57 protein-coding genes (2 of these 57 cut by a window edge) are annotated in these 57,671 nt (G+C 35.4%); 33 read left to right on the forward strand and 24 right to left on the reverse strand.

Translation table 11 applies throughout. The features are described from left to right. From BXY58_RS13005 to BXY58_RS13050, 11 genes are all read left to right on the forward strand, one after another. On the forward strand, positions 1-563 hold the 3' portion of the coding sequence (locus tag BXY58_RS13005) for an ATPase (RefSeq protein WP_120214297.1). It extends 25 nt beyond the left edge of the window; the window shows 563 of its 588 coding nt (coding positions 26-588); its start codon lies beyond the left edge, outside the window; it ends in the stop codon at positions 561-563. After that, entirely contained in the window at positions 547-693 is a 147-nt protein-coding gene (locus tag BXY58_RS16970; protein WP_170144235.1) for a hypothetical protein, read from the forward strand. Before BXY58_RS13005 ends, BXY58_RS16970 begins: the two co-directional genes overlap by 17 nt. 10 nt (positions 694-703) lie before the next feature. Then, positions 704-1,339, forward strand: coding sequence for a TlpA family protein disulfide reductase (locus BXY58_RS13010; RefSeq protein ID WP_120214298.1), 636 nt, complete (start codon positions 704-706; stop codon positions 1,337-1,339). Between the two features lie 12 nt (positions 1,340-1,351). Further along, positions 1,352-2,320, forward strand: a complete 969-nt coding sequence (locus tag BXY58_RS13015) for a FecCD family ABC transporter permease (protein ID WP_120214299.1) — start codon at positions 1,352-1,354, stop codon at positions 2,318-2,320. A gap of 81 nt (positions 2,321-2,401) precedes the next feature. Beyond that, positions 2,402-2,779, forward strand: a complete 378-nt coding sequence (locus BXY58_RS13020; protein WP_120214300.1) for a GxxExxY protein — start codon at positions 2,402-2,404, stop codon at positions 2,777-2,779. 76 nt (positions 2,780-2,855) lie between these two features. Beyond that, on the forward strand, positions 2,856-3,803 hold the full coding sequence (locus tag BXY58_RS13025) for an ABC transporter ATP-binding protein (RefSeq protein ID WP_120214301.1): 948 nt from the start codon (positions 2,856-2,858) through the stop codon (positions 3,801-3,803). A gap of 145 nt (positions 3,804-3,948) precedes the next feature. Beyond that, positions 3,949-4,401: a MarR family winged helix-turn-helix transcriptional regulator gene (locus BXY58_RS13030; RefSeq protein ID WP_120214302.1), complete on the forward strand. Its 453-nt coding sequence runs from the start codon at positions 3,949-3,951 to the stop codon at positions 4,399-4,401. Positions 4,402-4,520: 119 nt separating this feature from the next. Continuing rightward, positions 4,521-6,893, forward strand: a complete 2,373-nt coding sequence (locus BXY58_RS13035; protein WP_120214303.1) for a 3-hydroxyacyl-CoA dehydrogenase/enoyl-CoA hydratase family protein — start codon at positions 4,521-4,523, stop codon at positions 6,891-6,893. A 26-nt stretch (positions 6,894-6,919) separates the two neighbouring features. Then, on the forward strand, positions 6,920-8,095 hold the full coding sequence (locus BXY58_RS13040; protein WP_120214304.1) for an acetyl-CoA C-acyltransferase: 1,176 nt from the start codon (positions 6,920-6,922) through the stop codon (positions 8,093-8,095). 39 nt (positions 8,096-8,134) lie between these two features. Then, a complete protein-coding gene (locus tag BXY58_RS13045; protein ID WP_120214305.1) occupies positions 8,135-8,491 on the forward strand; it encodes a four helix bundle protein in 357 nt (118 codons plus the stop codon). A gap of 47 nt (positions 8,492-8,538) precedes the next feature. Continuing rightward, the gene (locus BXY58_RS13050) at positions 8,539-10,326 is read left to right on the forward strand and encodes an acyl-CoA dehydrogenase family protein (RefSeq protein ID WP_120214306.1); all 1,788 of its coding nucleotides are present in this window, start codon (positions 8,539-8,541) and stop codon (positions 10,324-10,326) included. Between the two features lie 68 nt (positions 10,327-10,394). On the opposite strand, the gene BXY58_RS13055 is transcribed toward BXY58_RS13050, so the two are convergent. Genes BXY58_RS13055 through BXY58_RS13065 form a run of 3 tightly spaced genes read right to left on the reverse strand, consistent with a single transcriptional unit; the run spans position 10,395 to position 12,635 of the window. Continuing rightward, positions 10,395-11,600 carry an energy transducer TonB gene (locus BXY58_RS13055; protein WP_120214307.1) on the reverse strand — a complete coding sequence of 402 codons (1,206 nt, stop codon included), beginning with the start codon at positions 11,598-11,600 and terminating at the stop codon, positions 10,395-10,397. 33 nt (positions 11,601-11,633) lie between these two features. Further along, positions 11,634-12,272, reverse strand: a complete 639-nt coding sequence (locus tag BXY58_RS13060; protein ID WP_120214308.1) for a hypothetical protein — start codon at positions 12,270-12,272, stop codon at positions 11,634-11,636. A 9-nt stretch (positions 12,273-12,281) separates the two neighbouring features. Further along, on the reverse strand, positions 12,282-12,635 hold the full coding sequence (locus tag BXY58_RS13065) for a hypothetical protein (protein WP_120214309.1): 354 nt from the start codon (positions 12,633-12,635) through the stop codon (positions 12,282-12,284). Positions 12,636-12,763: 128 nt separating this feature from the next. Here BXY58_RS13065 and BXY58_RS13070 point away from each other — a divergent pair, with 128 nt between their 5' ends. Then, positions 12,764-14,686 carry a sensor histidine kinase gene (locus tag BXY58_RS13070; protein ID WP_170144236.1) on the forward strand — a complete coding sequence of 641 codons (1,923 nt, stop codon included), beginning with the start codon at positions 12,764-12,766 and terminating at the stop codon, positions 14,684-14,686. Continuing rightward, positions 14,664-15,308, forward strand: coding sequence for a response regulator transcription factor (locus BXY58_RS13075; RefSeq protein ID WP_120214311.1), 645 nt, complete (start codon positions 14,664-14,666; stop codon positions 15,306-15,308). The genes BXY58_RS13070 and BXY58_RS13075 overlap by 23 nt, the downstream gene beginning before the upstream one ends. A gap of 174 nt (positions 15,309-15,482) precedes the next feature. Here the strand turns inward: BXY58_RS13075 and BXY58_RS13080 are convergent, their stop codons facing one another. The 4 genes from BXY58_RS13080 to BXY58_RS13095 all read right to left on the reverse strand — a co-directional run bounded on the left by BXY58_RS13080 (position 15,483) and on the right by BXY58_RS13095 (position 18,616). Continuing rightward, positions 15,483-16,352, reverse strand: a complete 870-nt coding sequence (locus tag BXY58_RS13080) for a DUF5677 domain-containing protein (protein ID WP_120214312.1) — start codon at positions 16,350-16,352, stop codon at positions 15,483-15,485. A gap of 53 nt (positions 16,353-16,405) precedes the next feature. After that, positions 16,406-16,882 (reverse strand): DUF2947 family protein, encoded by a 477-nt coding sequence (locus BXY58_RS13085; RefSeq protein WP_170144237.1) that lies wholly within the window; start codon positions 16,880-16,882, stop codon positions 16,406-16,408. A 53-nt stretch (positions 16,883-16,935) separates the two neighbouring features. Beyond that, the gene (locus BXY58_RS13090) at positions 16,936-18,147 is read right to left on the reverse strand and encodes a DUF763 domain-containing protein (RefSeq protein WP_120214314.1); all 1,212 of its coding nucleotides are present in this window, start codon (positions 18,145-18,147) and stop codon (positions 16,936-16,938) included. Positions 18,148-18,265: 118 nt separating this feature from the next. Continuing rightward, a complete protein-coding gene (locus BXY58_RS13095; RefSeq protein ID WP_120214315.1) occupies positions 18,266-18,616 on the reverse strand; it encodes an arsenate reductase family protein in 351 nt (116 codons plus the stop codon). A gap of 134 nt (positions 18,617-18,750) precedes the next feature. On the opposite strand from BXY58_RS13095, the gene BXY58_RS13100 reads away from it, so the two are divergent. From BXY58_RS13100 to trpA, 12 genes are all read left to right on the forward strand, one after another. Further along, positions 18,751-19,218 carry an acyl-CoA thioesterase gene (locus tag BXY58_RS13100; RefSeq protein ID WP_089769095.1) on the forward strand — a complete coding sequence of 156 codons (468 nt, stop codon included), beginning with the start codon at positions 18,751-18,753 and terminating at the stop codon, positions 19,216-19,218. A gap of 137 nt (positions 19,219-19,355) precedes the next feature. Continuing rightward, positions 19,356-20,906: a T9SS-dependent choice-of-anchor J family protein gene (locus tag BXY58_RS13105; RefSeq protein WP_120214316.1), complete on the forward strand. Its 1,551-nt coding sequence runs from the start codon at positions 19,356-19,358 to the stop codon at positions 20,904-20,906. A gap of 236 nt (positions 20,907-21,142) precedes the next feature. After that, the gene (locus tag BXY58_RS13110) at positions 21,143-22,561 is read left to right on the forward strand and encodes an anthranilate synthase component I family protein (protein WP_185140476.1); all 1,419 of its coding nucleotides are present in this window, start codon (positions 21,143-21,145) and stop codon (positions 22,559-22,561) included. Next, positions 22,558-23,124 carry an anthranilate synthase component II gene (locus BXY58_RS13115; protein WP_120214317.1) on the forward strand — a complete coding sequence of 189 codons (567 nt, stop codon included), beginning with the start codon at positions 22,558-22,560 and terminating at the stop codon, positions 23,122-23,124. The genes BXY58_RS13110 and BXY58_RS13115 overlap by 4 nt, the downstream gene beginning before the upstream one ends. A 21-nt stretch (positions 23,125-23,145) precedes the next feature. Continuing rightward, on the forward strand, positions 23,146-23,871 hold the full coding sequence (locus BXY58_RS13120) for an endonuclease/exonuclease/phosphatase family protein (protein WP_262891360.1): 726 nt from the start codon (positions 23,146-23,148) through the stop codon (positions 23,869-23,871). After that, complete coding sequence (trpD, locus tag BXY58_RS13125; RefSeq protein WP_120214319.1) at positions 23,868-24,854, forward strand: anthranilate phosphoribosyltransferase; 987 nt, start codon at positions 23,868-23,870, stop codon at positions 24,852-24,854. Before BXY58_RS13120 ends, trpD begins: the two co-directional genes overlap by 4 nt. A gap of 99 nt (positions 24,855-24,953) precedes the next feature. Further along, positions 24,954-25,733 (forward strand): indole-3-glycerol phosphate synthase TrpC, encoded by a 780-nt coding sequence (gene trpC, locus BXY58_RS13130; RefSeq protein WP_120214320.1) that lies wholly within the window; start codon positions 24,954-24,956, stop codon positions 25,731-25,733. 121 nt (positions 25,734-25,854) lie between these two features. Continuing rightward, complete coding sequence (locus BXY58_RS13135) at positions 25,855-26,514, forward strand: phosphoribosylanthranilate isomerase (RefSeq protein ID WP_120214382.1); 660 nt, start codon at positions 25,855-25,857, stop codon at positions 26,512-26,514. Continuing rightward, positions 26,495-26,962, forward strand: a complete 468-nt coding sequence (locus BXY58_RS13140; RefSeq protein ID WP_120214321.1) for an OsmC family protein — start codon at positions 26,495-26,497, stop codon at positions 26,960-26,962. Before BXY58_RS13135 ends, BXY58_RS13140 begins: the two co-directional genes overlap by 20 nt. An 8-nt stretch (positions 26,963-26,970) precedes the next feature. Beyond that, complete coding sequence (locus tag BXY58_RS13145; protein WP_120214322.1) at positions 26,971-27,504, forward strand: GNAT family N-acetyltransferase; 534 nt, start codon at positions 26,971-26,973, stop codon at positions 27,502-27,504. 24 nt (positions 27,505-27,528) lie between these two features. Then, positions 27,529-28,707, forward strand: a complete 1,179-nt coding sequence (trpB, locus tag BXY58_RS13150) for a tryptophan synthase subunit beta (RefSeq protein ID WP_120214323.1) — start codon at positions 27,529-27,531, stop codon at positions 28,705-28,707. 86 nt (positions 28,708-28,793) lie between these two features. After that, positions 28,794-29,528 (forward strand): tryptophan synthase subunit alpha, encoded by a 735-nt coding sequence (trpA, locus tag BXY58_RS13155; protein WP_120214324.1) that lies wholly within the window; start codon positions 28,794-28,796, stop codon positions 29,526-29,528. Positions 29,529-29,570: 42 nt separating this feature from the next. Here trpA and BXY58_RS13160 read toward each other — a convergent pair whose 3' ends face one another. Next, positions 29,571-30,464, reverse strand: a complete 894-nt coding sequence (locus tag BXY58_RS13160) for an SDR family oxidoreductase (protein WP_120214325.1) — start codon at positions 30,462-30,464, stop codon at positions 29,571-29,573. A 138-nt stretch (positions 30,465-30,602) separates the two neighbouring features. Here BXY58_RS13160 and BXY58_RS13165 point away from each other — a divergent pair, with 138 nt between their 5' ends. Then, positions 30,603-31,190 (forward strand): Crp/Fnr family transcriptional regulator, encoded by a 588-nt coding sequence (locus tag BXY58_RS13165; protein ID WP_120214326.1) that lies wholly within the window; start codon positions 30,603-30,605, stop codon positions 31,188-31,190. Positions 31,191-31,324: 134 nt separating this feature from the next. Here BXY58_RS13165 and BXY58_RS13170 read toward each other — a convergent pair whose 3' ends face one another. The 15 genes from BXY58_RS13170 to BXY58_RS13240 all read right to left on the reverse strand — a co-directional run bounded on the left by BXY58_RS13170 (position 31,325) and on the right by BXY58_RS13240 (position 50,091). Next, a complete protein-coding gene (locus tag BXY58_RS13170; protein ID WP_120214327.1) occupies positions 31,325-31,669 on the reverse strand; it encodes a phage holin family protein in 345 nt (114 codons plus the stop codon). Between the two features lie 46 nt (positions 31,670-31,715). After that, positions 31,716-32,339: a peptide deformylase gene (locus tag BXY58_RS13175; protein WP_120214328.1), complete on the reverse strand. Its 624-nt coding sequence runs from the start codon at positions 32,337-32,339 to the stop codon at positions 31,716-31,718. A gap of 460 nt (positions 32,340-32,799) precedes the next feature. Beyond that, on the reverse strand, positions 32,800-35,898 hold the full coding sequence (locus BXY58_RS13180; protein WP_120214329.1) for an efflux RND transporter permease subunit: 3,099 nt from the start codon (positions 35,896-35,898) through the stop codon (positions 32,800-32,802). A gap of 299 nt (positions 35,899-36,197) precedes the next feature. Next, positions 36,198-37,280: an efflux RND transporter periplasmic adaptor subunit gene (locus BXY58_RS13185; RefSeq protein ID WP_120214383.1), complete on the reverse strand. Its 1,083-nt coding sequence runs from the start codon at positions 37,278-37,280 to the stop codon at positions 36,198-36,200. 17 nt (positions 37,281-37,297) lie between these two features. Next, positions 37,298-38,545 carry a TolC family protein gene (locus BXY58_RS13190; protein ID WP_185140477.1) on the reverse strand — a complete coding sequence of 416 codons (1,248 nt, stop codon included), beginning with the start codon at positions 38,543-38,545 and terminating at the stop codon, positions 37,298-37,300. A gap of 343 nt (positions 38,546-38,888) precedes the next feature. After that, a complete protein-coding gene (locus tag BXY58_RS13195; protein ID WP_120214330.1) occupies positions 38,889-40,253 on the reverse strand; it encodes a sensor histidine kinase in 1,365 nt (454 codons plus the stop codon). 85 nt (positions 40,254-40,338) lie between these two features. Continuing rightward, positions 40,339-41,016, reverse strand: coding sequence for a response regulator transcription factor (locus BXY58_RS13200; RefSeq protein WP_120214331.1), 678 nt, complete (start codon positions 41,014-41,016; stop codon positions 40,339-40,341). A 59-nt stretch (positions 41,017-41,075) separates the two neighbouring features. Beyond that, positions 41,076-41,948, reverse strand: coding sequence for a ChaN family lipoprotein (locus BXY58_RS13205; protein ID WP_120214332.1), 873 nt, complete (start codon positions 41,946-41,948; stop codon positions 41,076-41,078). 79 nt (positions 41,949-42,027) lie between these two features. Next, positions 42,028-43,050 (reverse strand): hemin-degrading factor, encoded by a 1,023-nt coding sequence (locus tag BXY58_RS13210; protein ID WP_120214333.1) that lies wholly within the window; start codon positions 43,048-43,050, stop codon positions 42,028-42,030. Positions 43,051-43,198: 148 nt separating this feature from the next. Next, on the reverse strand, positions 43,199-43,843 hold the full coding sequence (locus BXY58_RS13215) for a class I SAM-dependent methyltransferase (protein ID WP_120214334.1): 645 nt from the start codon (positions 43,841-43,843) through the stop codon (positions 43,199-43,201). Between the two features lie 230 nt (positions 43,844-44,073). Next, on the reverse strand, positions 44,074-44,850 hold the full coding sequence (locus BXY58_RS13220; RefSeq protein WP_120214335.1) for a heme ABC transporter ATP-binding protein: 777 nt from the start codon (positions 44,848-44,850) through the stop codon (positions 44,074-44,076). After that, positions 44,847-45,887, reverse strand: a complete 1,041-nt coding sequence (locus BXY58_RS13225; protein WP_120214385.1) for a FecCD family ABC transporter permease — start codon at positions 45,885-45,887, stop codon at positions 44,847-44,849. Before BXY58_RS13225 ends, BXY58_RS13220 begins: the two co-directional genes overlap by 4 nt. Before the next feature lie 92 nt (positions 45,888-45,979). Continuing rightward, a complete protein-coding gene (locus BXY58_RS13230) occupies positions 45,980-46,852 on the reverse strand; it encodes a heme/hemin ABC transporter substrate-binding protein (protein WP_483400854.1) in 873 nt (290 codons plus the stop codon). 27 nt (positions 46,853-46,879) lie between these two features. Then, on the reverse strand, positions 46,880-47,983 hold the full coding sequence (locus tag BXY58_RS13235; protein WP_120214337.1) for an HmuY family protein: 1,104 nt from the start codon (positions 47,981-47,983) through the stop codon (positions 46,880-46,882). Positions 47,984-47,985: 2 nt separating this feature from the next. Then, a complete protein-coding gene (locus tag BXY58_RS13240) occupies positions 47,986-50,091 on the reverse strand; it encodes a TonB-dependent receptor plug domain-containing protein (protein WP_120214386.1) in 2,106 nt (701 codons plus the stop codon). 104 nt (positions 50,092-50,195) lie between these two features. On the opposite strand from BXY58_RS13240, the gene BXY58_RS13245 reads away from it, so the two are divergent. From BXY58_RS13245 to lipB, 3 genes are all read left to right on the forward strand, one after another. Continuing rightward, entirely contained in the window at positions 50,196-50,987 is a 792-nt protein-coding gene (locus BXY58_RS13245) for a T9SS type A sorting domain-containing protein (protein ID WP_120214338.1), read from the forward strand. 188 nt (positions 50,988-51,175) lie between these two features. Further along, the gene (locus BXY58_RS13250) at positions 51,176-52,462 is read left to right on the forward strand and encodes a T9SS type A sorting domain-containing protein (RefSeq protein WP_120214339.1); all 1,287 of its coding nucleotides are present in this window, start codon (positions 51,176-51,178) and stop codon (positions 52,460-52,462) included. A 195-nt stretch (positions 52,463-52,657) separates the two neighbouring features. Further along, a complete protein-coding gene (lipB, locus tag BXY58_RS13255) occupies positions 52,658-53,368 on the forward strand; it encodes a lipoyl(octanoyl) transferase LipB (RefSeq protein ID WP_120214340.1) in 711 nt (236 codons plus the stop codon). Between the two features lie 75 nt (positions 53,369-53,443). Here the strand turns inward: lipB and BXY58_RS13260 are convergent, their stop codons facing one another. Continuing rightward, a complete protein-coding gene (locus BXY58_RS13260; RefSeq protein ID WP_120214341.1) occupies positions 53,444-54,799 on the reverse strand; it encodes a deoxyguanosinetriphosphate triphosphohydrolase in 1,356 nt (451 codons plus the stop codon). 71 nt (positions 54,800-54,870) lie between these two features. Here BXY58_RS13260 and BXY58_RS13265 point away from each other — a divergent pair, with 71 nt between their 5' ends. From BXY58_RS13265 to BXY58_RS13280, 4 genes are all read left to right on the forward strand, one after another. Beyond that, the gene (locus BXY58_RS13265; protein WP_120214342.1) at positions 54,871-55,605 is read left to right on the forward strand and encodes a DNA-formamidopyrimidine glycosylase family protein; all 735 of its coding nucleotides are present in this window, start codon (positions 54,871-54,873) and stop codon (positions 55,603-55,605) included. Between the two features lie 92 nt (positions 55,606-55,697). After that, positions 55,698-56,615, forward strand: coding sequence for a T9SS type A sorting domain-containing protein (locus tag BXY58_RS13270; RefSeq protein ID WP_120214343.1), 918 nt, complete (start codon positions 55,698-55,700; stop codon positions 56,613-56,615). 60 nt (positions 56,616-56,675) lie between these two features. Beyond that, positions 56,676-57,344 carry a DUF2461 domain-containing protein gene (locus tag BXY58_RS13275; RefSeq protein WP_120214344.1) on the forward strand — a complete coding sequence of 223 codons (669 nt, stop codon included), beginning with the start codon at positions 56,676-56,678 and terminating at the stop codon, positions 57,342-57,344. Positions 57,345-57,367: 23 nt separating this feature from the next. After that, positions 57,368-57,671: the 5' portion of a GyrI-like domain-containing protein gene (locus tag BXY58_RS13280; RefSeq protein WP_170144239.1), read on the forward strand. Its footprint extends 143 nt past the window's final position; the window shows 304 of its 447 coding nt (coding positions 1-304); it begins with the start codon at positions 57,368-57,370; the stop codon falls past the right edge of the window.

Here is a 57,671-nt window from a genome sequence, read left to right on the forward strand (position 1 = left end):
TTTCGGGTTGTAATGGTGCTGGAAAAACTACTGCATCTTTTACAATTCTGCCCGAAATATTAGATTGTAAAGAATTTGTAAATGCTGATGAAATTGCAAAAGGTCTTTCGCCTTTTCAACCAGAAAAAGTAGCTCTTGAATCTGGCAGAATTATGCTTAATCGTATTGATGAGTTATTTTCACAAAATGAAAACTTTGCTTTTGAAACAACCTTGGCAACCAAAATCTACAAACAGAAAATTATAAAGGCAAAGGAACAAGGTTATAACACAACACTTCTTTTCTTTTGGTTAAAAAATCCTGAACTAGCGATTGAACGTGTGAAAATTAGAGTTAAGGAGGGTGGACATTATATTCCTGAAGATGTAATTAAGAGAAGATATTACAATGGAATTTTCAATTTATTCAATATTTATCTTTCAATTGTAAACCAGACTTTGATTTTTGACAATTCTGAAGGAAAACACATTCTCATTGCTGAAAAGAATTCAGAGACAGAAATCAATATTTATAATCAAGAAAAATTTAACGAGTTAAAGAGCTATTATGACAACAGAAAATAAAATAGAGAGACGTGAAAAAATACTAAAAGGTCTTGAAAAAGCTTATGAAAAAATGTTGGAATTCAAGAGAAAAAACAATAGCGAAATTGTTATAATTAGAGAAAATAAGATTGTTAAAATCAAACCATAAAATTAATTTAATGAGAAAATTCCTGATATATTCAGTTTTGTCACTCAGCTTTTTAGCTTGTAAAAAGAACGACGAAAAAGTTGCAGAGGCAGAAGCAAAAGAAGATTCAATAAAAGTTGAACCTACAAAAACCGAAGCGGATGTTGCACAACTGAAAGAGTTTTCTCCAGAAACAATCTCAACAACTTTAAAATCGAATCATTCGGATACGCTTTATGTGACCAATTTTTTTGCAACGTGGTGTGGGCCGTGTATGTACGAGATTCCTTTTTTCAGAAAAAAGATGGAAGAATTGGCTAATCAACCTGTGAAATTCACTTTTGTAAGTCTGGATAACAAAACCGATTGGGCGACAGATGTCAGCGATTTTGCGGATGAATACAACATTAGAGAAAATGTTGTTCTTTTAGACGGAACACTTTTGAATCAAGAATTTTTCAAGCAAAATTTCCAGTCTTGGGATGGAGGAGCTATTCCATTCACCTTGATTAGAAAAGGTGATAAATCTGACGAAACGGTTGGTTCTATGAGCGAGGAAATGCTCAATCAGAAAATCGAAAAACTATTGACCCACAATTCTACTACAAAAGTTGTTGAGAATAAAGAAAAAGCTGGAATTGCCGGTCCGAAGAAATCTTTGAAATAACAATTATTCTTGATGAAACGTTTTCCTATTCTGGTAACATCTATAATCGTATTAGCGATTATTACGTTTTTCATCAACCTTAATATTGGTTTTGCAAAACTGAATTTTTCAGACTTTATAAATTCAGAATCTGAGAATTTTCAGATTGCAGGATTCAGGATTAATCGTGCTTTGGCAATGCTTTTGGCTGGAATTGCGATCCCAACTAGCGGGTTTCTCTTGCAGGAATATTTCAAAAATCCTTTGGCTGGTCCTGATGTTTTGGGAATCACGTCGGTTTCCAGTTTGTTTGTCGCGTTTTACATTTTCTTTTCACAAAACATTGTTATTCCTGATTTTTTACAGAACAGTTTTATCAGTTTATCATCTATCATTGGAAGTATTGTTTTGATGATGATTTTACTTTTATTTTCGAATCGATTTCGGGATAAAAGTTTCATCATTATTTTTGGATTTTTGATTTCGGCTTTGGCTGGCGCTGTTGTTTCGTTTCTTCAGTTTTATGTGGAAAGTCAAAGTCTGAAAAATTATATTTTATGGACTTTTGGAGCAAATAATCAGGCTAGTTTAATTCAAATTTCAATTCTTACGGTTTTAATAATTATTGGATTAATTTTTACTTTCAAATCTATAAAACCGTTAATAGGCAATGCTCTAGGAAATGCTTACGCACAGAGTTTCGGAATCAATCAATCCAAGCTAAAAATCAGTATTATTGTAGCTTCTTCCCTACTTTCTGCTTCGGTTACGGCTTTTTTAGGACCGATTTTATTTATTGGCGTGGTGGTGCCACATGTTTGCAGAATGATTTGGAATCCCGCGCAACTCTGGCATCAATGGATTTTGAATATGATTCTGGGTATTTTCATTATGCAGGTTTTCTCAATTATATCAGAATTGAGTCAGTTTCCGATTAATATCATCACGACATTCTTTGGAATTCCTGTGATATTATTGATGTTGATGAAAAGTAATAAATAGTTTTTATCGCAAAGTCGCAAAAAATTGATTTTTAAAACTGATGAAAGACGCAAAGTTTTTTATCTTCGATAAAAAAATACAATGGATGAAAATGAATTGGCAAAAATTGTCGTTGATTTAGGATTTAAAATTTACAAAAAACTTGGTGCAGGTTTATTTGAAAACGTTTATGAGGAATGTCTTTTTCATGATATTAAAAAATTTGGATTAAAAGTCGAAAAGCAAAAATCATTACCTATAATTTATGATGATTTGATAATTGAGAATGCTTTTAAAATTGATTTATTAGTAGAAGATAAATTAATTTTAGAAATAAAAACTGTCGATTATCTGAATGATATTCACAAAGCGCAAATTCTAACTTACCTAAAAATGACGAATTGTAAATTAGGATTATTATTAAATTTCAGAACAGATTATTATAAAAACGGAATAAAAAGAGTTGTAAACAATCTTTAGAATTTATCGAAGATAAGCCCTGGCGACTTTTAAACAGAATAATAGTAAAAAAACTTTTGTGCCTTTGCGATAAAAAATGAAACATTTCCTAGAATTAAAAAACACAACAATCGGCTATTCAAACCCTTTGGTTTCGGAGATTAATTCGTCATTGGAATTAGGCGAAGTTTTTCTGTTAATGGGAAACAACGGAATTGGAAAAACCACCTTAATCAAATCTATTCTTGGACAAAATAAACTATTGAAAGGCGAAATTTCTATCAATGGGAAATCAATTCAAAAACTGAATTCAAATGAAATAGCTTCTCAAATTGCCATTGTTTTTTCTAAAGCTGAAATTCCTGATAATTATACGGTTACAGATTTAATTTCGTTAGGGAAATACATTCATTATCCTTATTATTTTAAATTGAATGAAACAGATAAACAAGAAATTTCCGAAATTATCAACAAACTCAATCTATCAAAATATCAGAATAAAAAACTAACCGAATTATCTGACGGCAATCTTCAAAAAGCCTTTATAGGAAGAGCCTTAGCTCAGAATTCTCCTTTCATTATTTTGGATGAACCGACAACTCATTTGGATGAAGAAAACAAATTAATGATTCTTTCTCTTCTCAGAAATCTTGCTAAATCAGAAAATAAGTTAATTCTTTTCTCTTCACACGATTGGCGATTGGCAAAAGAATTTTCTGATAAAATATGGTGGATTAAAGATAAAAAACTCATCAGCGGAATCTCTGAAGAAGTGATTCTCAACAATCCTGAATTGATTACACCAAAGATTCTGAATTTTAATCAAACCTTCCATTCTCCTGAAATTGATGCGCCGAAATTGGAAAAAGAAATGATGTTCTCTTATCTCCAAAAAAACTTCTCTCAAGATTTACGAAAATTTAAATTGACGTTTAAAAATGATTTTTGGGAACTGAATTTGGATAATTTTTATGACAATTGTCATAATTTTCAAGAAATTAAACATTCTCTCCAAACTCTTATTAAAACAGGCAATTCTAACTAAATAGATTTTATTTTAATTTTATTTAATAAGATTCGCATAATAATTAAGATATTGCAAATCAGCTATTTAATCATCTTATTGTAAAAATACTATGCATGCATAGTATTTTTTTTATATTTGTATAAAGCGCTTCAATATGCTAATTATGGAAAAGAAAAATTCTGAAAAAGTCGAAAGTATAGACTTGATGTTAAAGTCGGCTTGGCTGGCTGTTTCGAAGATGTATTCGGATCAGGCTTCCCTGTACAATTCTACAGCAGTTCAAGCTCTTACTTTGTTAAAAATTGACCCAAAAGAAGGAACAAGAAGCACAAACCTTGGTCCTAAAATGGCAATAGAACCTACTTCTCTTACAAGAATCATCAAACTTCTTGAAGACAATGGTTATATCTACAAAGAAAAAACTACAACGGATAAGCGGGAAGTTATTATCAAACTAACTGATAAAGGGCTTAATTCCAGAAACTTGTCAAAAGAAGTTGTTCTCAATTTCAACAAAAAGGTTTTGGAAAGAATTGCGCCTGAGAAATTTGAAGTTTTTAAGGAAGTGATGACAGACATTCTGAAAATAGCAAACGAACTGAATCATAAGAAATAACTATCAAGAAAGATAAACTCTCGCTCGTTATGCAAATCGAACAGATTAATCTGCATAATCATTGAAATCTGCGAGAGAACTCTTATGTAAAATATTAAATCATAAAATATTATCTAATAATGAACAGAAAAATAAAACACGTTACGGTTCTCGGTTCCGGCGTGATGGGTTCCGGAATTGCCTGTCATTTAGCGGGTAACGGCATTCAGGTTTTGATGTTGGATATGCCTCCGAAAGACTCGGAAAATGCCGACAAAAAAACAAGAAATAGCGTTGCACAAGGTCATCTTGACAACGCTTTGAAAAGTAATCCTTCACCAATCTATGACAAATCTTTTGCCTCCAGAATTACGGTTGGAAACTTCGAAGATGATTTGGAAAAAATCAAAAATTCGGATTGGGTCATTGAGGTGATTGTCGAGAGACTGGATATCAAACAATCGATGTTTGAAAAAGTTGACAAACTTCGTAAAGAAGGAACTTTGGTAACTTCTAACACATCGGGAATCCCGATTCATCTGATGTCGGAAGGTAGGTCAGAAGATTTCCAGAAACATTTCTGTGGAACGCACTTCTTCAATCCACCGAGATATCTGAAATTATTTGAAGTGATTCCAGGTCCGAAAACGGATAAATCTGTGATTGATTTCTTTATGTCTTACGGTGAAAAGTTCCTTGGAAAAACAACGGTTCTTTGTAAAGATACACCAGGTTTTATCGGAAACAGAGTCGGAGTCTACTCGATGGCGAAAATTATGGAATTGACGGAAGAAATCGGTTTAACGATTGAAGAAGCCGATTCTTTGACCGGAGATTTACTGAATCGTCCAAAAACCGGGACTTTCAAATTGGGAGATTTGGTTGGATTAGACACGGCTTTCAACGTAACCAAAGGACTTCAGGCGAATCTTAAAGATGATGAAATGGTTCAGGCACTTAAAGACTCGAAAACTCTGAATTTCCTGATTGAAAATAAATTTCTTGGTGATAAAGCTAAAAAAGGATTCTATTATAAAGAAAAAGATGCTGGCGGCAATGTGAACCGTTTCGTTCTTAACTATCAAACGTTGGGCTACGAACCGACAAAACAGCCTAAACTTCCTATCGTTACAACAGCGAAAGAAGCCGGAAGTTTGAAAAACCGTTTGCCGATTTTGTTGAAAGACCAATCCAAAGCCGGAGAATTGATTAGAAAACATTTTGCTTCATTGTTCGCTTACGTTTCTCAACGCGTTCCTGAAATTACGGATGTTTTCTACTCTATCGATGATGCAATGAAAACCGGTTATGCCTGGAAATACGGACCGTTCGAAAACTGGGATTTTGTTGGTGTTCAGAAAGGAATTGATTTGGTGGAAAGCGAAGGTTACAAAGTCGCTGATTGGGTTAAGGAAATGCTGGCTTCCGGAAACGAATCTTTCTACAAGTTAGAAAATGGAAAACAGTTATTCTACAATCAGAATACAAAATCGTACGAACCAATTCCTGGTCAGGATGTTTTCATTATACTTAATAATATCAGAAAAGAAAAAACAGTTTGGTCCAATTCCGAATCTGCATTAATTGACCTTGGTGACGGTATTTTGAACTTCGAGTTCCGTTCAAAAATGAATTCTCTTGGAGGTGGCGTTTTGGAAGGTCTTAATAAATCCATAGACATTGCCGAGAAAGATTACAGAGGTTTGGTTGTTGGAAATCAGGCTGACAATTTCTCAGTCGGTGCTAATCTCGCAATGGTAATGATGATGGCTGTTGAACAAGATTGGTACGAACTGAATATGGCCATCGCAATGTTCCAACAAACTTCTATGAAGCTAAGATATTCATCAATTCCTGTTATCGCTGCACCTTTCGGAATGACGCTTGGCGGTGGATGTGAATTCTCTATGCACGCGGACAAAATTGTTGCTGCAGCAGAAACTTACATCGGTTTGGTGGAAGTTGGCGTTGGTCTGATTCCAGGAGGTGGCGGAACAAAAGAATTTGCATTGAGAGCATTGAAAGGAACACTTCCTGATGATGTTAAGACCAATCATTTGAGAAATTACTTTATGAATATTGCAACCGCAAAAGTGGCAACTTCTGCCTGGGAAGCTAAACAAATGGGAATTCTGACAGATAAAGATATCATCGTTGTCAACAAAGACAGACAGATTGCTGAAGCCAAACGTCAGGCGATTGTTTTGGATGAATTAGGTTACACCCCGCCAGTTCCTGAGAAAGTTAAAGTTCTAGGTAACGAAGCAATGGGAATGTTCTACGTTGGAACTGACCAAATGGTTGCAGGTGGTTACGCATCGGAACACGATAGAAAAATCGCGAATAAAATCGGCTATGTAATGACCGGCGGTAATCTTTCTGAGCAGACAGAAGTTTCTGAACAATATCTTTTGGATTTGGAAAGAGAAGCATTTTTATCACTTTGCGGAGAGAGAAAAACGCTTGAGAGAATAGGTGGAATGTTGAAAACAGGAAAACCGGTGAGAAACTAATCTGTCATTATTAAAATTAAACAAATATGGAAGCATATATAGTAACAGGATACAGAACAGCAGTTGGTAAAGCACCGAAAGGTTCTTTGCGTTTTACCCGTCCGGATGATATGGCGGCAACTGTGATAGAACGTCTGATGAAAGATGTTCCCAATCTTGACCCGGCTCGCATCGACGATTTGATTGTCGGTTGTGCAATGCCGGAAGCAGAACAAGGACTGAATGTCGCGAGACTGATTTCATTAATGGGATTGGACACCGACAAAGTGCCAGGTGTAACAGTGAACAGATATTGCGCATCGGGCTCAGAATCTATAGCAATTGCGGCAGCAAAAATCAAAGCCGGAATGGCAGAATGCATCATCGCTGGTGGTGCAGAAAGTATGTCTTATATCCCGATGGGCGGTTACAAACCAATTCCGGACACGGATTTAGCAAAATCAAATCCCGATTACTATTGGGGAATGGGATTAACGGCGGAAGCAGTTGCCAAAGAATTCAAGGTGGGTCGTGAGGAACAAGACCAATTTGCTTACAATTCACATCAGAAAGCAATTAAAGCGATACAGGAAGGAAAATTTGATAACCAGATTGTTCCGATTGATGTGAAATATAATTTTCTGGATGAAAAGGAAAAAATCCAGACCAAAGAATATGCATTCAAACAAGATGAGGGTCCGAGAGCTGATACTTCAATCGAGGCCTTGGCGAAACTTCGTCCTGTTTTTGCTGCCAATGGTTCCGTAACAGCAGGTAACTCTTCTCAGACTTCTGACGGCGCTGCTTTCACAATGGTAATGTCCGAAAGAATGGTAAAAGAATTAAATCTGACGCCAGTTGCAAGACTTCTCTCCTATTCGACTGTCGGGGTTCCGCCAAGGATTATGGGAATTGGTCCAATGTATGCCATTCCAAAAGCGTTGGAACAAGCTGGTCTTAAACAATCGGATATCGATTTATTTGAACTGAACGAAGCTTTTGCTTCGCAATCAGTCGCCATTTTAAGAGAATTAAACATCAATCCTGACATCGTCAACGTGAACGGAGGCGCAATTGCACTCGGACATCCACTAGGCTGTACAGGAACTAAACTGACTGTTCAACTTCTTGATGAAATGAAACGCAGAAACAGCAAATATGGTGTAGTGACAATGTGCGTTGGAACAGGTCAGGGTGCGGCGAGTGTATTTGAGTTGTTATAGACACGGAGAATAAAGAATAAAGAGAAAAGACTTTTCATAATGAAGCATAATTTTAAGAATCTAAATATTTGGAAATTATCTATAGAATTAGCTGATGAAATTTATGCAATCACTGAAAGTTTTCCTAAAAATGAAGAATTCGGTTTGAAATCACAAATCAGAAGGTGTACAGTCTCTGTTGCTTCTAATATTGCAGAAGGTTCAAGCAGAACTTCACAAAAGGACTTCAATCGATTTTTAGAAATCAGTTTAGGTTCTCTTTATGAATTACAAACTCAAATAATTATTTCCTCAAAGAGAAATTATATTGAACAATCGAAATTTGAATTAATTGAAAATAAAATCACCGAATTACAGAGAATGATTTCTGGCTTTCAAAAAACACTGAGTTTGTAAGTCTTTATTCTTTTCTCTTTATTCTTTAATCTAAAAAAATAAATAATATGTCAACAGATACTAAAACATTAGACGGCGGCGAGTTTCTAGTAAAAGAAATCACTGCAAACGAAATATTTTCTATCGAAGAATTGTCCGAAGAACAAAAGATGCTTCGTGATTCTGCAAAAGAATTCATAGATAAAGAAGTCGTTCCGAATAAGGAAAGATTCGAGAAAAAAGATTATGCTTACACGGAAGAAGTAATGCGTAAAATCGGTGAAATGGGATTCTTGGGAATCGCTGTTCCTGAAGCTTACGGCGGTTTGGGAATGGGATTCGTAACGACAATGCTGGCTTGCGATTACATCTCTGGAACGACTGGTTCATTAGCAACTGCTTATGGTGCGCACACAGGAATTGGAACGCTTCCTATCTTACTTTACGGAACTGAAGAACAAAAGCAAAAATATCTTCCGGATTTGGCTGCTGGAACTAAATTCGGAGCGTATTGTTTAACCGAGCCGGATGCAGGTTCTGATGCCAACAGCGGAAAAACAAGAGCAAAACTTTCGGAAGACGGAAAACATTACATCATCAACGGACAAAAAATGTGGATTTCCAATGCAGGATTTGCTGATACCTTCACTTTGTTTGCGAAAATCGATGACGACAAAAACATCACTGGATTTGTAATCAACCGTTCTGAATTGGAAAATCCGGAAAGTCTGACTTTCGGAGAGGAAGAACACAAATTGGGAATCCGTGCGTCTTCTACGCGTCAGGTTTTCTTCAATGATATGAAAATTCCTGTTGAAAATCTTTTAGGAGAAAGAAATAATGGTTTCAAAATCGCACTTAATGCACTTAACGTTGGTCGTATCAAATTGGCTGCAGCTTGTCTGGATGCACAAAGAAGAATTCTTAATTATTCATTGACTTATTCTACAGAGAGAAAACAATTTGGTGTTTCTATCAATACATTTGGAGCGATTCGTAAGAAGTTGGCGGAAATGGCAACTGGCGCTTTCGTGAGTGAAGCTGGTTCTTACAGAGCTGCGAAAAATGTAGAAGACAAAATCGAAGAATTGGTTGCCGGCGGAATGAACCACGAGCAGGCAGAACTGAAAGGTGTGGAAGAATTTGCAGTTGAATGTTCTATCCTGAAAGTTTTTGTATCAGATTTGGCGCAACATACAGCCGATGAAGGTATCCAAATCTTTGGCGGAATGGGATTCTCCGAAGATACACCAATGGAAGCGGCCTGGAGAGATTCAAGGATTTCCAGAATCTACGAAGGAACCAACGAAATCAACAGACTTTTGGCTGTTGGGATGTTAATCAAACGGGCAATGCAAGGCAAAATCGATTTGTTAACACCTGCGAAAAACGTCGCTAAAGAATTGATGAGCATTCCGTCTTTTGACATTCCTGATTATTCGGAATATATGTCTGAGGAAAAAGAAGTGATTAAGAACTTGAAGAAAGTATTCTTAATGGTTTCCGGTTCTGCGCTTCAAAAATATATGATGGACATCGAGAAACAACAGCATTTGTTATTAAACGCTTCCGAAATTCTGAACCAAATCTATATGGCAGAATCCGCCATCCTGAGAGCTGAGAAACATTTCTCAACAGATTCTGTGGAAGCGGCAATGGCAAGGCTGAACCTTTACAAAGCGGTTGAAATCATCACAACCAACGCCAAAGAAGGTATAGTTTCTTTCTCAGAAGGCGACGAACAAAGAATGATGTTAGCAGGACTGAGACGTTTCACAAAATATGTAAATACTCCTAATCCAATTGCTTTAACAGAACAAATTGCCACTCATTTTATTGAGAAAGGTTTTTATTAAATAGTCAATCTAATTATAACCAAAAGCGCATCAGAAATTTCTGATGCGCTTTTTTTATTCATTATATTTTATTGTGGAATTGGCTTCTCTATGAAATTGCCGTGTCCGTCATTTTCCTTATAACTATTTATTTTTCCATCAATGAAGTATGCGTGACTACGTTTATTCCCATTTTCATAATAGGTTATCACTTCTTTTGGTTTTTCGTTTTCATCATAAAATTGATGAATAATTAATTTTCCTGTTTTAGTGTTAGTTGCTTTTACCTCCGTAACTTTGCCACTATTAAAAATTGTTTCAATTTTGTAATCACCTTCATATCTTATCGTAGTTCCATTTTGCTGGTTTGGTTTATTATTAGTAACGACTTCACTTTCTAAATCTATTGCAAAAGGTATTCTAAATCTATATTTAACAATGTTTCCATTCAATTTTGCGGGAGTCCACTTCTCTTTCACTAAACTTACCGCCCTTGAAGCAGCATCATTTAATTGTAAGTTATTTCCGGATGCCTGAATATTAGATATAGTTCCATCTTTTTCTACAAGAAAAGTAACTTCTGTTTTTGCTTTCCCGCTTCCTGCAATATCGGAAGTGTCAAAATTCGCAGCTGCTTTTTGGCGAAATGCATTAATGCCTCCCGGAAAATTGGGAATTTCATCGACTGTCTCATAGATTTCTGCTTTTTGACTATTGTTAATAGAAGGATTATTATAATTATTATAGTTTTTGGAATTTGAATTGCTTTGTGATATATTATTACTATTTTGAGCATTTTCCAAGTTGTTGTTTCCATTGTGATTGTTACTTCCTTTATTGTTACAGTTTGTTGGAATATTTGGAGTGCCATTATCACATTCTGCATAACACATATCTCTGCTACTTGAATTCCCACAACTGAATGCTGTTTCTCCGAAACAAACATTGTTGATTTTTATAATCCAATGCTCTCGGCTGTTTTTTGTAAACCGTTCAGTTCCCGAATTTGATATTTCAGAATTTGACTGAATTGTAATTCGATTGTTGGGTCCATTTTCTTCAAATGCATCCCCTGATAAATCCCAACTATAATTAAAATGAACGTTTTTGTTATATGTGCTTTTAAACTTAATCCACCATTGATAATCTCCTTTATTACTATATTTTGAACTACCTACTTTATAATAAATTCCTCTAAAGCAATCCATTTGTGTCCATTCACCAATCCATTTTTCTTGTCCAAAACATAAATTAATGAAGAATAAAAGAAGCATAAATAAAATCTTTGTTTTCATAGTGTTATATTTTTTATATTGATAGCATCAGAATTACAGCGATATTTGTCCAGTTTTAATATTTCCTTTTCTATAGGCTGTTTGCAAAAGTTCTATATATTTGGTTCCATTTGCTGTTTGGTTAAATCGAAAACTAACCCACCCTTTAACCTTGTATTCTATTTGATTGTTGTTTTTATATCGGGTAAAGTTATATCCTGCGTAGTATGTTTTATTTATTATAATCCCAACAGGACTTCCAAAGAAACCCGATACATTGGTTGCCTGTAAGTCTAACTGTAAAAAATTTGTACCTGGCTGATTACTTACTTCGACTCCTTCTTCCAGCAATGTATTTCCTGCTGCATTTTTCTGAAATGAAAAGAATTCGTTGGGATTAGTATTCGTATTGATGAAGCTAACATTTATAATTGTGGTAGAAAAAGCATTTGGATCTTTTGAACTCATAAGCTTAAATTCCTGATAGTTTCCCCAAAAATTGGGTAACTTTATTGCATTTATATTAGAACCTCCGTATAGGAGCATTGAACTTTCACTTACACTAAAATTTCGCAAATATATTTGATCTGCTTCCTCCACTTGTATGATACTTTCCTTTTCTTCTATATTATCGCTAGAACACGAAAAGCAAATAAAAATCGCTAATCCAAAAAATAACATTTTTGTTTTCATATTTTTATTTTAATAAATTGTTGTAAGCACTAAAGTTATTTTATTAAGATTAAGAAATTCCTCGAATAATTCGGGATTACTTATGTTTTCCAAAGCTTCTTGATAAGACACTTCTTTCTTTTCTTTTTGACCTTTGGAAATATATTCAAGATATAGAGATAGAGTACAAAAGTTTAAAACTTCTTCTTTTTTCATTTTAGGGTTAAGAATTGAGAAGATAGAATGTTCTCCCAATTCGTAAACAAAAAAGGTTTTTTCAGTATTTTTGATTTCGGTTCTAAGTAAAACTTTGTTTTCTCTATTAAGTTGTTGGGCATTTAATGATATTAAGTTGACTACCATTAAAATAAATAGGATTTTCATAGCAATGTATATTTTATTATCTCAAAGCTATGTCCAAAAAACTTCAACACATTTATACATCTCCCTAATCTTTTCCTAGGATTTTTCCTAGTCAATCACGAAAAATTTATTTGTAAATTTGAGTGATGATGAAAAATCTACTTATTGCAATGTTCTTGTTTATTGGAATTTGGATTGCTTCCCAAATGAAAGCCGATACAATGTTTGTAAATGGAGGTAACTGGATTCCTCTCTTTTCTAAGTCCTCATACTATATTGACAGCAGCAACTCAAAAAATGTTTTCCAGATTAGTCAAATCAATAATAATTTTAGAAAAGTAGACCATCCTTCCAATCTTATTCTGAAAAAGCAGACCAAAACAGTTTGGGTACATACTTACATAAAAAATACTGGTAACAGAAAAGATTATTGGCTGGGAATATATTCTCAACTGGATATTCTTAATGTATATAGAAAAACAGAACAAGGTGTTGTACTTTTAAAAAAATATAATATTTCTTACGCTAATAAGCAGGATATTCCGGAGATTCGGTTTCATTATGTTCCCTTCGTACTTAATAAGAGCGAAATTGCAGAAATCTATATGGAGATACGGAATCCTCGTTACTATCAAAATATTTATTCGGATTTTACCACTCCTATTGAAAACCTCTTTTGGGAGAATGGATTTTATTGGGAAATAGGTTTTGTCATTGGTGTTAGCTTTATAATTGCGGTTTTAAGTTTAGTGGTGGGCATTATTCTGAGGCGGAGATTTTACTTCTTGTATTCTTTATATCTTGCTTTGATTGCTATAATTGTAATTAGGGAAGAATTTTTTATTAATATTATTAAAGTCCCTTTCTTATACTATTCAATTCTGAAAACCAATTCTCTCTTTTTGCTTGTCATTGCAATGGGGCTGAGTATGAAGATTATGACAGGATTTTTGGACTTTAGAAAAAAAAATGGCGGGCAGTTCAGAGTACTCAATACAATTTTTGATTTTTATGTTACATTTGGGATTCTTGCCAGTCTTTGGTTTTATATAGATTACGCCAATACAACCTTTGACAATCCTATCTATAATGGTATCTGGAATATTTCAATTGGGCTCTCTGCTCTGGCGGTTCTGATACAGATAACAATATTAATCTGGCTGGGATTACAAAATAAGAGACCATCGCTAGGTATTCTGGCAGCACTATTATTCGGCTTTATCAATCCTGTAACTTATTTTTTCAATTATTCCCGAATTTTGACAATATATGAAATCAGCCATCCCAATTACTTTTATTATGTTTTGTTGCTGGAGATTTTCATAATGGGAATTGCCATAGCATACAGCTATCGCAAAATCAAATCACAATATATATCAACCCTGGAAGATAAGCTGAAACTGGAAGAAGAAAACGGCAAAATAAAACAAATGGAGGAAGAGAAAATAAAGCAAAGCATCCTGGAATCTCACGAGCAGCTTCTGAAAAACCTTTCCAAAGACCTGCACGACGATATAGGACAAAAATTGAGCATCATCAATTTCTCTGTGGAGAATCTAAGATTTGCAGTGTTCTCCAAAGAATCAATTAACGAGATAAGAAGTTCTATTTTGGAAATATCGGATTCTGTAAGAGACCTTAGTCACTGGCTAAATGATTTCAGTATTGGTAAAAATACCATTGATGAAATAATACTGAATGAGGTGGAACGTATCAGAAAAACAAACATTATAAAAATTAATTTTGAAAAAATAAATAATTCCTCAAAAAACTATGGAACCAGTACAGAAGAAAACATTATACTTTACAGATGTTTCCAGGAGAGTATTAATAACATCCTAAAACATTCTGATGCTTCTCAAATAAATATAATAATAGATTACACAAATATAATATCCATCAGCATTGAAGACAATGGAAATGGTTTTGATGTCAACAGCCAATTCGGAAACGGCATCAAGAATATAAAAGAAAGAGCAACCCTCATTGGATTTTCTTGTACAATACAATCTAATCCGGAAAAAGGAACCAAAATCTCAATTTACAAAAATGATAAACCTAGTAATCACTGATGACCATAAAATTCTGAGACAAGGCATTATAAAACTTCTAAAAAACCTCGGCGATTACAACATTCTTGCTGAACTTAATGATGGTGAAGAACTGCTTCGGAATTTCGGGACTCTCAAAGAAAAAGCAGACCTCTTTATATTAGACCATTCTCTTCCTAAAAAAAGCGGAATAGAAATCCTCACAGAGCTACAATCTATACTGAACGAAGAAAAATTTCTTATTCTTACACAAAATGATTCTGTAAATATCAAATCTCAATTTTATAAATTGGGAGCCAGAGGCTTCTTATCTAAAACCTGCACAGGAGAAGAACTAAAAGAAGCTATTGAACAAATCATCAACACCGGATATTTTAATCTTCAGGAGAATATCAAAATGTTGAGAAAAAATGACCCTGACTTCAGTCCAATTTTCTTCCTTAGTAAAAAAGAACTGGAACTGATAAAATGGATTTGCTGTGAGGAAGAATATACATATGAACAAATTGCATCCAAAATGAATATCAGTATAAAAACAGTAGACTATTATCGGAATAACCTGTTCGAAAAATTCAATATCAGCTCAAAAACAGGATTGGTTTTATTATCTCATAAACATAAACTTACACCTCCTTTTTTGTAGAAAATGTCAATAATTTAATACAAAACCTATTTTCTGTCCATTATCCAATTGCATTGACAGAAAAAATTGCCGCTCATTTTATTGAGAAAGGTTCTTATTAAATAAGCAATTTGATTGAAATAATAAACCCTCTGAATTTTTCGGAGGGTTTTTATTTTATTAATTTATTAAAAATTAGAACTTGCGGAATTCATCATACTTTAGAACCAAAAAATCGTGATAATTAGATAAAATGTCAATATCATTTCGAACATCTTCTTTTACATTAACTTCTAACTCTTTATAAGCGAATTCTTTACTAATAATCAAATTGAATATTATTACAGCATAAAGTAAATTTGGCTTAGGCGAGTTCCATTCATAATTTAGTGTGAAAAATTCACCGTCTTGAGAAATATGATGTTGAACCAAATCTTGCCAATTTCCGTGAATGGAATGACTAGATAAGCCATAAAAAATATTATAAGTTTGACTTAAATTATCAGTTACGTTTATCTTATCTAATCTCTTTTTTAAATTTTTCCAACTCGAACTTCTATTAAGTTCTTCAATTTCAAAATCTGATATATCAAAAGAATTAGAAATCGATTTTTTCATACTTTTTTCAATTGGAAGTTCTTCTCCATTTCTATTTCTTATATTTTCTTCAATATTATTATAAAATTCTTTTTCTGTAATCAATGAATTTTTCACATAATTCTTAAAAATATTCGTTTCTCCATTTTTAAGAAAATACAAAATATTAATTTGTGTCTCATATACACATCGACATAAAATAAAACATATTTCTAGCTTGTTTTCACATACATTTTGAAGCAGTGAAGTATTTAGTTTAGTTAATCTAATAATATTTCCTCCAAGTATTGCTTCATCTCTATTTAGTTTTTTTGGAATGCCTTTAAAATCAAAATATCTGAGATGAATAATTTTGTGTAAGAGAGCAATTGAGTTTTTATGGAGTTCAACATTTGCACTCATAAATTCACCTTCACTTATGAAATTGGATATTTCTTCTTTTGTAAACTTTAATTTTATTTTATGCATTTCTATCACTTATTTATCTAAGTACATTCATTTTAAATTTCCGTCAAATGACATTATTCCTTAAAAGTCCAAACATTAGCAACTTCAAAATGTCTGTAGAATAATATCCAATTTGTTTTTTCTGAAATTATAATTACATTGTCTGAACTTGCATATAAAAAATCAGTCCAATATTTTAAAAATATTTCTTTCGTTGTTTTCAAAACAGTTTTACGTTGCCAAGAAACCAGAATATCTTCATTCCAAGGTCTCAGAATTACCTCCAATTGATTTCGAAATTTTTCAACTTTTTCCTGATTTTCTGAACTCGCACTCATCCAATCAGTTTCAGAATATTTATCATCTAAATAATTTTCGTTTTCAAAAAAAGCAATAATTTTATTTAATCTTTTAGATTCATCTTCGGATAATGCTAAAATTAATTCTTTTTCAGACTCAGAAATATCAGGATTATGAGTTTTATCAAATCTCCATCCCAATTCAAAATTTTCTAATGGAATTATTTCTCTAATATCTATTTCAATGTTCACGTAGTTATTTTTAAATAATTTATTATAGCAGGAACTTAATAAAATTTTAAAATTCAAAACAAACTCAACTGTATCCCATCATTCCCTTTCGGCGGCTTCGCATCGCCAAAAACAGTTTTCCCGCCAAATCGCCAAGAGTTTTGTCGCTCCTCTTCTATCACTTTTTCAAGATTAAAATCCGGTGTGAATTGCTCTTCAGTTTTTACGGCAATCTCGTGTAACTTTTTTATCGCCTGATTCTTATCCTGATTTCCCAACTTAGCTTTCTCTATGCCGGTTCTTAGGATAGAAATCGTTTCATCATAAGTTTTGGTAGGAACAGGAAACGGATGACCGTCTTTTCCCCCGTGTGCAAAAGAAAAACGAGCCGGGTCTGTAAATCTGGAAGGCGCCCCGTGAATCACTTCACTCACTAAAGCCAGAGATTGCATCGTACGCGGACCAACACCTTTCAGCATCAGCAAATCTTCAAAATTCTCAGGTTCATTTTCTCTCGCCAGCCAAAGAATATTGCCGAGCTTTTTCATATCCACATCACTCGCCAAAACCTCGTGATGAGCCGGCAAAATCAAACGCTGGAAATCCTGCATCCATTTCTCGGAATCGGTTTTTGTGATGTCAATTATTCCGTTTCTGTTTTGTTCGGCTTCAGAAGATGTGAGATTCAGAATATTTCCACGATTAACGCCAGAGATTCCAGTGTGAGGTTCATTGACAAAAGAAGTTACATTTTCCGACAGCCAATGGTAACGTCTCGCCGTTCCGTCAGAATCGTGCATCCCTTGCTGGACAACCGCCCAATTCCCTTGGTCAGACAAAATAAAATTATGCAGATAAAGCTGGTAACCATCCTGAATCGCCGTGTTATCAACCTTTGCAGACAACTTGCTGCAACGCACCAGTTCATCACCATTCAATCCGGTTGAATCTGCAATTTTCAAAAGTTCATTCGGTGCATCTTTGGAGAATTTTCCCTTTCCTCCGGCGATATAAATGCCGAGAGATTTCGAATTCGGATTAATGGCTCGTTTCAAGGCGCCCATCACAGACGTCGTGATTCCTGAAGAATGCCAATCCATTCCCATCACTGCCCCAAAACTCTGGAACCAAAACGGGTCAGCCAACCGTCGTAAGACTTCATCTTTTCCGTAATCTGCAAGAATCACTTCCACAATCGCCAATCCAAGTCTGGACATACGCTCATACAGCCAAGGTGGAACCTGACCGTAATGTAGTGGCAAATCTGCAGTTCCAGAACGTTTCATTTTTTATTTTTTAATCGCAAAGGCGCAAATTTCATTTAGCAATTCAACTTTTTCAAGACGCAAAACTTTGCGACTTTTATAACATTATGATTTAAAATCCTTGCGCCTTTGCGATAAATTAATTTTCAAAATAAGCATTCAGATTTTCAAGATTTTTTTTATCACTTCCCGCAAAAACTTCATTATCCGTGATAAAGACCGGACGTTTCAAAAAACTGTAATGGTCAAGAATCAACTTCTTAAAATCCTTTTCTTTCAAAGAACTCACATCAATTCCTCTTTCCTTGATTTGCGTTGATTTCTTACTGAAAAGCGCTTCATAAGATTTCGTTTTCTCATACATCTCTTCCAGTTCCGCTTCGGTTACAGGTTGCGATTTGATTTCTCTCAGTTCCCAGTCAGAAAGGTTAAGAGGTGTCATTATTTTCTTGTTGGTTCCGCAGGTTTTGAGGTAGAATACTTTTTTCATTTTTATTAAAGTCAAGCGATTTAAAATAGAATTTGAGAATTACAAATTTAGTACAAATGTCAAAGGAATAAAACATAAATAATGAAGTTATAATCTGAAATTTCTTCCCTATTTTTGATACAAATAAGAATAGAATGGAAAACAAACCGGTTACGTTTCAGTTTATTTCTGAACCGACAGACGTTAATTTCGGAGGCAATGTTCACGGAGGAAGTGTGATGAAATGGATAGATCAAGTCGGTTACGCCTGCGCAAGCAATTGGTCAGGAACTTATTGTGTAACGGTTTATGTTGGCGGAATCCGATTTTATCAACCGATTAAAATCGGAGAAATTGTTAAATTAGAATCACACGTCATTTTCACAGGAAGTACAAGTATGCACATTGCAATCGACGTATTTTCAAGGAATGTAAAAGAAAAACAATTCGAGAAGAAAACGCATTGCATTATTGTTTTTGTAGCGGTTGACGAAAACGGAAAAGCTATGGAAGTTCCAAAATGGATTCCTACCACAGAAAAGGAACTACAATTGGAACAATACGCCAAAAAACTGATGAATCTGAGAAAAGATATCGAAGACGAGATGAAGCCGTTTTTATGAATTGATAATTTAAACGATTTATATTTAAGAATCAACAATTCATAATAATTATAAATTGAATGAAATTAATGATTTGATTGATTTTATAAACTTAATAACACCTAATTTTGTTCTGAAAAATTAAAAAAGTATTCAAATTGAACAAAAAAATTATCAGTTTATTAGCCTTATCATTAGTGGTTAATATCAATGCGCAGGTTTTCAATGCAGGTTTCGAAAATAACAACGGGACACCGCTGTCTCAATTCAAAACAATCAATGCTGATGGATTAACAGTTCCGGAATGGGGACAAGTACAGGAATTCAATACAGAAGCCTGGATTCAGTTTTATGACGGTTATGACAACAAAATTGCTTTCAGTACATCTTATTATTCTCCGGAAGGCCAGGCGAATGATTGGTTGATTACACCAGCAATTACAATTCCTAACACAGGAACGCCAACACTTTATTGGAAAGGAAAATCCTACGACTTTGAATATACAGACTCCTACGCTGTAAAAGTTTCTGTAACCAATGACAGCCCGGAATCTTTCACAACATTGACTCAGATTGATGCCGAGCAACCGTTTGACTACGCATCGCATACTTTAGACTTATCCGATTATAAAGGAAAAACCATTTATTTAGCTTTCGTAAATAACACAAACAGTGGAACTTATCTGGCTCTTGATGACTTGTATATCAGCCAATCTGCAGATTGTGTGATGCCTTCATTAGACGGGTTTTCGGTTTCGAATCTTAAACCAAATTCAGTAACAATCAACTGGTCAGCAACCAGCGGAATTACTAATTATGATACAGGATTGACAACTTTTGACACTTCTGTTTCTTCCAAAGGAATCACTTCTACAACAACGAAGAGTTTTGATAATTTGCAAGCCGGAAAAAGATATCAGTTCTTTTTGAAAAATGCGGATTGCGGTTCGGGCTGGGCTGGTCCGAAATCCATTTGGACACCCACAGAACTTCCCTATTCCTATGATTTCGAAAAAACAGTCGAGAATTATGGCGAATATGATTCTGATGGTTGGGCGTCTACGACTTGGCTGATGGGAGAAAATCAGTCTGTTGCTCAAAACGGAAGCGGTTACGCTTATAACAATACAAGTACTTCTGCTGCCGGGAAAAATGACTGGTTATTCTCCTATCCAATCTATCTTAAAAACGGCGAAACGGTTACAGTAAAATATCACACAGCGATAAGAAGTGAAGAAGCAGAACCTGCTACTTTGAAAGTTGCCGTAGCAAGTGCACCGGACAAAAATAATATCAGTGCAAATCTAAGCACTCAAACTGTTTCTCAACAAACTTATACAGAACATACAGTTAGTTACACGGCAACAGCTGACCAGGTTTACTATATTGGATTTGGAAATACAACTGCTCAGGTTACTACAACAACTGCTCTAAGACTTGATAATATCAGTTTCACAAAAAATAATTTGGCTGTGAATGATGTTAATAAAACCAACATCAAAGTTTATCCAAATCCTGTTGTCGACCAGTTGAATATCAAGACAGACGAGACAATCAAATCGGTTCAAGTTTATTCCTTAGACGGAAAATTGCTTAAAACAATCAATGGAAATACAACCATAGTTGATTTTAAAAATTATCCAAAAGGTTCTTATTTGGTGAAGATTGAAACCAACAAATCAACGACTTCTCAAAAAGTTATAAAATAAGTTAAAAAAAATAGTTGCAGAATTAAAAATCATTTCTAAATTTGTCCCAATGAAATCAATGAACACAAAAAACTGGTGGTGGCTTTCAAACTCTTTGTCGGGTCTGAAAGGATTATCGGTGTTCTAAAATTCTGAACTAACTATAACTCAATCATAATAAGACTTCGACATTTTTGTTGAAGTCTTTTTTTATTAATGACTTCGACAAGCCTTAATAAAAATGAAAATTATTTAAAATGAACTTGGAAAACATCATCAATATAAAAACCTCTGTTAAATCCCGTCTAGCAGACCTTTACACGCCGATTGGGATTTATCTCCGTCTTCGCGACCAATTTCGTGATACGATTCTCTTGGAAAGCGCAGGAAATCAGAATTCTGAAAATTCGTTTTCTTTCATTTGTGTCAACGCAATTGCCGGAATTGAAATTCGAAATTACGATGAAGCAGAACTGAAATTTCCGCTTGAAAATCCTCAGAAAATTGATTTGAAAAATGAAAAATTATCTGATTTGATGCAGGAATTTTCCAATTGTTTCAAATGTGAAAAACCCAACCACGAGATTGGAAAACAAGCGCAAGGATTTTTCGGCTACACCAGTTATGATGCGATTCCGTTTTTTGAGAATATCAAATTCAAAGAACAATCGGAGGAAAATAAAATTCCGTTGATGCGTTATCGTCTTTATCAATATGTGATTGCAATCAATCATCACAACGACGAAATGTTCCTGATTGAAAATAAAATCAATGGAATGAAATCAGAACTATCAACGCTTGAAAATATCATTAATCAAAAAAACGCACCGGTTTTTCCCTTCGAATTGACCTCAGAAGAAACTTCAAATCTAACTGACAACGAATATCTTGAATCAGTTGAATTTGCCAAAAAACATTGTTTCCGTGGTGATGTTTTTCAGTTAGTTTTAAGCAGAAGATTTGAGCAGAATTTTCAAGGCGATGAGTTCAATGTTTATCGTGCTTTGCGAAATATCAATCCTTCTCCTTATTTATTCTTCTTCGATTATGGCGATTATAAATTAATGGGCTCAAGTCCGGAAAGTCAGCTGATTATCAAAAATAGAAAAGCTATAATCCATCCAATTGCAGGCACTTTCAAACGAACCGGAAATATCGAAAAAGATTTGGAATCTGCAGAAGAACTTAAAAAAGACCCGAAAGAAAATGCGGAACACACAATGTTGGTAGATTTAGCAAGAAACGATTTGAGCATTCACGGGAAAAACACGACAGTTTCCAAACTGAAAGAAATCCACTTTTTCTCCCACGTGATTCATATGGTTTCCGAAGTTGTGACTGATGTCAAAGAAGACCAAAATCCTTACGAAATGATTGCAACCACATTTCCACAAGGCACTTTGAGTGGCGCTCCAAAATACCGTGCGATGCAGTTAATCGACGAACACGAGAAAACGTCCAGAAGTTATTATGCCGGTTGCATCGGTTTTGTCGGCTTCGACGGAAGTTGTAATCAGGCTATTATGATTCGAACTTTCCTTAGTAAAAACAATACTTTATTTTACCAAGCCGGAGCTGGAATCACTGCAAAATCTGTTGCAGAAAGTGAACTTCAGGAAGTTAATAACAAACTAGGCGCTTTGAAAAAAGCAATTATTAAAGCAGAGAAATTATGAAAATATTAGTCTTTGACAATTATGACAGTTTCACATACAATCTCGTTCAAATCATCGAACAAATTGTTGGCGAAAAAGTAGATGTTTTCCGCAATGACCAAATCGCTTTGGAAGACATTGAAAAATACGACAAAATCATTCTTTCTCCCGGCCCCGGAATTCCCGAAGAAGCTGGAATACTGTTAGAAGTGATTAAAAAATATGCGCCGACAAAATCGATTTTCGGGGTTTGTCTTGGTCAGCAAGCGATTGCCGAAGCTTTTGGAGGAAGCTTGATTAATCTTTCCGAAATCTATCACGGCGTGGCAACAGAAGCGATTCAAACCAAAGAACATAAAATTTTCAAAAATTTACCGGAGACTTTGGAAGTCGGCAGATACCATTCCTGGGCCGTTAATCCTGATGACTTTCCTGCAGAATTAGAAATCACAAGCGTTGACAAAAATGGAATGATTATGAGTCTGAAACATAAAATTTACGATGTTCACGCTGTGCAATATCACCCGGAAAGTATTCTGACACCAGATGGAAAACAGATTTTAGAAAACTTTTTAAAAGATTAAAATGAAAGTCTGAGCTGGAATATCGAACGATTGAAAATCAATGAAAATGATGAACTGGATTTTATTAAAAATTTAATTTCATCAGAAAATCCTGATGTCATTTTTCTGACGGAAACGAATTTGATTTTGGATTTCGGAGCGGAATATTTTAGTTTCCATTCCAAAGAACTGCCCAGCTTTCACGATAATCAAAGTTATAACGAAAAGGAAAATCGAACAAGTATTTTTTCAAAATATTCTTTCACTGAAACTATAGAAACTTATGATAATTACACTGCAATTTGTGGAAAAATTAATACCGAATTCGGAGAACTAATTTTGTACGGAAGCATCATCGGAAGTTTTGGAGGAAGAGATGTTCATTTTGAAAATGACTTGGAAAATCAAAAAAATGAAATTAAAAATCTAAAGGAAAACATTTGCTATTCGGGAGATTTCAACATTGCTTTCTCGGGTTGGAAATATCCAAGTATTAAAGTAATTGATGAAACAAAAGCATTTTTCAATCAACAAAATTTAAAAATTCTCACCGAAGAGAATGAAAATTGCGCCATTCATATTGTAATGAACAAAGATTTTCTGAAAAACAAAACAGTAAAAAGCAAAATGATAAAAATCGACAGAAAAATCTCCGACCATAATGCAGTAATTTGTGAAATTTACGAGTCGGAAGTCAGAAGCTGGAAGAATAAAAAATTGCACCAAAAAAACTTCCATCATCCATCACCCAACATCCAACAATTATGAAACAAATCCTACAATATCTTTTTAATCACCAGACTTTGACGAAAGCCGAAGCTAAAGCTATTTTGATTGAAATTTCACAAAATAAATTTAACGAAAGCGAAGTCATTTCGTTCATCACCGTTTTTCTGATGCGAACGATTACTTTGGAAGAACTCGAAGGTTTTCGTGAAGCGTTGTTGCAATTGGCAAAACCTGTCGATTTGGGAACCAAAGACTTGGTTGACATCGTTGGAACCGGTGGAGACGGAAAAAACACCTTCAATATTTCGACTTTAGCGAGTTTTATTGTTGCAGGGACAGGACAAAAAGTGGCTAAACAAGGTAATTACGGTGCATCTTCTATTTCCGGCTCGTCTAATGTTTTGGAAGAATTAGGTTACAAATTCAAGGACAATTCCGAAGATCTGAAAGCCGATTTGGAAAAAGGAAACATCTGTTTTCTGCATGCACCGCTGTTTCATCCCGCTTTGAAGTCTGTTGCGCCGTTCAGAAAACAGCTTGGGCTGAAAACTTTTTTTAATCTTTTGGGACCGTTGGTCAATCCTTCACGCCCCGATTTCACAATGATTGGCGTGGCAAATCTCGAAATTGCTAGAGTTTATCAATACCTTTTACAAAAACAAAAGAGCGAGTTTATGCTCGTTCACGCTTTGGATGGCTATGACGAAATTTCTTTAACTGGCGATACAAAAATATTCAACAAAAACGGAGAAAAAATCTATTCTGCCGAAGATTTGAAATTCAAAAATATCGCTCCAGAAAGTATTTTCGGAGGTAATACAAAAGAAGAAGCTTCCCAAATTTTCCTCCAAATTCTCGAAGGAAATGGAACTGAAGAACAGAACTCTGTCGTTCTTGCCAATGCTTCAATAGCTCTGCAAAACACAGGAAAATATGGTAACTATGATGATTGTCTGGCTTTAGCAAAAGATAGTCTGGAAAGCGGAAAAGCGTTACAAAGTTTGAAAAGTATTATTAAATAAAATTAGAAAACCACAAAAGCCACAAAAGTTGCTACTGAGTAATTCAGAAGTAAACAAAAAATAAAAATCTTTTGTGACTTTTGTGGTTAAAAAATAAATATGAGCATTCTAGATCAAATTATAGAACGAAAAAAACGGGAAGTTGCAGATGCAAAATCCAAAATCTCTGTTTTCCAACTGAAAGACTCAGAATTTTTTGACAGACCAACTTTTTCATTAAAAGAAACCTTCAAGACAAAATCCGGCATCATCACCGAATTCAAAAGAAAATCGCCGAGCAAGGGGATTATCAATGACAAAGTATCACCTTTGGAAGTTGTTTCTCAATATGAAAATTTCGGAGCAAGTGCAGTTTCTATTTTGACAGACAAAGATTTTTTTGGTGGAAGTTTTGACGATATTTTGAGTGTCAGAAATCATATTAATATTCCGATTCTGAGAAAAGATTTTATGATTGATGAATATCAGTTTTACGAAGCCAAATCAATCGGAGCTGACATTATTTTGTTGATTGCAGCTTGTCTTTCACCAACTCAGGTTTCCGAATTTACAGAATTAGCGCATTCTTTAAATCTCGAAGTTTTGTTGGAAATCCATTCCGAAGAAGAACTAAAACATATCAACAAAAATGTTGATCTCGTTGGCATCAATAATAGAAATTTGAAAGATTTCAAAGTCGATTTGCAACATTCCGTAGATTTGAAAAATAAGCTTCCAAACGATATTTTGTCAGTCGCAGAAAGCGGAATTTACAACGAAGAAGATTTCAGATTCCTTAAAGAAAAAGGGTTCGACGGGTTTTTGATGGGCGAGTATTTTATGAAGAATAAAAATCCGGGAGAGAAATTTGAAGAATTTGTTTCTAATGTAATAATTTAAAATAACAACTGTGTCATTCTGAACGCAGAGAAACGAAGTGAAGAAACCTAACGAAGTGGTTAGGCGAAGCCAATCTCTGAGATTCCTCGTTCCTCAGAATGACAACTTGGAAATTGATATTATGATTAAACCAACAATAAAAGTCTGTGGATTAACAAAACTCAATCAGATTCAGGAATTAGTGGATTTGAAAATTGACTTTTTGGGATTTATTTTTTATGAAAAATCGCCAAGATATGTTTTGAATCATTTAAGTTTGGAGCAAATCTCAGAAACCAATCATCCCGGAAAGGTTGGCGTTTTCGTCAATGAAGATTTAGAAAAAATCGTTGAAATTTCAGGAAAAGCAAAACTGAATTTCATCCAGCTTCACGGCGATGAAACGGAAGATTTCATTTCAGAATTAAGACAAAGATTAAACAGAGAAATTAAAATTATAAAAGTTATCAGAATTGGAAATCAAACTTCTGATGAATTACAAAAAACCATCAACCAACAACCGACAACAATCAATTATCTTCTGTTTGACACAGATTCTAAGGCATTTGGTGGAACAGGAAACGCTTTTGATTGGAATGTTTTAAATGATATCGAAATTCCAATTCCTTATTTTTTAAGTGGCGGAATCTCATTAGAAAACTTCAATCAACTGACAACTATCAACCATCAACCAATTGCTCTCGATATCAATTCAAAATTTGAAATCGAAGCTGGAAATAAAGATTTAGAAAAAGTAAAAGAATTTTTATTATTAACAAAAAATGAAACATCATCAATATAAAAGTAAAATAGTCTGGACAGGAAATACCGGCGAATCCACTAAAAACCATCGTTCTTATCAAAGGAGCTATACAATTTCTGTCGATGGAAAAGCTGACATTTTAGGCTCATCGGACCCAGCATTTTTAGGAAATCCAGCACTTCATAATCCTGAAGATTTGCTGTTAGCTTCGGTTTCCTCGTGTCATCTCTTATGGTATCTTCATCTTTGTTCTGTGAACAAAATTCTGGTTTTGGAATATGAAGATTTTGCAGAAGGAACAATGATGGAAAATGAAAACGGAAGTGGAAAATTCAGTGAAATTATTTTGAAACCAAGGATTGTTGTTGCTGAAAAAGAAATGATAGAAAAAGCGTTTGAACTTCATAATAAAGCAAATGAATATTGTTTCATTGCCAATTCTTTGAACTTTGAAGTGAAGCATCAACCAGAGATAACAACAAAATAAATTGAGAAATGCAATATTCTATTAAACGCTCAAAAGACTTATCAGATAACGACATCGAGTTAATTTTAAAATCCTGGGAAATAGAAGATTGGCTTGATTTAGATTCTTCGAGTTTCAAAATGAAATTTGAAAATTCTGAATTTCATTTTTTAGAAAATGATGACAGAATTGTTTCGCTGGCAAGAATCAATTTTGATTTTAAACTAGAAATACAAGAGAATTTACACAGTTTTGCTGAACTTGTCGGATTGGTTTCTTTAGAAAAAGCGAAAGGATATGGTAGCTTATTGCTTAATGAAATGGTAACAAATCTAAAAGAGAGAGAAATTGAAACCATAGGATTTTGTAAATTGGAATTAAGACCATTTTATGAAAGGAATGATATCCAAATCCTTTACGGAAAGGGAATTTTCATAACAGAATTTGATAATAATGAATGGATAGATTCCGATGACGATGATATTTTAATCATCAATACTTCCGAAGAAAACATCAATATATTGCGAAGTCTGAATGAACAGAATAAAGCAATTTTAGTATAACGACTTAGAAAAATTTAAGAATAAATGAACTTTCAAAACCCAGATAAAAACGGTTATTACGGTGATTTCGGTGGTGCTTTCATCCCCGAAATGCTTTACCCAAACGTTGCCGAATTACAGGAAAAATATATTCAAATCATCGAATCGGAAGAGTTCCAAGATGAATTTCAGGATTTGCTTAAGAACTATGTTGGCCGCGCTACTCCACTCTATTTCGCAAAAAATATGAGCGAAAAATACCACACTCAAATTTATCTGAAAAGAGAAGATCTGAATCACACCGGAGCGCACAAAATCAACAATGCGTTGGGACAAGCTTTACTCGCTAAAAAATTAGGAAAGCATAGAATCATCGCAGAAACCGGAGCCGGACAACACGGCGTTGCAACAGCAACAGCCTGTGCTTTGTTAGGCTTGGAATGCATCGTTTATATGGGCGAAATCGATATCCAAAGACAAGCACCGAACGTTGCGCGAATGAAAATGTTGGGCGCAACAGTAATTCCTGCAACTTCGGGCTCCAAAACTTTGAAGGATGCTGTGAATGAAGCTTTACGAGACTGGATTAACAATCCTTCTACAACACATTACATTATTGGAAGTGTGGTTGGACCGCATCCGTTTCCGGATTTAGTAGCGAGATTTCAAAGTATTATCTCAAAGGAAATTAAAGAACAACTGAACGAAAAAATTGGCAGAGAAAATCCCGATTATGTGATTGCCTGCGTTGGAGGCGGGAGTAATGCAGCAGGAACTTTCTATCATTTCGTGAACGAGGAAAATGTGAAAATCATTGCAGCGGAAGCTGGTGGTTTAGGCGTTGATTCAGGGAAATCAGCTGCCACTACTTTTCTTGGAACATTAGGAATTTTGCACGGAAGTCAAAGCCTAGTGATGCAAACCGAAGACGGACAGGTCATCGAACCGCATTCTATTTCCGCAGGTTTGGATTATCCCGGAATTGGGCCGATGCACGCTAATCTTTTCAATCAAAAAAGAGCAGAATTTTTCAGTATTAATGATGATGAAGCGTTGAAATCCGCATTTGAACTGACAAAAATAGAAGGTATAATTCCAGCTTTGGAAAGTGCGCACGCTTTGGCCGTTTTGGACAAAAAGAAATTTGAAAAGGATGATGTTGTCGTGATTTGTTTGAGTGGGCGTGGCGATAAGGATATGGAAACGTATTTGAAACATCTTTAAATCTGTAAAATGTAAAACGTATTAATGTATTTATGAGTCTCAATCGTTAATACATTTTACGTGAATACTTTAATACATTAATCAAAATGAAAAAACTAAACATATACTTTACAGCAGGCGTTCCAAAGTTGGAAGACACCGGAAAAATCGCTAAACTGATTCAGAAATCGGGAGCAGATATGATGGAAATCGGGATTCCTTATTCTGATCCTGTTGCGGATGGACCTGTGATTCAGGAGGCGCATTCTTTGGCATTGAAAAACGGAATGTCTATCAAAAAGCTATTCGAACAACTGGCAGAAATTAAAGAATCTGTGACGATTCCAAAGATATTAATGGGTTATCTTAATCCGGTTCTTCAGTTTGGGTTTGACAACTTTTGTCAGAAATGTGCAGAAGTTGGTGTTTCAGGATTAATCATCCCGGATTTGCCACCCATTGAATTTGAAAATAAATATGGTGAAATTCTTAAAAAACACAACCTGAATTTCACTTTTCTGGTAACGCCGGAAACTTCGGAAGAACGCATCAAATATTTGGATTCTTTGAGTTCGGGGTTTTTATATGCAGTCAGTTCTTCTTCCACAACAGGAAAGGAAAATGCTATTTTGAAGAACGAAAATTATCTTGATAGATTAGCTTCATTAGATTTAAAAAATCCAGTTTTCATCGGTTTTGGAATCAAAAATAAATCTGATTTTGAGAATGTAACAGAAAAAGCACAAGGCGGCATTATCGGAACAGCTTTTGTGAAAATTCTTCTGGAAAATCAAGATTGGGAATCTAAAGCAGAAAGCTTTATCCAAAGTGTAAAGAATTAATAAAAAAGCAGTCTTACTAAGAAATAAGACTGCTTTTTATTTTTAGAAGAAATATTGATTCAGTTCTTCAACAAAACTTTTTTCAGAAGGATTCCATCCTAATTTTTCCCGAGTCTGTAAATTTGTTGCCGGACAATTTTCCTGCACAAAGTACGTCATCCAGGTAAAATATTCCGGTGCTTCTTCTATAGACAAAGATTTTACAGGAATATTTAGTTTTTCACCTATCAGTTCTGCAAATTCTTTCATTGATAATGGTTTATCATTACTAACGGCATTATATCTCGCTCCAGTTTCTCCTTTTTCAAGTGCCAAACGAAATAATTTTGCAGCATCAACACGATGAACAGCAGGCCAGACATTATTTCCCTCTCCGATGTAAGCCGCTAATCCCTTAGCCTTCGCGAGTTCTGCCAACATCACTCCGAAACCTCCTTTGAAACCCGATTCGGAATTACCGTAAACACTGGGAGAAAGACGAACAATAGATGCCCTAACACCGGATTGTGATAAATCTGCGAAAGCTTTTTCAGAGAATCTGATTGATTCTGCCGGTGCCTTACTGTCCTCTGTGATTTTCCCGTCGATAAGTGGAAGTCCTAAAGTTCCACCTGTCACCACAATGGATTTATCGGTTCCTTTCAATACTTCGCCCATTGCTTCAATGGCTTTCTGGTCTTTGAGCGCATTAGTCTGGTAATCAGAAAAATCGTGGATAAAAGCTGTATGAATAACGCCATCCGCCTCTCTTGCACCTTTCTGCAGAATATCAAGATTATCTAAATCTCCCATTAAAACTTCTGCTCCTGCTTCTCTGATAGATTTTGCAGATTCTTCCGAACGCGCCAATCCAACTACCTGATGGCCATTTACTAATAATTCTTTTACAACTTCTGAGCCTACAAATCCGGAAGCTCCTGTTACAAATACTTTCATATTTTTAAATTTTGTTTTTGTTAAAATTTCTAATACAAATTTAGTTGTGAATGAATCTCAAAAACGAGGTCATTTGACACAATTTTTATATTAATCCAATAAAAAGAATTAATTTTAAATATAATTTCAGTTTAGAAAATGTCAGAGATTCTTAAAAATTACTTTCAGAGAGTTCTTCCCGATTTCACAGAAGAAAAGTTCAATTTCATCTTATATAAAAGTCAATTGATAAAACTTCAGCGCAAGGAAATCGTGTGTAAACAAGGCGAAGTTTGTAATCTGAAAATCTTTGTAGCAAAAGGGCTTTTACGTAATTATTCTATTTCGGAAGATGGCAATGAACATATCCTTCAGTTTGTTAATGAAATGTCCTGGACTACTGATCCGGAAAGCTTTTATAACAATTCACCTTCAAAACTCAACATCGAAGCAATGGAATCTTCGGAGATCTTTGCTTTTAATCTTGAAGATTTTGCGGAACTGAGAGAACAAATCCCTGAACTTAATATTTTTGTAGAGAACATCCTGACAAGAAAATCAATGGAAATCCACAAACGGCTTTTGATGAATATCAGCAGCAGTCCGGAAGAAAAATACCTGGACTTTATCAATACATATCCTGATATTTTCAATAGAGTTCCTTTGCATATGGTTGCTTCTTATCTGGGACTTTCCAGAGAAACTTTGTCTCGTGTCCGAAGGAATATTTTAAAAACTGTTTTGTAATATTAAAGATATACATAAAAAATTATCACAGATCTAGCTAAATGAGCGGATGATAGAATTTGCCCAATTAGCTAGATCTGCGAGAGATAAAAACCAACAAAAAAGAGTTTCAAAACCTGAAACTCTTTTATTTTTTAATCGTTGCTTTCGAAAATTGTTGAGAAAGCTGATGTAACCAATGACAACAGAATACTGAAGAGTAGCGCCCAAAGGAAACCATCCACCTGCATACTATCCATAAAATAATCGGTTAAAAGTATCATCAATGCGTTGATAACAAAGGAAAACAACCCTAATGTTATAATCGTAATAGGCAATGACAGAATCGATAAAATCGGTTTGACGAATACATTCAGGATTCCCAAAACAATAGCGAAAATAATAGTAGAACCAAAGGTGTCGAAATGTACACCTGTAAGGATTTTGCTTAGCAAAAATGCTGAAATCGCAGTAATCAGCAAACGGATAATAAAATTCATAGTTTTAAGGTTTTATTGATTGGTAGTTTCTATTCAAAAACCAGACCTAATTTTTCGGTTTCTGGTAAACTTTCACCTCTTTATATTGCAATGTTTTTTCATTCCTGAATTTATCAGAAATCAGGATCCCCGAAAGATGATCGATCTCGTGCTGGAAAATCACGGCAGTGAAGCCTTCTACCATCTCGTCGTGCTTCTTATTGTCCAGGTCATAATACTCCAGGCGGATGCTGTAGCTTCTGTAAAAAGGCTCTCTGAATTGGTCAATAGAAAGGTCGCCTTCCGGCCCTTTGTTCAGAAGCTCAGAACGCCAGACGATTTTCGGATTGATGAAATATTCCACCGGATAATCCGTCTTGTCAAAGCGCTGAACCAGTATTACCCTTCTATTGATGCCTACCTGTGGCGCAGCAATGCCAACACCGCCTTCAGTCTTTGCCAGAGCCAGTCTCATCCTATCGATAAGAACCGGAAGCGTTTTATCTTTTGGCGAAATATCCTGTGACTGAGCCAGTAAAACCCTGTGCTGATGTTCATTATTGGTCTGATAAATCGGCAGCGCCGTTTTAACATCACCTGCCAGAATGAAGGCTTTTTCATCTTTCGTGAATTTCTGTGAAAATCCATTAACACTTACGACAAGCATCAGCATAAAAGTAAAATTCCGCATCGTTTAATTTTTATTGTCAAAGATAATATTTTGATTTCATCGAATCACTACGTTAGATTTGGGCACCTTTATCCGTCCTCCGTTCCCGCTTTTTTGTTTTTCCAAAGAAAAAACAAAAAGAGCTCCACTCAGGCCGGGGTGCGCTTCGCCGATTAGAAAGTGAGAATTTTGAATGAAATTCAGTACAAAATCGAAGTTATTTCATAGAAAAAAATACCCTTCGCCAAGTCCGATGAATAGGGCATTTAAAAAAAGCATTAAAAACAACTTGATGTTTTCATAAAAAGGTCTTGATGTTTTAGTGAAAAGGTCTTGATGTTTTTAGTAAAACATACGGACGTTTTTGAGATTTATTCAAAGTAAACAAAAACGTTCCTCAGGAAGAATCCTTGAGGAACGCAAATAAAAGAGAGAAAAATGTAACAACTATAACTCAAATTAATATTGAGATTTTTAACTCTTAATCTATCACTTCATTCTTACGTCGGTTGAAAATCCAGAAAATAATCGGGAAAATAAGAAGCGTCAAAACAGTTGCGGTAATCAGTCCGCCAATGATCACTATCGCCAAAGGCTTCTGAGACTCGGAACCGATTCCGGTAGACAATGCAGCCGGCAAAAGTCCAATCGATGCCATCAAAGCAGTCATCACCACAGGTCTGGTTCTCACTTTCACACCCTCCATAATGGATGAATCTAGGGACAAGCCGTTCTTCACATTCTGATGAAACTCCGAAATCAGGATGACACCATTCTGGATACAAATCCCAATCAGGGCAATCATCCCGACTCCGGCAGAAATTCCGAAATTCATATGCGTCAAATGAAGCGCGATAATTGCACCAATCAAAGCAAAAGGAACATTAGCTAAAACCAAAAGTGAATCCTTCATATTCCCAAACAAAATGAACAACAGGAAGAAAATCCCGAGAATACTAATCGGAACAACTTGCGCTAATCTCTTCGTAGCACGTTGTTGATTTTCAAATTGTCCTGTCCACCCAATCGAGTAACCGTCCGGCAATTTGATTTTAGCCACTTTCTTCTGAGCATCTGCAATAGTTCCTCCCAAATCCCGGTCACGAATCGAGAATTTAACACCGATATAACGTTTGATATCGTCCCTGTAAATGAAAGCCGCTCCGTTTTCTTTTTCGATGGTACTTATTTCCTTGAGTGGAATCTTGGCCCCATCCTGCGTCGGAACCATCAGAGAAGCGATGTCTTCTTCATTCTTTCTGTAATCTTCAGCATAACGCAATCTGATTGGAAACTTTCTTTCGCCATCAAACATTTCGGACGCTGTTTTCCCACCGAACGCCATTTCCAGAACGGCTTGGGCATCCGCTGGTAAAACGCCATAAGCTGCCATTTTGTTTCGGTCTAGCACTACACTAATTTCCGGCTGACCAATATTTTTAATAATTCCAGGTTCTTTTACGCCTTCCACATTTTTGATAGAAGCCAAAACTTCTTCCGCTAATCTGTCTAAAGTGTGAAGATTATCACCATAGATTTTGATTCCGTTTTCTGCTTTGAAACCTGCAACAGCTTCCGCAACGTTGTCTGAAATCGGTTGGGAATAATTGAATGTAATTCCCTGATAATTCTTCAGCTTTTTATCAATCTCTTCCACCAGTTCATCATAAGTGATTTTTCGTTTCCATTCTTCTCTTGGTTTCAGACTTACCGCAAACTGTACGAAACCAAATCCATTCGGGTCGGTTCCGTCATTACTTCTACCCGTCTGCGCCAACACACCTGTAACTTCGGAGAAACTCATAATATCTTTTTTGAGGACGTCAGCTGTTTTCAAAGATTCTTTGAGTGATGAACTCATAGGCATTTCTGCAGTAATCCAGAGTGAGCCTTCATTCAACTGAGGCAGGAATTCGGTTCCGAGGAATTTTGCTGAGAACAAAGTAATCGCTAAAACAACTGTGGAAACCAGAAGGCTTATTTTTTTATTTCTAAAGGTAAATTTGAAGCCTTTCATCACGCTTCTGTCCCAGAAGTTTACGAACGGATTGTTCTTTTCCCGCACATTCTTTTTCAACAATAGATGCGACATCACTGGAACCAAAGTCAGTGTGAAAATCAATGCACCCAGCAATGCAAACCCCAATGTGAATGCCAATGGCGAGAACATCTTACCTTCTACTTTTTGGAAAGAAAATATCGGTAATAATGAGGTAATGATAATCAGTTTTGAGAAGAAAATTGCTTTTCCCAATCCGGTTCCGGTTTGTTTTATCCAACCTGCTTTTGCCATTTTGTTGAAGCGTTCCATCCCGTATTTATGCGCTTTGTGGTCGAGCATCACAAATAATCCTTCCACCATTACGACGGCGCCGTCTATAATAATCCCGAAGTCGACCGCTCCTAATGACAATAAGTTGGCGCTCATTCCTGCCATTCTGAGACAGAAAAATGCAAATAACAGCGATAATGGAATGATGATGGAAACAATCAAAGTCGTTCGCCAGTCTGCCATAAAAATCAGGACGATAACCGTTACGAGAATAATTCCTTCCAAAAGGTTGTGCATTACTGTTTTGGTGGTAAAATCCATCAGATTCTGACGGTCGTAAAAGGTTTTCATCTTCACATCTTTGGGAAGAATCTTGTTGTTCAATTCATCGATTTTGGCTTTTACCGCAAGCAGAACTTCCTGTGCATTCTCGCCTTTTCGCATAACGACGATTCCTTCAACTGTATCGGCTTCATTATCCAAAGAAGCTTGGCCAACTCTTGGTAAAGAACCTTCGTGAACATCAGCTACATATTTAACCAAAATTGGGTTTCCGCCATCACTGTGAACGGTAATATTTTCTATATCCGAAATCGATTTTACTAAACCAATTCCCCGGACAACATAGGCTTGTCCACTTTTCTCGATAACATCGCCACCGACATTCAGGTTGCTGTTGGAGACAGCTTCCAAAACTTCCGAAGGTGTCAGATTGTATTTATCTAATTTCCTTGGATCGATGCTCAGCTCGAAAACTTTATCCTGGCCTCCGAAAACGTTGACATCCGCCACGCCCGGAACACTTCTTAGTGCTCTGTCTACCACCCAAGTCTGCAATGTTAAAAGGTCTCTGGAATCCCGGTCTTTACTCTCCAGCGTGTATCGGAAAATCTCTCCGGTTGGTCCGTAAGGCGGTTGGACTTCCGGGTCAATGCCTTCCGGTAAACTTACCGTTCGCAACTGGTTGTTGACCATATTTCGGGCGAAGATGTCATCCACACCATCTTCGAATAAAATCTTGACAATGGAAAGTCCAAACATTGTGGTACTGCGAACGCTGGTCTTCTTCTGAACCGGACTCATTGCCAACTCTATCGGTGTGGTGACGAATCGTTCAACTTCCTCTGCACTTCGCCCATTCCATTGGGTGATGATGACGATCTGCGTATTGGTGACATCAGGAAAAGCCTCAATCGGCATATTCTTGAAACTGATGAACCCCGCGACCGCCAAAATCGCTACCCAAATGAAGGTGAAGGCTTTGTTCTTGAGTGAGAATGCTATGATATTTTTAATGAATTTATTCATAGGTTTTGATTTATTTGTCTACTTATGCAAAATTTAAACACAAAGCACACAAAGATTTTTTATTAAACTAAATGTTTTGAAGGCTCACAAAGGCGCTTACGCTTATAAAAGTTCTGCTGTAAGACTTGTTTCTTACATAGAATTGCAAATGCGTGAGGGCGGAGCACATTGTCGGAGCTCTTTTTGTTTTTCTGTAAAAATATCCTTCGGGAACTTCAGGATGACAAAACAAAAAAGCGACTGTGCGTAGACCGACCCGCTTGTCCGACATAGTCGGGACAAAGGGACACGCCCAAAATTTAGTTGTTCAAAGAACGGTAAATCAATAGTTGATTGTTGGTTACGATGCTGTCGCCTTCGGCAATACCTTCGGAAACATAGGTTGTTTCAGAGTTCTGCTTCAGGATTTTGATTTCCTTGACCTTGATGTCAGTTGGTGATTTGTAGACCACTACAAAATATCGGTTATCGTCAAAAATCACGGCTTTGGACGGAACAGCTAATGCTGTCGCATTTTCCGCAGATGAAACACGAATCGTCGCCTTACTGTCCGGAATCAACAATCCTTGCGAGTTGTCCAGCACTACCCTAGCCTGCATCGCGTTGGTATCTGGGTCGATGATTTTAAAAATCTTATCGATTTTGCCGTAAAACACTTTGTCCGGATAAGACAATGTGGACACCTGAGCTTTCATTCCGAGATTGATTTTATCGATATCCGCTTCGTTCACGTTCATTATCGCCCAAACATTTCGAGTATTGGCGACATCAAAAATATTTTCGCTTCTGTCGCTTCTTAGCTCCATATCTTTGTTGATGTCCTTATGAACAATGTATCCATTGATTGGTGAAATCACACTGTAGATATTTCCTTTCTTAACGTTATAAACGGTGCTGACGTCGTTGGAACGGCGGAGTGCATCTTTGGCTTTTTTAACTTCGCTTTCAGCTTCCAGAACATCTTTTTCCGTATTGAGTTTGCCGGCATACATTTCTTTAGCAACACGAAGATTGTTTTCTGCAACGGTCAAATCCGTTTTGGCATCGCTCACATCTTTCTGAACTTCCGCCAATTCGGTACTTCTGATGGTGGCAAGAACCTGACCTTTTTGGACATAATCGCCCAGCTCCACATTAACGCTCAAAACATTACCGCCCACAAGTGGGAAAATGTCGATGTACTGGTTTTTATCGGCAGAGATTTTTCCGTAGAAACTTAACTCGTCCTCGATAAATTTCTTCTCAACTTTTGCGAATGTTGTTGATTTCAACATCGTTTGGCTAAGTTCAAAACCTTTGGATTCTTCCGGTTTGGCTTCTTCCTGCTTCTCGCAGGACCATAGAACCGCTGAAAGGATAACGGGAATCAATATTTTTTTCATTTGAAGTGGCATTGGCATTAATAAAAAATTTTGGTTTGTACTAACTGATTCAGCTGTTCGGCGGAAATCATAATCTGCTTTTTCATCTCGTAGACCTGAAGAACCGTCTGCCTGTAGCTTTCCATAAAATCGGTGAAGTCTATCAGGCTGACATTACCATTGCGGAAGTTTTTCAGAATGCCGTTGTACACGGTTTCCATATTTTCCAGGTCAACAGGTTTCAGTTCATAGTATTGATCGTATTGATTCTTCCAGGTTTGATAGGCAGATTCTACCTGTGTTTGGAGATTCAGCTTTTGGTATTCTGAGTTTTTCTCGTTTTGCTGAATGGCGTATTTGGCTTTTTCCACATTTCCTTTATTCACTTTCCAAAGCGGGATTGGAATTCCGATTTTCAGATTAACTTCATTATTGAAGGTTCCGGAAGCCTGGTCATATTCTGCGCCAAGATTCAAATCCGGTGTGTTCAGTGATTTTTGCCATTGCGCATAAAGCTTGCTGTTGTCGATCAATTTGAGGTTATAAAGATAATCTGCATTGTTTTGCAGTGCTTTTTGTTGCAGGACTTCCAAATCTCCGAAAGGCTGTGAAATCAGGATTTCGTTTTCTTCATGTTTTGGCAACTCAGGCATTACTTTTTCCTGTTGGCCAGTCAGCATTTTCATTGTTTGCTGAAGTGCCAGGATGTTATTGTTGATATCGATTCTGTCATTATTCAGCTGAATGACAATACTCTGAAGTCTGACGTAATCTTTGAGCGAAATATTGCCTTTATCCGTCTGAACTTTGTAGGCGGCCAGAAGGTCATTCATATATTTCAGTTGCGCCTCGATGCTTACCTGCTTTTTCTGCTCGTAAACCAGATTGAAATAAGTCTCTCGAAGCTGTGAACGAAGGTCAACCAATAATTGATTAAACTGTAATTGTGAAAGTTCTTTGTTGGACTTTGCAAATTGGATCTCATTTTTTTTCTTTCCGCCCAGATAAATCAATTGTGTGATTTCCACACCTTTAGCTCTCCCTACATCGAAAACTCTTTTGTCCTGTGGATTGATGGCATTAACATAACCTTCGATCTGTGGGAGTTCCCAAATCCTAGCTTGTAGAATTTCGGCGTCGGCCATACTGATATTGTATTGTGCGGCAAGAAGCTGGAGGTTATTTTTCTGAAATGCCAGTTCGCAATCCTGAAGGGACATCTGCTGCTGCCCGGAAAGACAAACAAATGCCGAAACGGATAACACCAGCGTTGTAATTTTGTTCATTCTTATCTCGTTTTGGTTGTGCAAAAATGGCTTTCCGAGATTAAAACTGGCTTAAATGCGGCTTAAAAAAAACTTAATTGTTTTACAGAGAAAATATAATTGACTGATAGATAATAGACTTTTGTACACAGTTGTCATTAAACTATTTGAAATCTACGAAATGACAAGATTGTGTTTTTATTATTGATGTTCTTTTTATGTAGAATCTGCAGCCCGACTTGAGTGGACTCTTCGAGTACCTCAGGGTGACAAATAGGAGCCCTTCGACTTCGCTCAGGATAAACTGCAGGTGGAAAAGCTGCCCAAACCTAACGCAGTAGTTCGATGAAATCAAATAATGATTCTACTTATTGAAAATCACAGTAAAAAGATTCTGATTTTCAGAAGCTGATGTATAATCAATCTCTGCTTTGTGGTATTCCAAGATACGTTTTACGATGCGCAAACCTAGTCCAGAACCAGTTTTGTTATGTGAATTACTTCCTCTCATAAATGCATCGAAAAGTTTCTCTCTTTCTTCAACCGGAATAGTTGAACCGATGGAAAATATTTTGACGATAATCCTAAAATCGGTTTCCTTAATAGAAATGTCAACTTCCTGGTTATCTGAGTACAAAGCTGCATTTTTGAACAAATTAATAAACGTTACTTCCAGTAGAGACTTGACGCCCTTCACCGTTAAAATAGAATCATCAACACTCTCTTCGTCAATCTGGAAATCCATTTTGAACTCTGGAAAATTGCGGTGAACCGTCTCAAATGCATCGAAAACAACTTCGTCTATCCTCACTTCTTCGTAAACGCTGGCAATGCCTTCTTTATCAAATTTTGAAAGTATTAACAGAGATTTTGTAAGATCGGATAACTGATAAACATCTTGCAACATCTGCTGCAAAGCGGTTTTGGTTTTCAGCGAGTGATTTTCCAACTGAATGAGATTTTCTAACTGGAACGCCATTCTTGTGAGTGGCGTCCGCATCTCGTGCGCCGCACTGGAATTGAAATCTTTTTGTGACTGAAAAACATCATTTAGACGACCTGTCATCAGGTTGAAGGATTTTGCTAATACGCCAATTTCATCCTCAGAATTTTTAACAACAACCGGTGTTGTCAACTTATGGACACTGATATCTGAAATTTCCGATTTCAGTAATTCTAATGGTTCAAGAAATTTGGAAACCAAATAATAGCTGAAAAACCAAATCAGCAAAACACTAATAATATATGAAAACATCAGTGTATAACCCAGGAATGCCAGTTTGGATTCTCCCGTTACATCCTGAGCGCTGGTAAGAATATAGTAATTTTCGCCTTTAATTGTTCTTAACGCCGCATAAATCTCAGGTTGAGATTTTTCATCATAAATTGTCTTTTCTTTGTCGAGTTTCTCCAATAAAACATTATCCCAGGTCACTTTTTTATCCTTCAGAGTGCTGTAAACCAATTCCTTTTCGGCATTGAGAATAATGATGTTTTCGTTCAGTAAAACGTTATCGGAATTTTCATCAAAAAACAAAGGAGCTTCCCTTTCAAAATCATTGGCTTTTTCTATGAAATTAACGGTGAAAACCAGACGTTTCTGGAAACGTTCCTTGAACTCATCTCTCCGGAAATCATTGAATGACACATAAATCACAAACATCATGATCCCAAAAATCAGGGAAAATGCTATGCTTAGACTAAATGCGATTTTACGTTTCAGGGACATAAATTAATTATTAATGATGAGTGATAAATGATATTTGATTTCCGTTTGAGGATTGTAATTCTCAAACCTTAAACTTTTCCAATTCTTACAATGGGCTTAAATAATATCCGAAACCTGGTCTCGTGTGGATAAGCTTTGTTTTGAAATTTTTATCGATTTTTTTTCTAAGAAAGTTGATATAAACCTCAATAGCATTGTTGGTGGATTGAAATTGATTTTTCCAGACTTCGTCAGAAATATATTGTTTGGAAAGTGTCCTTCCATTGGCTCTTGCTAATAAAACTAACAACTGAAATTCTTTTACAGTCAAACTAATTTCTTCTCCTGAACGAAAAACTTTGCTGTCTTCCGGATAAATAATCAAATCTTCTACAACAATTTTTTCTTTCTCTTCTGTTTTTGGTGTCAGTCTTCTCATTTGAGAATTGATTCTCAATAATAATTCTTCCAGCAAAAATGGTTTTACCAAATAATCATCCGCCGCTCTCAAAAACGCTTCTTTCTTCTCCTCGATTCCGTCATAAGCCGAAATAATGATAATCGGTGTTTCTGAATTGCTTTCTCTGATGGTTTTACAAATATCCAACCCATTGATTTTGGGAACATTGATATCTAAAAGAAAAACATCATAAGGTTTCTTAGAAAAAATATTAAGAAACTTTTCGCCATCTTCCGCTTTATCGGTTTTGATGGATTTGGATTCCAGGAAAAGTGCAATTTCTGAAGACAAAACCGCATCGTCCTCTAAAAGTAATGCCTGCATTTGGTGATAATTTATTTTTACAAATATGGGAAAAAGTAATTGGACTGAAATAAACTATTCTAATAAGTCTTCGTCATATCACTCGGAATCACCAAATTAAACTCTGTTGGAATAAAATCTTTTTCAGGTAAAGACAAATCTGGTTTATCGGATTCAAAAACTGAAATAACTGCAATTTTTAAGTTTGGGTTTTTCTTTTTCAAATACCAGTAGATTCCGCCATATTGTTTGCTGTGATAATCGCCGTTGTAATGGATAAAAGTCTTTCCAGATTGCAGATTTTGGAAAATAGATTCTGCCATTGTTGCATCTTTTATAGCTTGGGCTGAGATGAAATTCATCAGTTTCATTTCTTCAACGTGATCTCCCATTAGCGATTTCATTTCTTTGTAGCCCGGCGTTTCCAGAGTCACTTCTATTGGTAATTTGGCAATGAACTTCTTTTCAGCTTCTGGTAATTCATTCAAACTGTTGATTCCGTTTTTGGAAGTTTGAGAAGCGTATTTTCTTGGAACATTCGTCGCTATGAAATTAAGCTTTTTGTCTTTCGCAAAATCAACCAAAGGTCTGTAATCGGTTTCGTAATTTTTCCAAAGTCTTACCGAATCTTTCAGATTTTCAGCATCGATTTTTCCTGCGAGATAAGAATTCAAAGCTTGTTGATTATCTCTTTCGAACATTTCTGCTCCTAAAATAATCTGTCCGTTTTTCTTTTCAAAAAGAGCTTCCGTAATTCTTTTTTCCAACCAATGATTGATCGAATTATCGTGATGTTCTCCGATAAAAACAACATCATAATCCGCTAGTTCTTTGATTAAATTTTTGGAAGAAACCTCTTTTGATTTCTTATTGTAGAATTTAAAAGCATCAAAATTTTGCGCATTTATATTACTTAAACTGATTATAGCAATTAACAACAATAACTTTTTCATTAACAACAAAATAAAGAAGTCGTTCTAAAGTAAATTAAAACTATAAAACGACTTCAGATTAATAATAATTATTTCCCACTTATAAACCGGCAACCAAGTCCTTCCACTCCTGAAGTTCAGGATTTCCCGGTTTTCTTTTTCCAAAGAATTGAACGATAAATTCACCTTCTTTGTTGAACACTTCCACCGAAGTTACTTCGCCATCTTCTGTTGGTTTCTTCGTAATCCAGGTTTCACCAATTTTAGTCGTATCAAGATGCAAATTAAAATCAGGGTCCATTACATTAAACCACTGCTGATGCCAAAGCGTCTTTTTAACTTCTCCTGTATGAATCTGAATAATTCCTCTGTTTCCAACGAAAACCATAATTGGAATCTGTTTTTCGGAAGCATCTTCCAATACATTCACAACCTTAGAATTATCGATTTTTTGAGCAAATCCTTCCGGAGCTAATCTCAAAGCCTGCGTTCTGCTAACCCCGAATTTTTTAGTCATCATAAAGAAATCGTGTGTGTCCTGTAAATCTTTCCAAGCTTGTTGAAAACCAGCTATATCAATTTCAGAATCTGCTTTTTCTGCAGGTTTTGGAGCAATTGGTTCTGTTATGATTTCCGCAGACTGCTCGTCAGCTTTGTATTTTTCTGTTAAAGCATCGAATTCTGCTTCGTTGCTTTTGTTGGTTAAATAGATTTTATGAAGTGCCAATCCGTCTTTTCCGAAGAACTGGAAACTTTTTCTATCGCCTTCAACAACTGAAAAGCCAAATTTCCAAGAATTAAGGAAGATTCTCAAATCGATGTCTTCTCCAACGAAAACTTGTCCGTGAGGATTGCTGAAATCTGGATTCAAATAAACACCTTTTCTCTCGTGTACACATTCGTTATTTCTTGTCAAAGCCATTACTTTCCCCAGCTTTTCAATCTCCTGAAGAAGTGCCGAAAAGTCTGAATTCAGAACCGTAGTTCCATTTCCAACATTGGTTAACAAAAGTTCAGCTTCGCTTACACCTAACTGTTCTGCTGCATTTCTTATTCTAAGATGTGGATTTTCTGCTTTCAGAGCTTCCCATTTTTCTTTTAAGTCATTTGTTACTGTACTCATATTGATTTGTTTTTTGATTGTTTATTTATTTTAAATGCTTGCCTTATTTAACACAAAGCTCACAAAGATTTTTTATTACTAACTGTTTTTAAGGGTCACAAAGGCGCTGTCGCTTAGAAAAGTTGAAAATATAAGCTACTATTTTTTTTTACTTTTTGATTGTTAGGACTTTATATTCTCTTTTTACGAATGTTCCGTTTTTACTGGTTATCCATTCTTCTTTATCGGAGCGAATCATTCTTTTAAATTTGGTTTGCGCTACCAATTCTTCCACATCTTCGTAATTATATAATTTGAAATCTGATGTAAAAGGCAATGTTTTCATAAAATCCTTTTTCGCAAACGTTAGGACGAAACTTCCACTCTTTTCGAGAACTCTATAAATCTCGTTGAAGAATTCTACTGGATTTTCCCAGAAATAAATCGTATTGACGGTCATTACTTTATCAAATGTTTCATTTTCAAAAGGAATTTTGTTTCCGTCGTACAAATGAAATTCTGCTTGAGAAAGATATTTGGAATTGATACTTTCGGCTTCAGATTTCATTGTTTCAGAAATTTCTAAACCTGTGTATTGAATGGTTTCTGCAAAATCTAAAAGATAAGACAAATGTCCTGCATTGCCGTGACCGAGTTCCAAAACCTTATCGTTATCCACTAAATGTAAAGCTTTGATGCTTTCTTTGGTCATCGAAATATTGGTTTCATTCATCATTTTCGCAACTTCTCTTCCGGTTTCTCCTTCCGGATTAGATAATTGTTGTCCTAATATTTTGAGTTCTTGTTCTGTCATTATTTTTAGTTTTTTTGATTGAACGCAAAGAGCGCAAAGTTTTTTTTTACTACTAACTGTTTTCAAGTTCGCAAAGGCTCTTCGTTCAGCATAGATATTTTACTACAAAATCTTACGTAGCCGACTTGAGCGGACTCTTCGAGAGTGACAATTGGGAGTCCTTCGACTTCGCTCAGGATAAACTACAGGCGGATTAAGCTGCCCAAATTATTCTCATTATTCTAAAGTTTCTATCCAAATAAAATCATTGTGCTGTCATTGACCGGATGTTTGCAAATGGTACACGGAAAATTGTAAGCTCGGCTGATTTTCTCCTCTGTAAAAACCACTTCCGGAGCACCGTAAGCTAAAACTTCGCCTTTTTCCATCAACAAGATTTTGTTCGCGAAACTTGCAGCCAAATTCAAATCGTGTAAAACAACTACTGCGGTATTATTATTTTGAGTAAATTTTTTAATTAATTCTAATGTATTGTGCTGGTGTTTGATGTCCAGATTATTGAGTGGTTCGTCCAAAAACAAAAGCCTGTGCGCAATCTCGTTATCCAGCTGAGCTAGAACTCTCGCCAAATGAACTCTTTGTTTTTCACCTCCGGAAAGCGAGTTATAATCTCTATCCCGAAAATGAATAATCTCTGTTTTCACCATAGCAATCTCCGTGGATTTTATATCTTCCAAGGTTGGCTGAGAACCGAAATAAGGATAACGTCCCATCATCACGACATCCTTTACCAAAAGCGGAATATCCTGAGCATTGTGCTGGGAAAATTTGGCTTTATGTTTTGATAATTCTTCCAGTTTCCAGTTATAAATGATTTTGTCTTTGAAATAGATTTCTTGCTTTTTGTCGGTTTTAATTTCGTTGGCAAGAACATTTAACAGGCTGGACTTACCTGCTCCATTTGGACCGACAATCGCCAGAAATTCGCCGTAGCCGACATTGATATCAACACCTTTCAAGATGCTGGCATTCTGACTTTGATAATTGATTTGGTGTCCTTTTATCATCTCAAAGTGTTTTTGTATTTGATAAGAATCGCAATGAAAATTGGACCTCCAATCAACGATGTTAAGATTCCTATTGGTAATTCAGAAGGTGCAACAATTGTTCGGCTGATTGTATCCGCAAGCAACAGCAAAATACTTCCACAAATCGCTGACAACGGCAAAATAAAATGATAATCTGAACGGAATAATAATCTCAAAATGTAAGGAACAATGAGTCCAACAAAACCGATTGTACCGGAAAATGCGACGCACGTTCCTATCATTAGTGAAGTTATCAATACGATTTGTTTTTTCAACGTCTCGACATTGATTCCCAAATGTTGGGCGTCTTTTTCGCCTAATAACATTGCGTTCAGTGCTTTTCCTTTTGGTAAAATGATGACGTAGGAAAATAATAAAACAATCGATAAGATAATGTTCCTTGTCCAAGTTGCGCCTGCTAAACTTCCGAGATTCCAGAATGTTAAGTCTCTAAGCTGTTCGTCTTTAGAAATATAAATTAAAAATCCTGTAATCGAAAAACCAATAGATGTAATAGCAACTCCGGAAAGCAGCATCATCACGACATTTGTTTTTCCTGCACTCGTAGAGATTCTATAAACGATGACCATCGCTAAAAATGCTCCCACAAATGCAGAAACGCCAACTAAGGAATTTCTGATGATTTCCGGAAGATAAGATTCGAAAGTATGTCCGAGAACGATTGCAATCGCTGCTAATAATGTAGCTCCAGAAGTTAAACCAATCGATTCTCCCGTTGCTAGAGGGTTTTTGAACATCCCTTGTAAAGTTGTTCCGGAAACCGCTAACATACTTCCTATAAGAACTGCCATTACGATTCGAGAGGTTCTGACTTCCCAAATCACGTATTTTTCACTTAATGACAAAGAAGAGTCACCTGTTAAAAACTTCCACAATACTTCGTAAGAAGAGGAATTGCCAAAATCGTAAACACCAATATTTAAAGCTAAAACCATCATCAGTATTAATAAAATAATACCGATGATGGCGTAAAATGTAAGACTTTTTGATTTCAAATTAATAAGACTTAGAGAATCAAGATGATGAATCAAGACTTAATTCTGTTATTTATTAAACTTTTCTCAGGTTTCCAAAAATGGAAGAAAAGTTATTTCGAAGATTCAATTAGTAATTTATTCAGGCTTAATGCAGCTTCACCTACTCTTGGTCCAAAAGAAGATAGTAATCCTCCATCTAAAGCAATCACGTTCTTATTTTTACCAGCATTGGTTTGAGGAACACCTGGCATTTTAAGCGCGCCTTCTATCCCACCAGAACCTTGTAATCCGCTTGTGAAGAACAATAGTACATCAGGATTAGATTGTACAACCGCTTCAGGCGTCAAAGGTTTGAAATCTTCGAAATCATTTGCTGCGTTTTGCCCTCCTGCAATTTCTATGATGCTTGCCATTGGTGTATTTTTTCCGCCAACCATCATCATATTTCCTCTTGCGTAGATGAAAAGGACTTTTGGTTTTTTAGCTATTGGCTGGATTTGTTTTACATCTGCATCAATTTTATCTAATAATGCCTGCTGGTTTGTACTACCTAAAGCTTTCGCTACTTGATCAATCAATTTCTTGGTTCCATCGATGGAAAATTCTTGATTGAATAACTCAGTCTGGATTTTAGAAGCTTTGATTTTTTCTAATAAATCAGGATTGATGTCTTTATCTGAAGCTAAAATCAAAGTCGGATTAAGCTTCATAATTGGTTCAATCGTCATCGAACGAACGTGTCCCAATTCTTCAGCCGTAGATTTCAAACTTTCCGGATAAGTACTCGTCACATCAATTCCAACAATTTCTTTCTCGTGTCCAAGAGCAGCAACAATCTCAGTAACGCCGCCGCTGATACTTACTATTCTTTGATTTGAAACGGGTGCTTCAGTTTTAGATTCTTCTGATTTTGCAACTTTAGAATCTTCTTTTTTGCAAGAAAAACCTACCAAAAGAAGTGCTGAAAGAACAGCTATTTTTATGTTTTTCATAGATTTATTTTTGTTTGATTAAAGTGGTTTGTATTCGAATTGTGGGTAGCCTCTATTATTATTATCATCTTTCATTCTTAAGAAGCGGATCTTATAATAAAAACCATCACTATCTCTTAAAATATAAAATTTATTAGCATAAACTTCAGCTCCATTTTGTCCTGTTGTGGTTCTCCAATTACTACCAATAGCTCTTTGATCGTTGTAGATAAATTTGACCACATCAATGTTTTCTTTTTTGAAATTATTGTATTCTGTTTCGCCCTGTCCGATAGCAGTTGTGACTTCATAGACACCTACACCACCTAAAATATTATGCAGCATAATATCTGGATATATGTAAGATGTGTATTGATCATTAGCGGGATTCAATGTCAGATTCGTAAAAACCGTAAAGCACAAATCCCATTCTTTCTTTTTAGGTTGTATATCTGCGTATGTACCTGTCGTAAAAGAGAAGAATTTATAATTATATTCAGCATCTTTTGTTACAACAAACTCTTTATGAGTAGTCTCATCTAAATCTGCATATTGAATTTTATAACCAGATGATTGTCTTAGAATTCTGATTTTTTTCCAGCCTCTTGCTTCACCCACATTGTAGATTGTTCCTGGAATCATTGTTCCTGAATAAGTTTTGTAACCCAAGTTTAATAGATAAACATTATTTTGATTGTCATCAGCATTAATTGGAGCTATACCTGTAGTTTGATTCAGAATATCACCATTTGGATCATCTATATATTGTGAATTATCCGCAAAATTTGCAGCCTGAACAACCAGCTTTAAATCCTTAACAGTTTGGGAAGTAACAGCATCAATATTGGTCGTACTATTGACTTTCCCAACAGACATTACCAAAGAACTATTAAGCATCACTCTAAACTCATCTCCACAATAGAATCCCAAATCCCATAACTCTCTATGATTGCTTTTAACATTACCAGAGCTTAAATCAATCCAAAATTGTTTCGCTTCTGTAGGGTCGGCCTTCTCGTTCAAAGTCAATACAGCTCCTTCTAAAGGCGGAATTTTAACAGGTGTTACATCCTCCTCAATGCAAGAGATGAGGGTTGATAAAAATATAATCAGAATTAATATAGAATTGATAGTCTTTTTCATAATTAAAAATTAAAATTAAATCTTCCAAAATAGCTTCGTCCATAAAACATTCTTTCAGCAGCAGTTGTAGTTGCGTGAGCGCCTGTAGTTCCGGAAACTGCATTTCGAACATCTGAAATATCGAATATGTTACGAACACCTGCTGTAAAAGTAAAATGGTCTTTCCAAATCTTTTGAGAGACTGAAAAATCCATCAAAGAGAATGCATTCTGTCTTCCTAAGATATATTGAGTTACACCTAGACTTTTATCTTCCATAATCCGGTAAGTTCTACCAACTCCTTTATAGTAAATTGCAAATGATGTTTTTGTCCTTAATAAATTATAATATGCGGATGCATTGAGTTCAGGTGAATATTGGTATTTTGCATCAGTAATATTATTGAGATTCATCATTCTTCCCAATACAGAAAAGCCTAAATTAAATCCAAAATTCTTATTTGAAATTTTACCTGAGATAGTGTTTAACCAGGATTCATAACTATCAATATTAATATATTTATATTGCAAAGGTTGTTCTTTTGTAATAGCCAACTCGATCCGGTCTTGGGTTTGCAGATACAAAGAACTAATGTCTACACTCCATTTAATTGAGCTGCTAGGCTTACTAAAAAGACTATAGTAGAGCATGCCAGAGTAAGAATTTTCCGGTTTAAGATTACTGTTTCCTTGGATGTTGTGATTACTATCAACAAAATAAGTGAATAACTCTTCAAAGGTTGGATTCTTGTTTGCAGAACCTACTACAGCTCTAAACTCAGATTGATTGTTAATAGTTTTTTTAAGAACTAAGGAAACATTTGGTTTCGTCTCAAATGTATCAGAAAAATTAATTCTTACTCCTGGTCTCAGAAACCAATTGGAACTGAGGTCAAACTCGGCAGAGGCAAAAATACCAGCATTAAGCACGTCATTCAAAACATTATTTCCATCAAATTTACCAGAATCCATACCAGCAAAACCTTTGGTGTAATCTCCTTCATAACCCAATTGTACGTTTGCCCAATTAGAGTCCAGAAAATTACTGATTACACCTCTAGAATATATAGTTTCTGCTTCATAATAAGTTCCTTTAGAATCTCTAGAAACTTCCTGAATCGCAGGAACATCAAAAACATAGTCCTGTCTTTCTCTAGATTGTTTTTGATAAGATAAATCTCCTGTAAATTTTGTTTTTTTGAAGAACTCTGTCTGAATATTAAAATGATGAAGCATCCTTTGTGTGAAATAGTCTCTATCTCTCGAAGTAAAAGTACGTTCTCCACCACCAAGATCTTTTGGATCAACTACAGAATTATAGTAATTGATCTCTTCTAAAAGATAATCTGCTTTGTAAAAGAATTGTGTTTTTGGCGCAGAAAACCTAAGCATAAAAGTAGGATTCCATTGTTCCTTAGGTTGCCATTCGTAACCTCTTCTATTGTCTCTTTCAAAATAATTTTTACCTTGATTATTTCCCCAAAAACCTTGAAAATCATTTCTATTAAGCGATAAATCCACAAACCATTTATCCGAGATGTTATGAGAAATACCTAATGACTGGATATGTCTTCCTTTTCCATAGTCTACCCAATCATATTCTTTACCAACAGTTTCTTCTTGTACAAAACCTCGGATATTCCATTGTTTATTAGAGTTTTTTTTGGTAATAATATTAATGACACCTGCAATTGCGTTATTTCCAAATTCTACTCCCATAGAACCTTTTACAATTTCTATTCTTTCGATATTATCAAGACTTAGTTTAGTCAAGTCAATATTGCTTCCCAATCCAGTATCACCAATTACTGGTATATTATCTATAAGCACTTTTGTATAGTCTGCTCCTAGACCCATTATATTTGCCTTAGAATCCCCCGTATTCTTTTCTGGAACAATTAGTATATTTAGAGTTTGATTAAGAACTTCTGCAACATTATTTACTGCCATTCTTTTTATATCATCTCCACCGATAACTTCAACTTTGTATAAAGATTTTTTTATTGATTGGGGACTATATTGCCCCGTAACTACAACTTCTTCAATATTTTTTTGATTAAGAGTATCCTTTTGTGCATATGCAAAATTCAAAATCGCTAATGATAAAAGGCTCATCGTTCGCTTCTTCATTGAAAAAAATTTTTGCGAAGATAAGATTTTATTTAGAATCATTAAAAACAATTTTGTACTTTTGTAGAATAATTCTAAATAACAATAAAATCTGAGCAAGACTTATGAAAGCAAAACTACTTCTGGCTGCATCGTTATTTGCAGTAGTTGCACAAGCACAATTATCTACTATTAATGAAAACTTTGATGGTTTCACAGCTGGAAACGCAACCTTTCCTCAAAATGGCTGGTCTGCAATTTTACCTACAGCTCCATTTCCACCACAACCTATGATGCTAGTTTTACCTGTGGACGGAACCAATAAAGTAGTTCAGGCTTATCCTGGAAGCAGTTCAAACCAACCACTATATTTAATAACGCCTCAGATTGTAGCGCCTGCTGGAGATAAGGCCATTTCTTTTGATACAGGTTTAGTCGCTTCTTCTCCCGGTACTACAACCATTCAGATTGGTGTTGCAACTAATCCAGCGGATATGACGACGTTTACAGCTGTTGGAGAGCCCATACAAATCACTTCAACAACGATTCAAAATGTTAAGGTTAATGTACCTGCATCAGCTGGGACTTATCTTGTTATAAAACATACGCCAACTGCAGCACACACCGCTCTACAAATCGACAATGTAAAGTACGATACTAACTTAGCTGTTAATGAAAGTTCATTCAATTCAGACAATGTAAAATTGGCTGTTTCTGCAGATAATAACTCTTTGAAGTTTGTTTCTCCAACCACTCTATCTAGCGCAAAAATCTATTCTGCTGCCGGACAGATTGCAACTGAAGGTAAAATTTCAAACAACACTTTAAATATTTCTACATTGAAATCTGGTGTTTATTTTATTGTTATCCAAGATAATGCTGGCCAAACAGTTAAATCTAAGTTTATTAAAAAATAAATAAACTCTTATATAAAACTTGAAAGCTTTTCAGAATTCTGAGAGGCTTTTTTGTTGATTATAAAGACGCTTTAAACCAATATGATATTTATCATTTAATCAAATATTTTAATTTTTAATAATTCTAAATAAAAACAAATCAATAGTTTTGTAGAATCATTCTAAATAAGAAAATCTATTTATAAATTATGAAAACAAAACTATTTTTTGCAAGTATGCTGACACTGGCTGTTAGCCAAACAGTTTTATCGCAAACAGATGAATTCGGGTATACTTCAGTTAATCTAAGTATGGGAGCTCAATATCAAAATCAAGTTTATTTTGATTTCTCTTCTAACAATATTATTTCACAGCCTGCTACAGGATGGGATATTGCTTTTTACAGAAATTCTAGCATGGCATTCGGAGAGAGAGTAAATGATGCTAATAATGTGAAAGTTTATCAGGTTTCTGCTGATCCTGCTGTGTTTGACACTGTAGTTCCGGGAGATAAAGCTAACTGGGGGGAGCCATTATATAATCCTGATAAAACTGAAGCTTTGGAAGATGGCGTATTCGACAATGCAACATTATTGCCTTCGGGAGGACTTAATTTCAGTTGGGGAACTTATGACATCACTACTCACAAAATTACAGGGAAAGTAGTTTTCGTACTAGAATATGGTAATGGAGATTACTACAAATTCTTTATCAATGAATATTCTGCTGGTTATACTTTCAAATATGCAAAATGGAACGGAAGCTCTTGGGATGCAACCCAAACCAGAACTATTGCCAACGGAACAGATGATGCATTCTTCAACTATTTCTCGTTCGCAACAGGAGCAAAAGTTAATAATATCGAACCTCCAAAAGCAAATTGGGATCTGATGTTCACGAGATACTGGACCTTCTATAACAATATTATGATGTATCTGATGTCGGGAACAATCCAGTCTCCAAATGTGAGCGTTGCATACGTAAGACCAGAAACTCAGGCCACTTCTACCTACACAGCTCCTGCAAGCAGTTCATACTCCAAAGAGATTACTACTATTGGTCACTCTTGGAAAGGAACAACAGGATCATATACAGATGCGGTTTACTACGTAAAAGAAGGAAGCAACTATTACAGAATGTATTTTACTTCTAACGGCGGTGCTGCTACAGGTAATATGTATTTCAAATATAAAAATATTACCAGCGAGTTAGCTGTGGCTGATTTTGGAAAAAAAGGAACTTTCGGGATCTATCCAAACCCAACTAAAGAAGACAAAAAAGTTAACATCTTGTTTGATGTGAAAGAAGCAGCTTCTAAGAACGGAAGTATCGAAGTATTTGACTTTTCTGGTAAAAAAGTATATGAAACCGCTATCGTAAACCAGTCTGGATTCTCTACACAACAAGTTGATCTTAATAGACTTTCGTCAGGAGTTTATGTCGTAAAAATCGCTTACGGAGGACAGACAGAAACAAAAAAGCTTGTTGTAAAATAAGCCATATTTCATAGGTAAATATTGATTGATTTTTATAAATCCTATGCAATCACCATTTCGCCGTTGGTGATTGTCATCAAATATTTATCGTGGCGATTTCAGATTTTATTCTTTATAAGACCACCTTCGGGTGGTTTTTTGCTTGTTGTGATTTGCTTAAATAATGAGTAAATTTGTAGAAATAATTCAATTACAGTGAATTCCATTATCAATAAAAAAGTAGAATTTCAGGATTTGGGAACCAAAGATTACCAGCCATCTTGGGATTATCAGGAAGAATTACTGAAAAAAAACCTCGAAACTAAAATCTTCAATCGGGAAAATCCAGACCATCAAAAACCCACCAATAATTATCTTCTTTTAGTAGAACATCCGCACGTTTATACACTTGGGAAAAGTGGCCACGAGGAGAATCTTTTGGCTAATGAAGACAAATTGAAAGAAATCAACGCTACTTATATCAAAGTGAATCGCGGTGGTGACATTACCTATCACGGATTTGGACAGATTGTTGGCTACCCTATTTTGGATTTGGAGAATTTCTACACAGACATCCACCGTTATATGCGCGATTTGGAAGAAGTCATCATCCGAACTATTGCAGAATATGGACTGAAAGGAGAACGTTCCAATGGCGAAACGGGCGTTTGGCTGGATGTGGGAAAACCTTATGCCAGAAAAATCTGCGCAATGGGCGTAAAAGCTTCGCGTTGGGTTACCATCCACGGATTTGCTTTGAATGTGAACACTGATATGCGCTATTTCGAATATATCATCCCTTGTGGAATTACCGATAAACAAGTTACCTCTTTAAAAAGAGAATTAGAGCGAGAAGTTGATTACGAAGAAGTAAAACAGAAAATCAAAAAACATTTTGCAGATGTTTTTGGTTGTGAATTGATATAAACAATTATAGATTTTAGATTGTAAATTTTAGATTGAATTAATCTAAAATCTATAATTCATAATTTAAAATCTCATCTACATCGTCATTCCAATATCAATTCCTTTGATTTTTCTATAAAGGTCGGTGGCGAAATTATCCGTCATTCCGGAAACGAAATCAATGACACCAAGCACTTTCTGATAATCGGTTCCATCTTCATAAAAAAATTGTTTTGGAAGAAGCTTCAGGGCTTTTTTATCATAAGATTTTCTTTCATTAGCAGATTTCAAAATGGATGGAATAAAATGATCTAGCAACTCGTACATTACGTTGTAACCAGCATTTTCTATTTCCACAACGGCTTTGTGATTATAAATTTTTTCAATAGAGAAAGTTTCAATATCCTGCAGCGTTTTATTTTCCGATTTATAAATATCCAAAAGACCTTTATCCAGATTCCCTTCCAGAATTGTATTGAAATTACTTTTATAAAGCTCCACGGATTTATTGATCAAAGCATTAATAACCTTAGCTCTCAGATAAGAAATTTGCTCATTCTCATTACTGATAGAATTCAATTTTTGCTCTACTCTATTGATATCATCGGTTTCAGATTTTACCAATTCGAAAAAGAGATTTTTACAATCTGCTGTCGAAACAATTCCCAACCTGTGCGCATCTTCCATATCGATGATATTGTAACAAATATCATCTGCCGCTTCTACCAACCAAACAAACGGATGTCTCTTGAAAATATAAGGATCTTCATTTTCCTGGATCATCGCAGTTCCTTTTGCAATCTCCAAGAAAATGTCTTTCTCATTCTGGAAAAACCCAAATTTTTTACGATGGATAAAGCCTTTCTTTTTGGCAATCGCTTCACAAGGATATTTTGCAATACTTGCCAAAGTCGCAAAAGTCAGTTGGATTCCGCCTGCATCTTTTCCTTGTTGCTGCTGTGCTAAAACCCGAATTGCATTCGCGTTTCCTTCAAAATTAACCAGATCCGCCCACTCCTTTTCATTGAATTTCGATTTCAAATCGCTTTCATTCCTGTCAAAATAACTGGCAATCGCATCTTCTCCGGAATGTCCAAAAGCAGGATTCCCAACATCGTGACAAAGACAAGCTGCAGCAATAACATTTCCAAGATTATGAAGATAAAAACTCTTGGATTCTTCGTTAAGATCATTAGTATAATTATCTTGAATAAATTCTCCCACAACGCTTCCCAAACTACGACCAACAGACGAAACTTCCAAAGAATGCGTCAAGCGATTATGTACAAAAACACTTCCTGGGAGTGGAAAAACCTGAGTTTTATTCTGCAATCTTCTGAATGCCGATGAGAAAATGATTCTGTCAAAATCCCTCTGAAAATCGGTTCTGGAAGCTTTGGTATGCGGATTATTTCCTGTGCGTTGATTGGTAAAAATTGAATTCAAATCCATAATGGATTCAAAAATAAGGGATATTTTATTTTTAAAGGAATAATATTTGATTTTTCCTAAAAAAAGTTGTTATGCCAGAAGGTCCATCCATAGTTTTGATGAAAGAAGATCTCGACAAATTTGTTGGAGAAAAAGTGACTACTGCTGTCGGAAATGCAAAGATTGACAAAGACATTCTTGTTGGTAAAACTTTGAAAGAAATCAGACTTTATGGTAAACAAACCTATTTGATTTTTGACGAGATTAATATCAGAATTCATCTTTTGATGTTTGGCTCTTATGAAATTGACGAACAAACAAAACCGGACAAAAATCTTCGTCTGGGATTGAGTTTCAAAAACGGAAAAATGCTTTTCTTTACTTGCTCTGTCAAACTTTTATCTAATGATTTTCTGGAAACGATTGATTGGGAAGCTGATGTAATGAGTGACCAATGGAATCCTGAAAAAGTCAAATCCAAATTAAAATCTAATCCGGAAATGATGGTTTGTGATGCGCTGATGAATCAGGATATTTTCTCAGGTGTTGGTAATATCATTAAGAATGAAGTTCTTTTCAGGATAGCTGTTCAGCCGGAAAGCCTGATTGGAAATCTTCCTGCAAAAAAAATAAATGAGCTAATCAAAGAATCCAGGAATTACAGCTTCGATTTTCTAAAATGGAAGCGAGAGTTCACTTTGAAAAAACATTGGAAAGCACATCACCAAAAGAATTGTCCGAAATGCGGAAAACCTTTGACAAGTAAAATCACAGGCAAGTCCAAACGGAGAAGTTTCTATTGCGAAACTGACCAAAAATTATACTAAAATCTGTTCTTTTTAGCGAAAACTTAGAATTAAAAGGCTTTTATGGATTTGATTTGAATTTAATTTTGCTTATCATTGGCAAAATTTAGTTTATGAAAAATAAATACTTATTAATTCTATCATTATTTTCATCATTTGCTTTTGCGCAACAAACCATTTCTTTTGAAGCTTCAGAAGGTTATACTGCTGGAGATATCAATGGACAAAATGGTTGGGAAGTTACACTTAACAGTGATGATGAGCCAATAAAAAATCAAGTCATAACTACAGAAAAAGCTTCAGAAGGAACTCAGTCCATAAAAATAGATGTTGACTTGGACGAAAACTTTCTTTTCTTCCCCATCTTTGGTGCTGCAAAATTGTTTGACAATGCGTACGATTACAAGAATACTACTGTAGAAATGGATGTTTTTATAACAGAAAAAGAAGCTTCTAATTTTGATTTTGGAACTTTTGGAATTGTTGACACAGACGAATACATGCCTGTTGCTATTTTCGCTTTTAATTCTTTAGGTGTTTTGGAAGTTGTGAAAAATGAAGATTATCAATACGAAAGTACCAACTTCAACTGGGAAGCCAACAGATGGTACAAACTGAAATCTGTCACTTCTGAAAATGAAATCAAATTCTATGTTGATGGTGCTTTGGTTCATACAATACCGAACTTCTCCAAAACCAATATTACAGGAATTAATCTATTGCATGACAATTTTTCTGGTGGTGCTTACATAGACAATATCAAAATCAATGATGAAGTAATGGCGGTTAATGATGTGAAGAAAGGCAACATGAAATTATACCCAAATCCTGTCAAAGACATTTTGAAAATCAATCTATCTGACAACGAAAGCATCAGCGAAATCAACATCTATAATGTTGCCGGACAAAAACTGAAAACAGTTTCTAAGCAAACTGAAATTAATGTGGAAAGTCTATCAAAAGGCGTTTATATGATTGACGTAAAAACGGATAAAAACAAAACTTACAATTCCAAATTCATCAAACAATAAATTGAAAATCCTGCCACAGCGCAGGATTTTTTATTTAATTTTATACAATATCTTATACTGATGAAAAATGTTATCAATCCGGAAACGCTTAACTTTCTTTCCACACTGGAAATCAATAATAACCGAGAATGGTTTAATGAGAACAAGCAGCTTTACCTACAGGCCAAAGAGAATGTTGAAAATGTGGTGAATGAAATTATTTCCGGTGTTTCAGAATTCGATAAAAGTGTGGAACGACTGGAAGCTAAGAATTGCATCTTCAGAATTTACAAAGACACCAGATTTTCTAAAGATAAAACGCCCTACAAAACCAATATCGGAGCTTCTTTGGTGGAAAAAGGTCCAAAAACTTTGAATCACGCAGGTTATTATGTCCATTTGGAACCAAGCAAATCTTTTCTAGCCGGCGGCGTTTATATGACCGAATCAAAAAATCTGAAAGCCATTCGCGAAAAAATCAGTTCCCAAGGCGAAGATTTTCTGAAAATCCTCAACAAAAAATCCTTCAAAGATCATCTGGAATTACGTGGCGATAAACTGGTAAAAGTGCCGCAAGGATTTGATAAAGAAAATCCAATGGGCGATTATCTCAAATTTAAGCAATACACTGTTTTTCATCAGCTTTCTGATGAAGCTATTTTGGATGGAGACTTTGTTAAGAATACGGTTAAAGTTTTTAAAGAGATCTATCCTTTTAATCACTTTTTGAATGAAGCGATTAACAATTAAAAAATTTTATAATAATAGTTGTTATGGAAGAATTTAAATTAGTAGGAGTAAAACTCAAAGGAAAAACTAAAAATGAAAACGGACAATCGGGAATAGATTGTGGCAAATTATGGCAAAATTTCGAGGACAGTAAAATATCTCAACGTATTCCCAATAAAACATCAGATGCCCTATATGCTGTTTATTACGATTATGAAAGTGATGAGAATGGATTATTTTCTTACTTTATCGGGCAAAAAGTTAAAAAAGATACCACAACCCCAGAAGATCTTGATGAGATTATAATTCCTGAACAAAATTACCATCAGGAACTTGCAAAAGGACAAA

Source organism: Epilithonimonas arachidiradicis, assembly GCF_003610695.1.
GTDB classification, from domain to species: domain Bacteria; phylum Bacteroidota; class Bacteroidia; order Flavobacteriales; family Weeksellaceae; genus Epilithonimonas; species Epilithonimonas arachidiradicis.

What these genes read in the sequence shown, in the direction of transcription:
- BXY58_RS13210 (WP_120214333.1), bottom strand. Translation starts at nt 43,050, where the DNA reads ATGAGTACAGTAACAAATGACTTAAAAGAAAAATGGGAAGCTCTGAAA.
- BXY58_RS13020 (WP_120214300.1), top strand. Translation starts at nt 2,402, where the DNA reads ATGGATGAAAATGAATTGGCAAAAATTGTCGTTGATTTAGGATTTAAA.
- BXY58_RS13060 (WP_120214308.1), bottom strand. Translation starts at nt 12,272, where the DNA reads ATGAAAACAAAAATGTTATTTTTTGGATTAGCGATTTTTATTTGCTTT.
- BXY58_RS13260 (WP_120214341.1), bottom strand. Translation starts at nt 54,799, where the DNA reads ATGGATTTGAATTCAATTTTTACCAATCAACGCACAGGAAATAATCCG.
- BXY58_RS13115 (WP_120214317.1), top strand. Translation starts at nt 22,558, where the DNA reads ATGAAAATATTAGTCTTTGACAATTATGACAGTTTCACATACAATCTC.
- BXY58_RS13140 (WP_120214321.1), top strand. Translation starts at nt 26,495, where the DNA reads ATGAAACATCATCAATATAAAAGTAAAATAGTCTGGACAGGAAATACC.
- BXY58_RS16970 (WP_170144235.1), top strand. Translation starts at nt 547, where the DNA reads ATGACAACAGAAAATAAAATAGAGAGACGTGAAAAAATACTAAAAGGT.
- BXY58_RS13075 (WP_120214311.1), top strand. Translation starts at nt 14,664, where the DNA reads ATGATAAACCTAGTAATCACTGATGACCATAAAATTCTGAGACAAGGC.
- BXY58_RS13170 (WP_120214327.1), bottom strand. Translation starts at nt 31,669, where the DNA reads ATGAATTTTATTATCCGTTTGCTGATTACTGCGATTTCAGCATTTTTG.
- BXY58_RS13090 (WP_120214314.1), bottom strand. Translation starts at nt 18,147, where the DNA reads ATGAAACGTTCTGGAACTGCAGATTTGCCACTACATTACGGTCAGGTT.
- BXY58_RS13165 (WP_120214326.1), top strand. Translation starts at nt 30,603, where the DNA reads ATGTCAGAGATTCTTAAAAATTACTTTCAGAGAGTTCTTCCCGATTTC.
- BXY58_RS13275 (WP_120214344.1), top strand. Translation starts at nt 56,676, where the DNA reads ATGAAAAATGTTATCAATCCGGAAACGCTTAACTTTCTTTCCACACTG.
- BXY58_RS13095 (WP_120214315.1), bottom strand. Translation starts at nt 18,616, where the DNA reads ATGAAAAAAGTATTCTACCTCAAAACCTGCGGAACCAACAAGAAAATA.
- BXY58_RS13070 (WP_170144236.1), top strand. Translation starts at nt 12,764, where the DNA reads ATGAAAAATCTACTTATTGCAATGTTCTTGTTTATTGGAATTTGGATT.
- BXY58_RS13035 (WP_120214303.1), top strand. Translation starts at nt 4,521, where the DNA reads ATGAACAGAAAAATAAAACACGTTACGGTTCTCGGTTCCGGCGTGATG.
- BXY58_RS13215 (WP_120214334.1), bottom strand. Translation starts at nt 43,843, where the DNA reads ATGACAGAACAAGAACTCAAAATATTAGGACAACAATTATCTAATCCG.
- BXY58_RS13080 (WP_120214312.1), bottom strand. Translation starts at nt 16,352, where the DNA reads ATGCATAAAATAAAATTAAAGTTTACAAAAGAAGAAATATCCAATTTC.
- BXY58_RS13200 (WP_120214331.1), bottom strand. Translation starts at nt 41,016, where the DNA reads ATGCAGGCATTACTTTTAGAGGACGATGCGGTTTTGTCTTCAGAAATT.
- BXY58_RS13050 (WP_120214306.1), top strand. Translation starts at nt 8,539, where the DNA reads ATGTCAACAGATACTAAAACATTAGACGGCGGCGAGTTTCTAGTAAAA.
- BXY58_RS13240 (WP_120214386.1), bottom strand. Translation starts at nt 50,091, where the DNA reads ATGAAGAAGCGAACGATGAGCCTTTTATCATTAGCGATTTTGAATTTT.
- BXY58_RS13010 (WP_120214298.1), top strand. Translation starts at nt 704, where the DNA reads ATGAGAAAATTCCTGATATATTCAGTTTTGTCACTCAGCTTTTTAGCT.
- BXY58_RS13135 (WP_120214382.1), top strand. Translation starts at nt 25,855, where the DNA reads ATGATTAAACCAACAATAAAAGTCTGTGGATTAACAAAACTCAATCAG.
- BXY58_RS13180 (WP_120214329.1), bottom strand. Translation starts at nt 35,898, where the DNA reads ATGAATAAATTCATTAAAAATATCATAGCATTCTCACTCAAGAACAAA.
- BXY58_RS13055 (WP_120214307.1), bottom strand. Translation starts at nt 11,600, where the DNA reads ATGAAAACAAAGATTTTATTTATGCTTCTTTTATTCTTCATTAATTTA.
- BXY58_RS13145 (WP_120214322.1), top strand. Translation starts at nt 26,971, where the DNA reads ATGCAATATTCTATTAAACGCTCAAAAGACTTATCAGATAACGACATC.
- BXY58_RS13045 (WP_120214305.1), top strand. Translation starts at nt 8,135, where the DNA reads ATGAAGCATAATTTTAAGAATCTAAATATTTGGAAATTATCTATAGAA.
- BXY58_RS13235 (WP_120214337.1), bottom strand. Translation starts at nt 47,983, where the DNA reads ATGAAAAAGACTATCAATTCTATATTAATTCTGATTATATTTTTATCA.
- BXY58_RS13160 (WP_120214325.1), bottom strand. Translation starts at nt 30,464, where the DNA reads ATGAAAGTATTTGTAACAGGAGCTTCCGGATTTGTAGGCTCAGAAGTT.
- BXY58_RS13015 (WP_120214299.1), top strand. Translation starts at nt 1,352, where the DNA reads ATGAAACGTTTTCCTATTCTGGTAACATCTATAATCGTATTAGCGATT.
- trpC (WP_120214320.1), top strand. Translation starts at nt 24,954, where the DNA reads ATGAGCATTCTAGATCAAATTATAGAACGAAAAAAACGGGAAGTTGCA.
- trpB (WP_120214323.1), top strand. Translation starts at nt 27,529, where the DNA reads ATGAACTTTCAAAACCCAGATAAAAACGGTTATTACGGTGATTTCGGT.
- BXY58_RS13245 (WP_120214338.1), top strand. Translation starts at nt 50,196, where the DNA reads ATGAAAGCAAAACTACTTCTGGCTGCATCGTTATTTGCAGTAGTTGCA.
- BXY58_RS13025 (WP_120214301.1), top strand. Translation starts at nt 2,856, where the DNA reads ATGAAACATTTCCTAGAATTAAAAAACACAACAATCGGCTATTCAAAC.
- BXY58_RS13270 (WP_120214343.1), top strand. Translation starts at nt 55,698, where the DNA reads ATGAAAAATAAATACTTATTAATTCTATCATTATTTTCATCATTTGCT.
- BXY58_RS13175 (WP_120214328.1), bottom strand. Translation starts at nt 32,339, where the DNA reads ATGCGGAATTTTACTTTTATGCTGATGCTTGTCGTAAGTGTTAATGGA.
- trpA (WP_120214324.1), top strand. Translation starts at nt 28,794, where the DNA reads ATGAAAAAACTAAACATATACTTTACAGCAGGCGTTCCAAAGTTGGAA.
- BXY58_RS13250 (WP_120214339.1), top strand. Translation starts at nt 51,176, where the DNA reads ATGAAAACAAAACTATTTTTTGCAAGTATGCTGACACTGGCTGTTAGC.
- BXY58_RS13220 (WP_120214335.1), bottom strand. Translation starts at nt 44,850, where the DNA reads ATGATAAAAGGACACCAAATCAATTATCAAAGTCAGAATGCCAGCATC.
- BXY58_RS13265 (WP_120214342.1), top strand. Translation starts at nt 54,871, where the DNA reads ATGCCAGAAGGTCCATCCATAGTTTTGATGAAAGAAGATCTCGACAAA.
- BXY58_RS13040 (WP_120214304.1), top strand. Translation starts at nt 6,920, where the DNA reads ATGGAAGCATATATAGTAACAGGATACAGAACAGCAGTTGGTAAAGCA.
- BXY58_RS13030 (WP_120214302.1), top strand. Translation starts at nt 3,949, where the DNA reads ATGGAAAAGAAAAATTCTGAAAAAGTCGAAAGTATAGACTTGATGTTA.
- BXY58_RS13100 (WP_089769095.1), top strand. Translation starts at nt 18,751, where the DNA reads ATGGAAAACAAACCGGTTACGTTTCAGTTTATTTCTGAACCGACAGAC.
- trpD (WP_120214319.1), top strand. Translation starts at nt 23,868, where the DNA reads ATGAAACAAATCCTACAATATCTTTTTAATCACCAGACTTTGACGAAA.
- BXY58_RS13195 (WP_120214330.1), bottom strand. Translation starts at nt 40,253, where the DNA reads ATGTCCCTGAAACGTAAAATCGCATTTAGTCTAAGCATAGCATTTTCC.
- BXY58_RS13185 (WP_120214383.1), bottom strand. Translation starts at nt 37,280, where the DNA reads ATGAAAAAAATATTGATTCCCGTTATCCTTTCAGCGGTTCTATGGTCC.
- BXY58_RS13205 (WP_120214332.1), bottom strand. Translation starts at nt 41,948, where the DNA reads ATGAAAAAGTTATTGTTGTTAATTGCTATAATCAGTTTAAGTAATATA.
- BXY58_RS13065 (WP_120214309.1), bottom strand. Translation starts at nt 12,635, where the DNA reads ATGAAAATCCTATTTATTTTAATGGTAGTCAACTTAATATCATTAAAT.
- BXY58_RS13110 (WP_185140476.1), top strand. Translation starts at nt 21,143, where the DNA reads ATGAACTTGGAAAACATCATCAATATAAAAACCTCTGTTAAATCCCGT.
- BXY58_RS13190 (WP_185140477.1), bottom strand. Translation starts at nt 38,545, where the DNA reads ATGAACAAAATTACAACGCTGGTGTTATCCGTTTCGGCATTTGTTTGT.